Origin of the sequence: Desulforhabdus sp. TSK (assembly GCF_022836495.1) — a bacterium.
In the GTDB taxonomy this organism is placed as follows: domain Bacteria; phylum Desulfobacterota; class Syntrophobacteria; order Syntrophobacterales; family Syntrophobacteraceae; genus Desulforhabdus.
In genome coordinates, this window is sequence record NZ_BQXM01000003.1 from 176857 (window position 1) to 234527 (window position 57671).

Consider the following 57671-nt stretch of genomic DNA (forward strand, 5'->3'; position numbering starts at 1 on the left):
GCCTCCTGAGCGTCGAAGGGGGCTGTCCCGCTATCCACCGCGAATAGATAACGCCCCTGATACTTCTCATTGGCAGCGCTGACAGCCTCATCGAAAATCTGGTCCATCTCCTTCACGTAGGCTGTATCCTCAGGATTCACACTCCCATTGACGGACCCGACAGCAATTTCCTTAGCCCTGACAAACAGGTCCGAGAGCTGGTTCAAGGCGTCCTCGGTAGCCTGTCCAAAATGGAGAGCGAATTCGATATTGTTCGAGAAACTGCCGAGCTCCCGAATCCCCTGCTTCAGGTCCATGCCCTTCGCCCACCCCATGGGATCGTCAGCAGGCCTGAGCAGCCTCTTGCCCGAGGAAGCACTGGAAGACAGGCGCTCGATATCCACATTCAATCGATTCAGCCCCGCGGTTGTTCGGGTATAGGTGGATGCGAAACTGACTCTCATGGCATACCCCTTTAACATTTCAAGGAAAGCATCATTCCCCCGACCCATTCGCAATAATGTTTCATCGAGAGGAGCAACGGCCTGGATGGCTGGGATTTGGCAATCCAGGCCATTGATCTTTGCCCATCCCTTAAACCATTTCAATCACCCTCTGGAGAAGAGCGGACGTCTGCTGAATGATTTTCGCCGCCGCTTGATAGACCTGCTGGTTTTTCAGCACCTCCACCATCTCTTCATCCAGGGAGACCCCTGAGACAGATTGTTGTTGGGTCTCCAGTTCGCTGAAGAGGCTTCCGAAAAACTCCGCCTTGGATTGGGCTTCATTCTGTCGACTCCCCACCTTGTGCTGAGAGTTGCTCAGAAATTCTCCAAACCGTGCACCATCCAGGCCGGAAATGCTTTCATCCTGAAGCTTGGATATGGCAAGACAGGTAGCTGAAAGTTTTGAGATGGCCTCGGGGTCCACCTTGGTGTCCGCCTTCAGTGCAGCAACGGAAAAAGACGGATCCAGTGCAAAATCTTTTGCAGCGTTCGCGGGATCCTGGATTTTGAAAATGGCCATGTGGCCATTCACGGCCTGGGCAAAATGCCCCCCAAAGCGATTGAGCTCTCCCAGAGACTCTTCCACCACCCGGCGGGCCGCCGTCAGGCCGCTCAGGCTTCCGCCGGCGACATCCCCTGCGTCCAGCCTGACGGACACTCCGGTGGAAGCGAGGGGATCATAATCGAAGGAACGATATTCCATCTTCATGGCAGAGTCCGGATCGCCGACTACCTCAGGATCATAGGCCAGCTCACCCGCACGGTTATGAGACACGAGCACCACCGGTTGGGTACCGGACTCTTTATAATCCAGAGCAACCGTCCATGAGCCATCCTTTTCTTCGCTGTAGCGGACGGGAATGTATTCCGCCAGTTCCTGCACTGCCTGATAGCGCTGATCTCTGAGGTCGTTGGCACTGGCAGCCCCCACCCGTTCCGAAAGACGAATCCCTTCGTTCAGAGAGGCGACGGCATCGAGGATCCGGTTGACGTCGCTTCTCACATCCCCATGGTCGTTGACACTTCTGTCGAGCTCCTGTTCGATGCTTTCGCCCCAGGCTTCCAGATGGCTGTAATTGTCCCCGACCCTCTCAGCGACGCTCTGGGAGGCTTCGACCACTCCTTCTTTGGCCGCAAGACTCGTTGGGTCCTGCAGCAGGACATCCCAGGAGCTCCAAAAGGAGCCGAGTGAATCCGTAAGCCCGGACTCTCCATCATCCAACATCTGAACGCTTATGGAATCCAACTTGGAAGCGAAGTCTTCCCAATGAGCTTTCTCGGAAATAGTGCTCAAAAGACGCCCTTCGATGAATTGATCGCGCTGCTGAACAATCCTGGAGACGCTGGCCCCTGTGCCCACCCACCCTGCCCGAACAGGCAGAGCCAGGTTCGATTGCATCACTACTTTTTGACGGGAGTACGCCTTGTTGTCGGCGTTGGCAATATTGTGAGACGCAGTCTGCAGGGACACCTGAGTATTCAAGAGAGTGTTTTTCGAGGTTTCCAGGATAACACTGAGACTCGCCATGGCTATATCTCCCTGCTCAACTTGAGCCCCTTGAACTGCATTCTGTCTACCGTGCTGCCCTGATGTTGTGAGTAAATCGTCCCCCCACTCAGGACCCCCAAAAATTCCTGCCAGTATCCCAGGGACCCCTCAATGAACCCCCGGTTGACATGGTTCAGGCGTTGAATCTCTTTCAGCTTCTGCCTGAGGAGGCTCTGCTTTTCCATGGTCTTGGTGCCATCCCCCCCCTGACACACCCCCTGGAGCTTTTCCATCATTTCCGTCAGAGATCGAATGAGGAGCTCTTTCTCCGGAAGAATCCCCAGAAGGGCATCGCTTTGAAATGACTTCAAAGCGCAGGATTCTTCCTGCAATACCCTCATCAAGGCATCGGCAGTTGCCTCGCATGACTCCAGAAGTTTTTTGGTTTCTAAAGCATCGTCCTGGAAGCCGTCAGAGGACTCCATTTTGAAGGGCTCCATTTATTTGACTTTCGATTCCATCAAGGGAACAAGTTGCCGATAGAGCGATTCTCCCAATCCCATGTCACCTTTCAGACTGAGCGTTCCGGCAACGGATTCATCCATCATGCCCTGGTAAATTTCCCGTCCCTGGTCTGTGGATTCGCAGCTCAGAGGATTTTGACGCATCTCCTTCAGAAGGTTGCTCATCATGATGGCTTCAAAATTTTGACAGCTTTCTTTCAATCGCTTTTTCTGGACCGTAAGTTCCGCTGCAGAATCTGCTTGAGGAGCCGCCGTGGCGATTTTCAACATTTTTCCCTCCCTGGACTGGCAAACCGAAATCATCTCGACCGTTGAAAGACGATTTCCACTCTCCGATTCATTTCTCGTCCTGCCGGCGTGCTGTTTTCCGCAAGGGGATGAGAGCTCCCATAGCCGCCCATGGCCAGGCGCCTGGGGTCTGCTGCGCCCTGCTCCACCAAAAACTGGATCACTGCCTGAGCCCGCGCCAAAGAGAGATCTTCATTGGACGAAAAGAGCTCGTTGTGAATGGGGATATCGTCCGTATGTCCCTCGACGGTGGCATAGTAGCCTGAGGTCGCGATGAAATCCCCCAGCATCTTCAGAATGGGAAAAACCTGCGGATTCAACGTCGCTCTCCCGCTTTCAAAAAGCAGCTTTTCCCCAAATATGAAGGAGAACCTCTCAGCCAATCTGCTTTTGTGCACCCAGAGGGTGTTCCCGGAAGAGACCAAAAGGTTGTATTGCCTGTCCGCCTCAACCCCATCCATTCTCGCTTCATCCAAGTCTCGAATATCCAGGGCACAGATACTCTCCAATCCCTCGCACAACTCCCTGATTGCCGTGTCCTCCATCAGGTAGACCCTTTCGTGCCGGTTGAAGAACAGGATCCCGCTCGACGTCGTGAAATTGTTGAAGGCTATTCTGAGAGCCCTTTGATTGAGGGATGACATGGACAGGAGAAGAACAAAGAAGGTAAGGAGCAAGGTGCACAAATCCGAAAAAGTCACCATCCATAAGGTTTGGCTTAACCCTCCACTCTCCCTGCCCTCCTCCCTCCTTTTCCTTTTGATCCAGGAACCTCGCTTCTTGACCCTTAGGGCGGCTTCCGGCCGAAGGTGTCTCAAAGGCCTCCTTTCGATTCCCTCTTTTCATTCGGGAAGAATTGAAAAAAGAAATTCTTGTAATTGAAACCGCTTGCAACCGGTGGACGTATCCCCAGGAGCGTCTCGGGGATGCTTTCATTGGGACCGATGACCAAATCCACCCGTTGATTGCGACCGCCGGGGTCCAGTTGAAGCTCCCCTCCATCCACCGGGGCGTAATGACTGAAGCCATTGGCCCGCATCTGCTCTCTTGGGATCCCCTGCCGGCTCAGAAACTCGTAGACCACCTGAGCTCTTTTGCTGGAGAGATACCAGGAGTACTGGACCGTACGATCCGTAACCCCGCCCTTCAGGATTTCACGCACATCCGTATGACCCTGAATTTCAATTTCCTTCAGGCTCGTTTTCAGGTGCGATGCCAGGCGTTCGAGGTAATTCTTTATGGCCGGCTTCAGGTCGAAGGAGTCCGGCATGAAGCCAACCCTTTCATGGATGCGCACGATGATCTTGTCATTTTTTTTGAAGACCTGCACCTCGCCTTCCACTCCGCTCTGAAGAGTGATCTGCCGAAGCGACTCGACATCGAAGGACTTGCTCTCCCGGAGGGGAGCAATGCATTCGCGTGGGTCTGATCCTTTCTCCTCCCCCAGGACGGAGCGGCCGCCGGACAAGAGCCCAAAAGATCCCACCAGGGAATCCAGGACTTTGCGTTGACGTGTCGTGTCGATGGTGGCCATGCTGATGAGCAAGACAAAAAAAGTCATGAGCAGGGTCGTCAGGTCCGCAAATGTCGTGAGCCAGCCGGGATTCGATGGCGCCTCAGCACCCTGTTTTTTCCTGCCCATGCCGAACACCCCAAATCAAATGAGCTCGAGCTTTGCCTGCAAGGCCCCCGCCGCTCGGATGGCCTGCAGAATATTGATGAGATCGCGGGGCGTGGCTCCGATGGAATTCAACCCTTTCACCACCTGGCCGAGGGTAACTCCCCCTCCGACGAGAGAGAGATGCCCCTTCTGCTCTTGAACCTCGATATCGCTTTGAGGCGTCACCACTGTCTTTCCATTGCTGAAAGGCTGAGGCTGGGAAACAGTGGGAGTTTCCGTGATCTGCACCGTGAGATTTCCATGGGCTACCGCCACGGGGGATATGCGGACATTTTCTCCCATGACGATGGTCCCCGTCCGCTCGTTGACGACAATTTTGGCCGCCGTATCCGGTTGCACCTCGAGGCTTTCCACTTTACTGATGAGGCCCACCATATTCTGCTGGTAGGCGTCGGGAATTTGGATCCTGACGGTCCCGGCATCCACGGCCTGTGCAACCGTTCCCCCCAGGGACTCGTTCACCCGGTGCGCCACCTTCTGGGCGGTGGAAAAGTCCGGATTGCCCAATACCAAATCAAGCTGCTCCAGATGGTCGTAGGCCACGGACACTTCCTGCTCCACCAGAGCTCCGCCGCTCACGAGGCCCACTGTGGGATGGTTCTTCTGCACACTGCTCCCACTCCCCCCGGAGATGGAGAATCCCCCTACGGAAATGGGACCCTGCGCCACGGCGTAGGTCCTTCCATCCGGTCCCGCCAGAGGAGTCAAGAGAAGGGTCCCCCCTTCCAGGCTCTTGGCATCGCCGATGGACGAGACCTGCACATCCACGCGACTGCCTTTGCGCACAAAGGATGGGAGCTTGGCCGTGGCCATGACGGCCGCGACATTCTTCACCTTCACCTGCTCCGGATTCACATGAATTCCCATGTTGTCCAGTAGGTTTGCCAGTGTGTTGACTGTGAATTGCGTCTTGTTGTTGTCACCCGTGCCGTTCAGTCCGACAATCAACCCATACCCTATGAGCTGGTTCGGGCGGTCCCCCATGAAGGAGGCAATGTCCTTGATGCGTGCGGCATGGATCTCCGATACCGGCAACTGCAGCTGGACGCATAGAAGCATGCTCAACAGGAGAATCGGAATGTTCCTGGACACTCTGCTCACCTCGTCAGAATGGAGAAACCAGGTCAAAAAACTGGAGCAGCCAACCGGGTTTCTGTTGCCGGGTGACGGGACCTTTTCCCTCGAAAAATATTTTCGCATCCGCAATATTTTGGGACAACACAGCGTTGTTTCTAGTGATATCGTTGGGGCGCACCACGCCCTCCAGAATCATCTGCTGCATTTCATTGTTCACCTTGGTCCATCGGGAGCCGCGGATCAGGAGATTGCCGTTGGGCAGGACATCCACAACCGTCGCGGTCATGTACGCTGTCATGGAATCAGCCTTGGACGTGCTGCCGGCCCCCTTGAACCCGCTCCCGAAGGTGCCGTCGTACCCACCGAATTCCACCGGATCTAAAACCGTTTTATTCCCGGCGGTCATTCCCCCGAAGCTCATGCTGCCGCTCATGGACTTGTCGCGGTTCGTATTGGTGGACGCCGATTTGCTGGCTTTGGAGACTTCACTGACGGTAATGGTCAGGATATCCCCCACCCTGCGCGCCTTGATATCTTGAAACATGGAGGTGTTGCCCTCCGACCACAGGGAACCGCCGGGGACCTGCGGGGGGGGTCTGTACCCCTGGGCTGGAACCGGAGGCTCCGGCACGGGAGCCGGTACGGGAACCGGCACGGCATCAGCCGGTATGGGATTGGGTGGCGCTTCGGCGGTTCGGACCTGCTGACCCGCACATCCGCAAATCATCATCAGCAAGAGGGCACAGGAGAGGATACGCTGCACTCCGTTGGAATACAGCCTGGCGGATGCACGGCATCGTCCTCCTGGTAGGTGCTGTTTTGGGGACATGGATTCCTCCATTTCAAAGACTGGATAACCCGCCAAGGCCTCTGAGCCTCCTCCCGCCACGGCACCGGTGTGATCGGGCAGAGGGCATTGACCGGTCAGGGGATCGCTTCAACGGTTTCGGCATCGATGATTTTGCAATCGATGGTGCGTTTGGACTTGAGATTGGTGACCCGAACGACATTGCCCCTGCTGCCGTCCATCAGGGCTTTCCCGCTGGCGGTGACTTTGAGCCCGGGCTCCTGGTAAATGATCGTCACCGCATCTCCCCGCTTGAACATGAGGGGCTCATCGAAATCGCCAAGCTTCAGTGGCTCCAGAAATCCCACATCCCGCAACAGTCGTTTACCGATGACCTGTTCGGGTTGAGTCGCAAGCCCCTCCGCCCCGTCCGTCACATTGATGCGCTTGATCTCGATGTCTGAAGATTCCGCAACCGCATTGCGTTTGAGGGGATGCTGTGAATGCACCACGTTCCGGTAGAGCTCCACCCGACTGGAAACCTTGATGTTTCCACTCTTTTTTCCGTCAACGTAGCAGTCGACCGTGAGCGCGACATCCCCGAGATAGCGGCCGTCGGAGCTCGGGTTGACCCTGTAAGTGACCTTGCCGTCCGGCAGTGTGGGATTCCCCGCCACACGAATACCGCTGAAGGTGACATCACCGGCGTCCCGGGAGAGGTGAGCAAGTATGAATTCTCGAAACGCGCCTTCGACATCCTCCCTGGATGTGCCCACCGACCGCCTCACCACCGTGATCCTGTCCGGCAGGTGGACAGCCAGCTCCGATGCATCCCATCCATGCTGAGTCAGGACGGTTTGAAGGTATTCTCGCAGCCGATTTCCCTGAACGAATTTTTCTTCCCCCGGCGAGGGACTGGGCCCGATGATCTTCTGCGCCAGCAGCTCTTTCATCTCCTTCGAAAGGGTGCTTTTCTCGAAGAGATCCAGAAGCGTTACCTCTTCGCCCCCGACTTCCACTCGATTGAGGCCGTTCAATTCCTTCGAAGCAGCCGCCGCTTCGCACGGCAGAGCGCTCCACGGCCATCCCCCCAGGGGCCCCCAGGAAATCCAGGAAAGGGCTAGAAGCAGGGCGAAGCCAAGATGTAACAGTGCGCGATTCATGGGTCCTGCTTTTCCCGACCGGTCTATGCCTTCACATTGTTGGCGATCTGCAGCATTTCGTCGGACGCCTTGATCACCTTGGAATTGGCTTCATAGGCCCTCTGACCGACGATCATGTTCACCATCTCTTCCACTACATTGACATTGGCGTTCTCCAGAAATCCCTGCAAGAGACTGCCGATCCCGTCTTTGCCCGGCTCTCCGTCCACCGCCTCCCCCGATGCCTCCGTCGGGACAAAATAATTTTTGCCCACACTGGACAGCCCCGCAGGATTGGGAAAATCCGTCAGATTGAGTGTTTCACTGGCCAGGACATTGCCCGCCTGATCCATGGCCGTCAGGGTTCCTCCGGCATCCACCGAGATGCTCGTGGCTTCCGTGGGGATACTGATCTCCGGCTGCAGCCGGTTACCCTCGGAGTCACAGACAAATCCTTCCTGGTCCAGCTTGAAGGAGCCCGCGCGGGTGTAGACTTCATCCGTACCGCGCATGACTTTGAAAAACCCCTTCCCCTCGATGGCAAGATCGAGCTTGTTCCCCGTTTCAACAAAATTTCCCTGAGTGAAGTTCTTTTGAACGGAGACGGTTTTCGTGCCCATCCCCACCTGGATGCCCACGGGCAGTTGGGCGTCGGTGGAGGTTTGGGCACCCGGCGGAACGATATTCTGGTACATGAGATCTTCGAAATTGGCCCGGCTCTCCTTGTATCCCGTCGTATTGGCGTTGGACAAATTGTGGGCGATCACGTCCATGTTCAATTGCTGCGCGCCCATACCCGTCGCTGCTGTCCAAAGGCTTCGGATCATGTCTCTTTTCTCCTCTTACTGGCCGCCCAGTTTGCTGATCAACTGAGAATCTTCCTGCTGGAACATTTGCAGTGCTTTTTGATACGATTCATAAACTCTCTGGGTATCGATCATGTGAGCCATTTCTTCCACCGGATTGAAATTGGCCTCCTCCAGAGCCCCCTGCTGCACGGCAACGCTCTGAGCCGGCAGAGGCTGCACGTTGGGATCCCTGGGAACGAAGCAGCCTTTCTGAGCCTTTTCCAACAGGGTTTGTTCAGGAAACTCCACCAGGTCGAGCTTCCCTAACGCGACATACTCAGCGCTCCCCAAGCCTCCCGACTCATCTCTGCCAAATATTTGACCATCCCGTTCGATGCGGATGTCGGCCCCCGTCAGGGTCAGCGGTCCCCCCTCTCCTAAAACGGGCCATCCTTCATGGGTCACCAGCACGTTGTCCTGGTTGAGAGTCAAATTTCCTTCACGGGTATAGCGGATACCCTTATCGGTTTGAACACGGAGGAATCCTTCCCCCGAAAGGGAAACGTCCAGGGGCTGGCCGGTGCTGCGGGTATTACCCTGGTCCATCCTGGTATAGGTGCTCTGGTAGATGAAATCCCTGAAGTGAACGTTGTCTTTCTTGTAGCCGGCAGTACCCGTGTTTGCGAGATTGTTTGCAATGACTTCCAGGCGCTTTTCCTGCTGCCTCGCTCCCAAAACAACCGCATTGAGTCCCAGTCGCATGAGCACACCCTCCTCGTAGCCTTCCATTAAGCAACGATGATGCCAGAGGACAAAAACCCGGACGGCTTGTATCCCTGCTGGTGGCAAAGGGATCTCAGCAGGTTGAGCTCCTCCTTTCAGGGAAATATTTTCCTTCGACTGCGCTCGGAGCGGATGGCAGAGGGATGACCGGAGCAGGAGGAATAGCAGGAAACTAAGTACCGAAGATCATAAATACGCGACCAGTTCTTTGTAGGCGCAGCGTCCAGCCGTGAGAGGAACGGATAACCGCAGCCTTTGTCGCGGCAGGATGCCGCTCCTACAAAAGGATGAAGGTAAACGGCTGCGTAATTGCAATCTTCGGTACTAAGTTGGATGGGAATCTGTCAGTGAATGAGGCATCCACTGGGAAAAAAGTGCAGGATGGGGTGCACTGCCACTGGATATGGGTCGGCGAAAGTCATCCCTCTTGGGGAGAGTGCAATTCCTTGACTCATTGAATCGCGCAGTCCCTCCGCCCCCTTCACTCTCCCTTGTAAAGCTTCTTCAGATTCAAAATCAGCTCGACTTCACCGATGGGTTTTTGAAGGCGGTTGGCGATGGATTCTGCGTCGAGGCCTTTCCCGGCGAGCTGGAGCACTTTTTCCTGGTCATTGCTGCGGGAAGCCGGCACCAGGGTGATTTCCCTCTTTGCCTCGAGGGCCGCCCGCTGGACCTCTTCCAACCGACTGCAAACCCTTTCCGCCTCGCTCAGGCGCTCATCCAGCCTGGAAAGGATGTTCTGAATGAGGGCTTTTCTCTCCTGGAGATTGGATTCGAATTCCCTCGCCAGTACGCGCGTTTCCTCGACGATCTTCTCCAGGGCGTCGACGAGATCCTGCGATCCATCCACAGGCTTCGAGCGCCTGCCCAGGATGAGGAATAATAAAATGATGAGGCCCGCATCCAGGACAATCTGCATGACGAGCGTCCAGGACATCTCACCGCCAAACCAGGTGCTGAACATTTCCATAATCGGCTCCACCCTTCACTCACAATCGCTCGAGCTTGACGATGGTGAAGGTTCGGATGCGGCATTGAAGCATCGTGTTGGCCAGGTGCTCCGGCAGGTCTTTCTCGAGAATGCTCTGCCAGGATCGATACGTATTCTGAGGAGGCTTTTGACGCATCAGAAATGCGTAGATGGTTTCACGAAACAACAACTCGTTGAGCGTATAAAAATCCCGGGATTCGTTCCCCTCCAGTTCCAAATCCACGCCGAGGGACAAGAGATCTCTCCCCTCCTGCGAAACAGACAGGAAGAGAAATTCCAGACTCCGTTCGTGAAGGGGAATGGGGACGGGATGCCTCACTCCCCGCGTGTTGAGAACCGTCTGTCGGTCGGGCTTCGGTGTATTCTCCGACTTCCAATACAGGACACCTGCACTCCCCAAAACCAGAGCCAGGGCAAAACATGCAAACAGAAACAGTCTACGAGAATAAAAGGGCGGTTTTCGTTGAAGGGCTTCACCAGGAGCTTCTGCCGGGGACTCAGGAGGGGCATCGGTTTCCACACCCTTGTCTGCTGGGGAAGATTCCGAAGGATCCCAGGTAAAATTGGGGTCGAGCTCGACACTGGCCGGATCATCCTCTTCCAGTTCCCCTTCCTGTGGGTCATCTAAATCGAGGGAGAAGAGGCTTTGCGGAGCATCCTGGCCGGACTCGCCGAGGGGATCTTGAGGAAAGCCATCGAGTCTGGAGGGTTCCCAGGCGGTGGAATCATCCCCGTCGCCATCGTCCGTCTGAGCAAACTGCAATTTCACGGTCTCGAAAAAGCCGTCACCCTGTCCGGTACCGTCAAGGTTTTCCCGCACCTGGCCCGAGTCCATTCAATCGACTTTCTTTCAAGAATAACTCGGTTCGGCCCACAGGCTCTGCAGTCGATCAGGAAGGTCCTCGCGCTTCAACCTCCTGGACAAACGCCCCCGCAGCTTCAAAATCGCTTTGGTGTGAATCTGGGATATCCGCGATTCCGTATAATCCATGACCGCTCCAATTTCCTTCATCGTGAGCTCCTCGTAATAATAGAGCGCGAGAAGCTGCTGCTCTTTTTTGGAAAGACTCCCGATGGCGTCCGCCAGGTGCTTTTTGAGCTCCGCCCGGTAGGTCTTCTGAAAAACCTCATCGGATTCGGAAGCCAGGGAACTGTTGACCTTCCCCTCCCCCACGGCATCGAAAATGTCTTCGGGGGCCAGGGAAATGCCCTTGATTTCATCGAGGAGCTTGTAAAGCTGCTCACACGTGATCTGCAGTTCCGACGCAATTTCTTCATCCACGGGAGAGCGTCCCAGCCTTTGCTCCAACATCTGGCAGGTTTTGGACAATTCATTGCTTTTTTGCCGTAGAGACCGCGGCACCCAATCCATCGCCCGAATCTCATCCAGCATGGCTCCCCGGATGCGGATCTTGGCATAGGACGAGAAAGAAATCCCCTGGGACGCATCGAATTTTTCGAAGGCATCGATCAGTCCAATCATCCCCGCGTTGATCAAATCATCGGCTGCCACATGCGCCGGAAGCCTGGCGGCCAACCGCAGCGCCATGTATTTTACGACCCCGGAATGCTTGACTATGGCCTCATCACGGTCCATGGGTTCATCGGGCGCAGCGCTGCACGGGAGGCGGTAACCACTTTCACTCGGCCGTCGGCAGGGGCGCTGCATCGGATAGGAATTCTTTTGAGTGAGCTCTTTGGGCAACATGATATTTTTCTTCATCTTGGGGTTATATGTTCAATAACCTTTTCCAAAAAAACTGAATCGATCCGTGATTGACATGAGGGCAAGTCTTCTCGATTCTCCCGGCGACATGCGATATGGCCATGGAAGCTGGAGAGTCGGGAAAAAGACCCAGGAGAGGACTCTGATGCAATACCGCTTTGGGAATATTCGGATCGTAGGGAACGCTCCCGAGATAATCGAGAGAAAGGCCATCCAGGAAATGCTCCGCCACTTTGCTGATATTCCCGAAGATCACCTTACCCGCCCGTTCGCTTTCCACGCCGTTGGCGAGCACCTTGAAATAACGCTCTCCGTGCCGGACAAAGAGCACTTTGATGAGGGCATAGGCATCGGTGAGGGAGGTCGGCTCGGGGGTCACCACGATGATGCGCTCCTGAGCCGCCAGGTTGAAGTAGAGAACCGTATCGGAAATACCCGCCGCCGTATCGATGAGGAGAACGTCGATTTCTGCTTCGACGTCCTCCAGCATTTGGAGGAAGAGCAGCTTCTGCTCATCGGTCAACTGCGTCAGTTGCTGCACACCTGAAGAAGCGGGCATGATACGAATATTGCCCGGCCCCTGCACCAGGACCTCTCTGAATTTTTTAGCACCGGACAGGACATGGCTGACATTGAATTTTGGCGTTAAGCCAAGCAGGAGGTCGATATTGGCCAGACCGAGATCGGCATCCAGGATGAGCACCTTTTTCCCCATCCGATCGAACGCAAGTGCCAGGTTGACGACGATATTGCTTTTCCCAACCCCTCCCTTTCCGCTGCTGACCGTCATCACCCGTATGGAATGATTTCGAGTCGACAGCGGCCGGGTGGAAGAGCTCTCCCAATGATCCTGTTGATCTTGCTTGCGGCGCAGTCCCAATGCCTGATCCATGCTATTCCTTTCCATTCTGGCCTTTTCTCGCAGGGAAGAGAAACGTGAGCAGCCGCTTGGGAGTGGCCACCTCAATGTCTTCGGGGACCTGTTGCCCTGTCCCCAGATAGGAGATGGGATGGGGGAAGCGAAGAAGTTGATTGACCATGGACCCAATGCTGAGGGTTTCGTCGATCTTGGTGAATATCAGGCTGTGAATATTCATCGGGTCGAAATGAAGGATCGTCTGCTTCAGATCTCCATCCTTTACGGTGGCGCTGAGTACGAGAAAATGATGGATCTCGTCCATCCCCTCAAAGACCGCCTGGAGATCTTTAATATGCTCCCGGTTGATGAAATTCTTGCCGCTGGTGTCGATCAGCAGTACATCGTGCCCATCGAACTGATTTCTGGCTTTTCGCAGTTCACTGTGGCTTTGCACCACGGTGAAGGGAACATCGAGAATCTCGGCATAGGTGCTGAGCTGGTTGACCGCTCCGATGCGATACGTATCCACGGAAATGATCCCCACTTCCAGCTTCCGCTTGATTTTGAGGTAGGCGGCGAGTTTTGCCAGACTCGTGGTTTTGCCCACTCCGGTGGGCCCCACAAAAGTGAAGGTCAGGGGGAAATCCCGCATGGATGCGACCGCATCGAAGGGGCGGGAGAAATTGATCTTCTCCAGAAGCCGTCTGCAGAATTCCTCCATGACCTTCGGCTTGTCCAGGACTTCCCCGTTCATATCGTTGAGAACACGTTTCAAAAGCACGTAACAATGCTTTTCATCCAAACCGCGGAGGATGAGGCTGTGGTAGACTTCCGCGAGAGGTTGATGCATCTGCAGCTTGGAAAAATAGTCCTTGGAGGAAATGAGCATGGACAGGAAGCTTTTGATTTCCTGGATATCGTTTCTTGCCTGAAGATCCAGTCCCGGAACCGGAGCTGCAGTCGAAAGGGTGGTGTCTTCGTTCTGGGACTCGATGGCGGCCGTCACTTCCACAAGGGTCTCTGTGGGAGAAAGGGTCACCTTCTTGTTTCCAAGGATGAGCGCATCCGCCCCCAGCTCCCTGCGGACCTGAGCCAGAGCTTCGTTGACCGTGGCTGCTTTGAAGGTTCTAATTTGCATGCGTCAGCCTGATCATCCCTATGGATTGGATTTCCAAGTGCCCGCTCAATTCGTTGTGGCTGAGAACGACCACATCCGAGAGAAAACGCTCCAGCAGCTTCTTCAAATGTCGACGGACCATGGGAGAGCAAAGGATGACGGGATGGAATCCCATGGTGAGAACCTTTTTCACCTCCACCTGGACCGACTGAATGAGATATTTCAGGAAATCGGGCTCCAGGGCCAGGAAAGCTCCCTGATCGGTTTTTTGAAGGCTCCTGCCGACACGGTCTTCCAGTTCCTGCTGCAGTGTCAGGACCTTCAGCTTCCCATCGTCCGTCTCGTAGGGCTTGGTGATGGTGCGCGCCAGGGCTTGCCGCACATACTCCGTCAGAATTTCGGGATCCTTGATGATATTGGCGTGATCGGCCAGTGTTTCGCAAATGGTCTGAACATCCCGAATGGAAACCCGTTCGCGAATGAGGTTCTGCAGGACCTTTTGAATGCCTCCCACGGAAAGGACCTGGGGAACCAGCTCCTCCATCAGCTTCGGCTGGGATTCGGCCAGGTTATCCAGCAGTTTTTGGGTCGTCTGACGGCTCAGCAGCTCATCGGCATGCCTCTTGAACATTTCCGTCAAATGGGTTGCCGCAATGGTGGCAAGGTCGATGACCGTGTATCCCTTATTCACCGCCGTTTCGTATTCCTTCTCGGATATCCAGACGGCCGGCAGACCGAAGGTCGGGTCCTTCGTGGGAATACCTTTGATGTCCTGGAAATTATCCCCGGAACTGAGTGCGAGGTAGTGTCCCAGAACGAGCTCTCCCCGACCGATAACGTTTCCCTTGAGGAGAAGCCTGTATTCGGCAGGCTTCAATTGCAGGTTGTCGCGCACATGCAGGGCCGGGACGATGATGCCGTATTCCAGGGCCAGCTGCTGCCGAATGGCACGGATGCGGGGCAGCAGGTCTCCCTTTTGAGACTCGTCCACCAGCGGGATCAAGCCATACCCCACTTCCAGTTCGAGGACATCCAGGGGAGGGGGAAGCTCGCTGAATTCAGAAGCGGCCCCGACAGGTTCGGGGACATCCCCCGTCTGAGCGGCGGGGGCCTCCGTCCTGGCCTGTTTCTTCAGCAGGCTGAGTCCAAGATACAATAGGCCGGTGCCGACCAGGAGGAGGGGAATTGCCGGAAATCCAGGAAGCAGAGCCAGAATGTAGAGCATGCCGCCGGCGATAATGAGTGGCTTCGGCTGCATCCGAAATTGATCGCCGAAGGCCTTTCCCAATCCCACGTTGGATTCAGCCCTGCTGACCAGAATGCCCGCCGACGAAGAAATGATGAGGGCCGGAATCTGGGAGAGCAGTCCGTCCCCAACGGAGAGCAGGGTGTAATTCTTGAGGGCGTCTACGAGGGCCATGTTGCCCTGGAGCACGCCGAGAGCGAGTCCTCCCGCCACGTTGATGAAGGTCACCAGGATCCCCGCAATGGCATCGCCGCGCACGAATTTGCTGGCGCCATCCATGGTGCCGTAAAAATCGGCTTCCCGTCGCACGCCGTCTCTCCTGCGCCGGGCTTCGACCTCGCTGATAGCGCCTGAATTGAGGTCTGCATCGATGCTCATCTGCTTGCCGGGCAGAGCGTCCAGAGTGAACCTCGCCGCCACCTCCGAAATGCGCTCCGTACCCTTCGTGATAACCATGAAATTTATGATGACGAGGATCACGAACATGATGAAGCCCACAGCGTAATTCCCGCCCACGACAAAAAGTCCGAAGGCATTGATCATGTGGCCGGCAGCCCCCGGACCTTCGTGGCCGTGAAGGAGAATCAGGCGTGTACTGGCCACGTTCAAGGAGAGGCGAAACAGGGTGGTGATGAGGAGAACCGAGGGAAACGTTGCAAAGTCGAGCGGCTTCAAGGAATAAACAGCTGTCAGCATGATCACGAGGGATATGGCGATGTTGACCGCCAATAACACGTCCAGCAGACTGCTCGGCATGGGCAGGAGCATGACGGAGAGGATGACCACAACCCCCAGGCCCATCATGGCATCGCTGTCGGAGAGGCCTTTCAGCCGTTCAGAAACCATCTGCATGGCGGAACTGGATGCTTCCATTGTCTTTCTACTTCACCCGTGGCTGTTTTTGTTGATAGACGTAGGCCAATACCTTGGCCACCGCTCGATACAGGGAAATTGGAATCTTCCCCTCGAGCTTGACCTCTTTATACAAAGCACGTGCCAAGGGGGGATTCTGAATGACGGGGACGCCATGCCTCCGCCCCAGCCTGATGATCCTTTGGGCTACAAGATCGACGCCTTTGGCAACCACCCTGGGAGCTTCCATTTTGGGAGCGTACTGAAGGGCTACCGCGTAATGCGTTGGATTGACGACGATTGCCGTCGCCTTGGGAACCTTGGCCATCATGCGCTGCCGGGCCAGGGCCCGCTGAATGGATCGTATCCTGGATTTGATTTCCGGATTGCCGTCCGACTGTTTGTATTCCTCCTTGATTTCCTGTTTGCTCATCATCAGGTCTTTTCGATGCTGCCAGGCCTGGTAGTAATAATCCGCTATACTCAGTGCGAACATGATGAGAGACACCCGGAGGAGCATCTTGAGGCTCAGGTGCCCGAGCACTTTCAGCACTTCGGAAAGCTCCTGGTCCACCATCGGCAAAAAGAGATGATGCTCCTCCCTGAAGATCCCGTACACCACCCATCCGACAATCACGACTTTCAGGATAGACTTCACGACTTCCACCAGGGAGCGGAGCGAGAACAACTGCTTGAAGCCCTCGAGGGGGTTCAGCCTGGAGAATTTGAACTGGATCGCTTCCCATGAAATGAGCAGCCCCTTCGTCTGCACCAGGTTGATGCCAAGCCCGATGATCAGAATGGAGAGGAGCGTCGGAGAGACCATGACAAAAAAATGAAAGAGCGCCGAGAGCAGCATCGTCCCCGGTGTGGAGGACGAGTGGGCCAAACGGAATCCCGAGACCCAGACCTCCGTCAGCAGCAGTCGAAAATGCTCCAGCATGAGGCCGTGGCTGAGGTACAGGACCGATCCTCCCACCAGCAGTACGGATACCCCCGTCAGTTCTCTGCTCCTGGCAATCTGCCCCCGCTCCCGCGCATCCCTCAGCTTCTTTTCGGTTGGTTTCTCGGTCTTGTCCTGAGCGCCCGCCACGGCTCGTACTCCTCAATATTCGTCAAAAACACCGATCGAGTCATTTTTTTGTCTACCCCGGTTCTCAACCGGCGTTGGTTTGCCAGAATCGCGCCACTCCCCACCGAATGCTCCGTGAACGATTGTTCTTCTATGCCATTATTGGGCAGGCTGGGCTTTCCTGGGAAAATTCACGCTGGATGTACGCCTGAAGCATGTGCGGATGACACTTTGAGATCGCCCTTGCTCGGCGTCGGCATTGGAGTCACGGCCGTGGGCAGGAGGAAGCAACGGCTGAAGAGGACGGAACGTACCGGAAGTCCATTACCGGGTGAGTGTCTGCAGGTATTCCAGGATGTGAGCCCAAAACTGCTCCAGAGCAGGACACCACACGGAGATGGAAAAACCCATGAAAACGAGGCCGATCAGTATGCTCAGTGGAAAGCTGGTCATGAGGACATTGATTTGAGGGGAAAACCTGGCAATCAATCCGAGTCCCACGTTCATCAGCATGAGGACAATCAAAACCGGAGCCGCAATCTTGAGGGCGACGACGAACAGGTACCCTCCCAGGGCGATCATGCGGGAGAAGCCGAGCTCGTTCAGAACGAATCCGCCGATGGGTACGGAGCGAAAGCTCTGCACCATGGCCTTGAGGATCATGTGATGCCCATCGATGCTGAAAAGAATCAGGACAGCGAGAAGATGGAACCAGCGGCTGATGAGCATGACCTGAGAACCTCCCTGGGGATCGACCACCTGGGCGAAACCCAGCCCCATTCCGACGCTGATGAGCTCGCCTGCGCTTTGAAATGCTCCCAGGATCATGAGCATGGACAAAGACAGCACCATGCCGAGGAGGATTTCTCCCAGCACCGCTAACGTCAAAGGGGCCAAATCCAGGGGCAAAGGAGCAACGACCGAACGGAGGTGTGGAAAGAAAAAGACAGCCAGGGCAAGGGAGATTCCCGCCTTCATGGCGCTCGAAACCTGTGCCCCACTGAAAACGGGTACCATGAACAAGACCAGGCTGATCCTCAAGAGGATGGAAAGGAAGATCCCGACCTCATGGGAACTGACATGAAAAGCGGTCATCCTGCCTTATCACCTTCCTTCCATTCCTCACCGAATCCAATAAGGAAAGTTCTCCAAAATCTCCCTCAGAAAGCGGCTCATTGTGTTCAACATCCAGGGCCCCAGGAAAAGCAGTGCGATGAAAGTCACCGCAATTTTGGGGACAAAGCTGATGGTCTGTTCCTGAATTTGAGTCACCGCCTGGAGGATACTGATCCCTACCCCGACAACAAGGCTCACCAGCAGGACAGGCATACTGGTGAGGAGCATGGTCTCCAGCGCTTCACGAGCTATCCCCATTACGAAGTCCGAGCTCATGATATGTTCCTTCCTCACACGAAGCTTTTCACGAGAGAGCCCACCAACATGTTCCATCCATCCACCAGGACGAAAAGCATGAGCTTGAACGGCAGAGAGATCATGACGGGAGGGAGCATCATCATTCCCATGGAGAGGAGAATACTCGACACCACCATGTCCATGATGATGAAGGGAATATAAAGGAGAAAGCCGATTTGAAAAGCCGTCTTGAGCTCACTGATGACGAAGGCGGGGATCACCGTCGTGAGGGGCAGGGATGCGGCATTTTCAGGCTTTTCACTCTGGGCGAAGGAAACAAAAAGAGCCAGGTCCTTTTTGCTTGTCTGCTTCAGCATGAAGTCCTTGAGGGGAGCGATCCCCCGCCTGGCAAATTCTTCCCCGGAGATTTCATGCCTGGTGTAAGGAACGAAAGCCTCCTTGTGGATCTTTTGCCATACGGGCTGCATGATGAAGAAGGTGAGAAACAGCGCCAGACCGATGATGATCTGGTTGGGGGGAGACTGCTGGGTACCGATGGCCTGCCGCAGGAAGCTCAGCACCACTGCCAATCGCGTGAAGGAAGTCGTCATGATAAGGATTGCGGGGGCAATGGAAAGGACCGTCATCAAGAAGACGATTTGCAGGATCCCGGACATCTGTTGGGGAGCCTGAGGATTGTCCAAGTCGAACCGGAGGCCGGGAAGAGTGACTTCCGCCGCTTCCACCCACCCCACCAGCAACCCCAAAAAGCAAAGGACGGCCAAAAACTGAACGATGCGTTTCATTTTCCTATCCATTGTCATCCACGGCGAGGATGAACTCCTTTCGCCCTCATGGTTGTTTGGGAGGGACATGATCGGAGGATTCCAGGGGCGACAGGAGCTGCAGGCCCTGCGGTGAGACTCCCAGCAGGAAAATCTGCCCTTTCGCCTGCACCACCAGAAGGCAGTGCTTCGGATCCAGGTAGTGGCGACCCAGGACTTGAATCCACTGGTTCTCATCGGGCTTTTTGATCCAGAGGCCCAAACGCTTCACGGCATAGAGCCCCATGACGAGAAGCCCCAACACGAGGGCAAGGGCACCCAGCATGCGGAGCAACTGCATTCCAAAATCCATCAGCGGCACCCTTCCTTCGCGATTTCTCTCGTCTCCCCCGGCGATAGCTTCCCATCAGGCAAGTTGCTTGACTCGCTCCAGGGGGCTGATGATGTCCGTGATACGGACGCCGAATTTCTCATTGACCACGACGGGCTCTCCCCGCGCGATCAGCTTGCCGTTGACCAGGATTTCAAGAGGCTCTCCAGCCAGCTTGGTGAGCTCGATGACGGAGCCCTGTCCCAACTGTAGAAGATCATTGATGATCATGCTCGTGCGCCCCAGCTCCGCCGAAAGATGCAGGGGAATATCCAGGATAAAATCCAGGTCGCGCATGAAGTCCTTCTTCTGCTGTGTCGCGTCAAGCGTGGGGAATTCCGCGCGCCCCCCCTCGGAGGGCAGCTCCTGGCTCATTTGATCAGCCTGCAGGTTCTCACCATCAGCCATGGTTCACTATCCTTTTTGAGTTTCCTTCAGAGCCGGCAGGATTGATGACCTCCGTCACCTGAAAGGCCTGGTTTCCCTTGGATACGCCCGGCATTCCCTTGAACTTGGGGATGCCTTCGATACTCACCGTGAGGGGATGCTGCACTTCCTGATCCAACAGCAGGACATCGCCCACTTCCAGCTGCAGCAGATCACGGCCTTTGATGGTCGCGGTCCCCAACTCCGCCAGAAGCTCGACCTCCACGTCCAGCATCCGCCTTTTGAGCCGCTCGATCCAGTCCTGATCAACTTCCAGCTGATCGCTCTGGTAGCTTGCGTTCAGCCGGGACCGAATGGGCTCGATAGTGGAATAGGGAAGGCAGAGAATGATTTTTCCAATAGAACGATCCAGCTCCAGCTCAAAATGAATCACGATGACAAGATCCGTCAGGGCGACAATCGTTGCAAACTGAGGGTTCACTTCCGACCGAATGAGCTGAAAGTTTACGGGAGCGACGGGCCTCCAGGCGCTGTCCAGGTCTTTGAGCATCGTCGTGACCACTTTCGTGATGACCCTTTGCTCGATGCTGGTGAAATCCCGCCCTTCCACCTTGAACCCGCTTTTGCCCGTTCCTCCGAAATAGCAGTCCACCAGGCTGTAGATGAGCCGACTCTCGATCACCAGCAGGATATGCCCCCGCAAGGGGTCCATTTTGAGGATATGCAGGCTGGTGGGCACCGGCAGGGTTCGGAGAAAGTCTCCAAATTTCACCATATCTGTCTGAGTGACCGTAATGTCCACGATCTTCCTCAGAGACCCCGATAAGCTCACGCGATGGACTCTCGCGAAGCGGTCGTTGATGATCTCGAGGGTGGGCATCCGCCCACGGATGATGCGATCCTGGCTGGTGAGATCGTATACCCGGACGTTCCCCACCTCTTCCACCACTTCCGGTTCGGATTCGATGGCGCCGTCGGATATCCCTCTGAGGAGGGCATCGACCTCGTCCTGGGAAAGAATTTTTTCCATTGAGTGTCACTCGAGTCTTTACTGAACCAGGAATTCCGTAAAATAAATTTCCTTCACCTGCCCCTTGGTGAGGAGGCGGTTCATTCGCAGCATCACCTCCCGTTTGAGCACATCCTTGCCGTTGGGCGTGGAGATATCATCGTAGGCCTTGCCCGAAAGGAGGGCCAGCAGGACATCGCGAAAGGCATAGTTGCGGGCCTTGATTTCCTCTTCGGCAGCGCCGTTATCCAGCAGGAGCTGCATGTTCACCTTCAAGTACCTTTTGCCCCCCGGGTCTGCGAGATTGACAAGAAACGATTCCATGGAGTGGATCACGGGAGGAGTCTCCTTAGGGGTTGCATGGGCTTCCTCGTTTTTCCCCATGAACTTCGTCCAGCCGAAATAACCGCCTCCCCCCAGCACAGCCAGCACAACCACTGCAATGATGAGCAATTTCATCTTGGAAGATTTGCTTCCCTCACCCTCTTCAGGCTTGTCGCCCTCATTCCCAGCATCAGCCATGATTTACAGCTCCTTCCCTCTTGATTCACCCTCTCTTGGTTGTCACCTCGTGGATCATCATTCCCTTCATCGGTAAATGCTTTGGCGCAGTGCGGGAGGAACAAAAACAAGGAGTTTTTGCTCCAGAATTCGAGGATTGTCCCCGCCTGCAATGGACAGAATGCCGCAGATCAGCATATCCTTGACGGCCACTTCCTCTTTGCTGCGTTTGCGCAGCTTGCCGGCCATGGGAAGGCATACCAGGTTGGCTCCCACGGCTCCATAAAACGTCGTCAGGAGCGCAACAGCCATGGCGGGCCCGATGGTGGAGGGATCGGCCATGCTCTTCAGCATCTGCACCAGGCCGATGAGCGTCCCGATCATCCCCATGGACGGAAAGAGCGTGCCCATGGTGTTCAGGATCTCGCCCCCGCTCCGGTGCCGTTCTTCCAGGCATTCCACTTCGGTCTCAAGAATTTGGCGAATGGATTCGGGTTCCATTCCGTCTATGGCCAGCTGCAGTCCCTTCACAAGGAAGGGGTCATCCATGGTTTCGAGCTCGGATTCCAGGGCCAGAATCCCTTCCTTCCTGGATTTATGAGCGAGGGCCACGAACATGGGAATGATTTCGCTGCTGTTGGATAAGCGCGTGAAAAAGACATGCCTCATGACTTTGAAAACCGCAAACACCTCCCTCAGGGGATGATGGACCATCGTCGCGCCAAAAGTTCCACCAAAAACGATCAGCATGGAGGGATAATCGATGAACAAATCCAGCCCGCTCCCCAGGGATATGGAGATCAAGACCAACGCAAACGCGACGACAATGCCGATCAGAGTTGCGAAATCCATCGAGTATCGGAAACCTTAGAGTTTAATGGACGAGCAGGATGTCGTTCCAAAAACGGCTGCGAGATCCCATGATGTCGAAAGGCGCCGCAGACATCTGGAGCAACGAATATGCCATGGTGCTGGCATATCGCAGCGAAAGTGACCTGGCGCGTGAGGTTTTGAAGTCCCCGTTGAAGGGCCAATGAGCTGTTGCCATCCGTCAGTAACGGTTTGAACCTCAAAAGGTCCTCCATGGCTCGTCAAACAACGTCGTAGAACGTCAACTGATTGACTCACAAGGACCAGGGATCGTGCCGGATCTCTCGAGGGAAGGGAAAGTTTAGCTCCCCAGGTAGCGGTCACCCACAAGATCAAGAGTATCGGTATTCCCTTTGCGATTGAATTATCCTCTATTGTGCTTAGTTTGAAGGAACAGGATGGGAAAAACGAAGACAAGAGGGGGTGACGAAGCTCGGAGAGATGCGAAGGTCATTCCCCTTCAGCGAGGATCCTGAGAAGGGGGCATCGGGTGCACGTCCTGCTCCGACATGGGGGAAAGGTTGCGATGAGAAAAGTAAGTATTATAAAAAGCTACAATCGACTGACAGAGTACAAGGAGTGAGCCATGGAAGTCCAAGAGAAAAAAACCTGCCGCTCGGGTGATTCTGAATATACCGACGGTTCTAAAGTATGCTGCGAGGGATATTGCCTGGTTTGCAAGGACGGGCAGTGGGCGGACACCATCGTTCAAAAAGGGAGTTTCTAAAATTCAAGAGAACAGAGGCATCCAATATGCGAAGTGCATGCGGGATAGCTCAGTTCTTGAAATCTGGACTTCTTTTTGTCCGGACAACACAAACGTGGACGAAACACTCTCCATGCTCTCCAATTTACCGGAAGAATGTTTCGTCCATACGTTTTGATGGAAATCCAAAGCTCCCCGCGAAATCCAACCGCCTCCAAGATCTGGAAACGAATTTCAGCCCGCCTACCTGACGAGGTTTATGGTCGTATCCAGCATATCCCTGCCTGTCGTGATGGACTTGGAATTGGCATTGTAGCTCGACTGGTAGACGATCATGTTCACCATTTCCTTGGCCAGATCGACGTTGGAGCCTTCCAGGGTGTAGCCCGCAATGTCGCCCCTCAGGGTCTGGTTGTCCGTCACATCGATGGGAGTCTTGGATTCAGGACCGTTGGTGTAGAGGTTCCCTCCTTTTCGAATGAGTCCCCCCTCATTGGGGAAAATGACCATCCTGATCTTGGCCCCGATGGTCTCGGGATCGGAGGTTCCGTCCACGGGATATCCCCAGATTTGCCCCTTGCTGTCCACATAAAAATTGGTGTGTGACGGAGTCTCCGGAGTCGGTTCGACAAAAATGGGCTGCTTATCCTGCCCCAAGACCGCATAGCCCTGGTAATTGACAAGTGCTCCCGATTTGTCCACATGAAAACTGCCGTCGCGTGTATAGAAGACTTGAGAGTCAACGGTTTTCGTATCGCTGTCATACTTGGCCAGATTGAAATAGCCCTGGCCGTTCACGGCCATGTCACACCAGCTTGTGGTGTTGGTGAAGGGTCCCTGAGCAAAATCCGTTGCAACCCCCAGGACGACACTTCCCGCACCGCGCCGGTCCGTGTCCTTGGACTGGGTGTTGTAATAGCTGCTCACCATATCACCGAAACGCACCGCATTGGATTTGTAGGCCGTTGTCCCGGTATTGGCCACGTTATCGCTGGTCACTTCCAGGGCTGTGCTGAAGCTGTTCAACCCACTGACTCCATTTGACATCGCACTCGTGATCGCCATGATCATCCTCCTTGCAGTTCATATCGAAAAATCACAAAATGAAATGACTTGAACCTGAGCGATATTTCTTTGCCTTGTCGGAATGGGGCATCAATCCTCCCCACCTGTTTCCCCGTTGCGCACTTCAATGATGGAACCCAGAGCGAGCCTGGCGCCGTCAGCCCCCCCAATGATCAACTGGGGAACGTTCTGATCCATCCGGAAGGCATACACTTTACCGCTGACCGTTTGAGTGACATCCAGGGCGTTCCCCTCCGCATCCACAGCCTCGACCTGGACGTGATAGGTCCCATCTGGAGCGGCTTTGCCCGAGTTGTCCTTACCGTCCCATTGCGCTTCGTAGGTTCCGGAATCTTGATTTCCCACGGGCATGGTACGCACCAATGTCCCGTTCTCATTGATGATCCTGAGGGTCACACTGGCCGGAACATCCAGCTTGTACGAGCTGTTGGACGTCTCCCCCTGGTGCAGCTGAATGCTGTCGTCCACACCGACGACTTCTTTCCCGATCATTTGCGTCATCTGGCCGTAGCTGATGGAGGCGAGGTAGTCCATCTCCTTGAGTATGTTGGCATTGATCTGGGAAAGCTTTTCCACACTGCTGAACTGAGCCAGCTGAGCAGCCAGCTCGTAGGATTCCAGAGGATTGGTGGGATCCTGATTCTTAAGCTGGGTCATGAACATGTTCAAGAACCCGTCCATGCCGATCTTGCTCCCATCGGAGCTCACTCCAGAATTCTGTGTGCTTTTTCCAACCCCGAACAGGCTGCTCGCTGCTGTTGCTGTTGCTGCTGTTGATCCCGCTACTGACATGGACCCTTCCCCTTCTCCCGGGATATCACCTCGAGGATGTTGCAGGACCGTCATCAGGCAAAGAGGCTGATGCGGCGATCTCCATCCGCAGAACGGTAGGCATGGGTTGGCCCTGACCGCCTGCCCGACTGCAATTTTTCGACACTCCTGCCGCCTTCACCCTTGCCATGTGAAAATTCAAAGTGCCGCTGGGAATTTTTTTCCCGACCTTCCTGCCCGACACTGACTTGGAGCTGCCCCAACACCAGTCCCTGCTCCTGAAGCTGCTGCCGCAGAAGCGGCGCATTTTGCACCAGCAGGCTTCTGGCCTGTTCATTGTCCGTGGAGAGCCACGCGATGACCTGGTCCCGGTGGGCTTCGACCTGGATCACGAGCTTTCCCAGGTGCTTCGGCGCAAGTTCCAATGTCAGCCGGTTCCCATCTTTTCCTCGGAGTTGCGTCAAGCGCCGTCCCAGCTCCTGGGGCCACCCGGCATCTTCGAGAGGAAGGGAATCTGCCGGCCCTTTTTGCGGCTCCAAAGGAGACGATGCGGTCTCCAGAGCAAATCGTGGTGCAGAGGCATCGGGAGCCTTTGGGGAGGCTGCCGCCTCATCTGGAATCGTTTCATCGGGCTCTGTGATCCCTGCTACAGAAGGATCCTGCAACCGTTTCCAATTTCTAGCGCTATCCTGGAAGGTTGTATTGCTCTGATCCGAAGCGTTAGCCAGGTCTATGCCAAGAGGCCCTCTCTCCAAACGGGAGGGGGTGTTATGCTCTTCGGATTCGCCACCAGACATGTCCGACAGGCCTTCGAGACCCTCGGAGCTTCCGGCTTCCATGGAATGGGGAAATGCCAGGTCCGGAGGGGCAGAGTACTGCGCTCCGGGCTCCTGTTTTGGAATTACCTCTAAAGAATCCAGACGGTTATCGTCAGAAGAGGCACGCGTATTCCCCTGCCATTCCGAAAAGACGGCAGGCGCATCGGCAGGGGCGGACTCGGAAAATTTTTCCGGCCCTCGCCGAGATATTGCCGACTCGTCGAGCCTCTTCGTTTCAGGGTGCCCTGCCTCATGAGAGCTCTTTTCAGAAACATGAAAAGACCCGTGCTCATCAGTCTGCTTCTCTGCGCCTTCCACGGCTGGTGCACCCTGTGGAGGAATCGGCTTGCCGCGAGGTTTCTCGGAAGGGGAAGGCTCGGAAGGCCATGCCTCAAAAGGACTAGCGACTTCCATACGAGCAGGCTGCCGATGTTCGACCGGGTCCGGGCCTTCCAATTGGACGTTCGGGGACACCCGACCACTCCATCGCTCTATAGGGGAAGAGGCAGTCTCCTCAGGCTCCATGCCCGACTCCGTTGATACTTCTGATACTTCCCGTTGAGAGAGTCCTTCATGAAAGGAGATTTCCGAGTCCTGGGCGACATTCAAGTCCTCCACCCTGATCAGCTCTCCGTTCTTCTCCAGAGAACTCCTTGCCGAGACAGTCTCCCCTGCCCCCACAACCACCGCCGGCGCATGATAAGGACGAGCCGTCTCTTCGGTGCAGTGCGAATCCCTTCCAACCGGTGCGTCAATGTCCATGCGAGCTCCGAGCTCCATGGGCTGAGGCTGAGGCTGGGAAAAGTCCCCCTGCGTCCATCCTTTCGAAAACCCCATTTCCACTGCATGATCAGGCCCCTGCACGCTGACGTCCACACGGGCGGGAGGCGTAGAATCCACCCGTGACAAGGGTCGATTGTCTTTGGGAAAGACTTCCACGCCGGTCCCCGAGGGCTCTGCTGCCGGGGGAGCAAACACCTCCTGCGAGGGTCCCGTCGCATGGACCGAACGTAATTCGGGTTTTTCCTTCCCGTGGTTTTCCTGCAGGTAGTCTTCCTTCGCCGGGATCTGCCCCTCATTGCTGTCGCCCAAACGGTATGGAGCCGCCTCCTCACTTGCAGTGCGGGCGGAGAGGGTTTGAAGCACTTCATTTACTTTGGTCTGATGCAATCCGTCGACCTCGGCATCGCTGGAAACCACCTGAAGGGGTGGAACGGGTGAAGCCTCCTTCGGCCCATCGGATTTGATCGTCTCCCCCATAGCAGGTTCCATTACCAGGGAGGCAGGATCACCGATTGCTTGAATCCTCGTGCCGTCATGCAATCGCGAGGGCTCTTCCGATGATGGGAAAGATAGAGCATTTTGAACGGGCTCCCAGGGATTGGGATGTGCCTTCCGTTCCCTCGGCTGCACAAACATGGGTGGGGCGCTCTGGACCAGTTGTGTCGACAGCCCGTACGCCAGAGCAGGAGCAGAAGCCGGCGAAGAAGCCGCTCCTGCCGCCGGACTTCCCCCGCTCTTGTCGGCAATTTTGTCGACGCCATCCCGCAAGTCCGCCTTCTTGAGCTCCGCCTCATTGAGGCAGGCAACGGCTTTCTTCATCAACAATTTAAATTCTTTGAGGCTGTAGGAACCTTTCACTTTCACAGGAATGCCCCTCAAAACGCTCGGAGCCGGTCCTTCCTTCAACTGGAGTGCTGCAACGAATTCCGCCACTTCCTGAGAGCCTGCAGTTGCTTCTCCCGGCTGGGACGTACCTCCAGGATTGTACTGTTCCAGGACGGCACCAATCGTATTGAAGGGAACGCCTCCCCTGGAATTCAAGCTGCCGGCACAGACGGCCCTGGCTTCGGCAGGCAACTGAAAGTGTGCCAGGATTTTCTCCACCACCATGGGATCGGAAACGTAGAGCTCCTCACGCAGTTTGACCTCGGAGATTTTTCGATCGGGTATCGATGGAGTATTCCGCGCAGGAAGACTTCCGGCAGGTTTCAGTTCCCGGACAGCAATCCCCTCTGCTGGAGGATGGGCCTGATCATCTGAAGTCGAAGCCCTCGAATCCCCAGCGAGCAAGGCTGTGCTGCCCTGAACGGGAACCGGTACTGTGCCCGTGCCGTCACCGGTGTTGCACTGTGCAAGCAGCTCCTTGGAAAAGGCGTTGGCCACGATGCCTTCTCTGATGTCGTCCTTGGCTTTGGACATAAAACCCATCATCAACTGACCGGCGGATATCTGGTTGGCTTGCATTTCCCATCCTGCTCACAGGTTGATCTCAAGCTATGGCGCGCTTCCCCACTCCTCATTAAGAGCAAAAGCGATACCAGCAGGAGCCAACTCGAAATTTTTCCATGGAATCAAGATCTTGTACATTGAGAGCCCCCCTGCTCACGCGCGCATTCCGGTCTGGAAGGGGAAAATTCTTCCTGCGCCGGCGTTGCTCCCCCTGCGACTCCCCGGGCGGGCGCCCCACAGGACTGGTAGCGGCTGCGACGTCGGAGGGATCAGTGGGTAGAGAGGACTTGAGAAATTTTTGCCGCCTTTTTGGTGTCCATGTTGGCAAGAATGTTGGCAGCCGCATCGGTGTTCATCACGGAGATGACGTTCACCACCAGCTGTTCATCAAGATTTTCCAGTAACTTGGCCGCTTCTTTGATTTTCATGGTTTCGTAGATCTTGGCCAGGGAGCGAATCTTGGCATTTTGGTTCGCTTCCTTTTCATTTCGAAAATTCTGGATCTCTTTCTGGATGGCAGTCAACTCCAAGAGCTTTTTTTCAATGTCCTTTTCCATCTGCTGCAGATATTCCTGCCTCTGCTGGATCTCTTTCTCCTTGCGCTTGAGCTCCGCTTCCCTCTGTTCGAGGTAGGAAATTTTTTCTGCCGCCGACGCCGAGAACTCTGCGGCGGTTCGCTTTTCGGGGCCCTCGGACTGGCACGCAATGGGCGGTTTGCTTGGAGTGGAGGCCAATACGGTCTTGCCCTTCTGCTCCTCCGCCAGAACGCTGGGGGTGGAAAGCCAGGGGCGGCTCGTTTCCTTTCCGCTCCAGAAAAAGCCAAAGGTGAGGGCGACTTTGAGGGAAACCACCCCTAAAAGAATCCAGAAGATGCTTCCCCACCACCTGCGGCTTCGCCGCGTTTCCGGCTTGGACTCAGTTTTTCCATTGTCAGTCGTTTTCATGGAAGCCCTTCAGAATGGAGATTTCGTCCAACTCTTTCTGTTCCCTTTGACGTTGAAGGTAGCGGAAGGACAGTCGCTCCGCCTCTTCGAGACATTCCAGCATCTTCACTGCTTTTTCGCATTCGATATATGCCGCCTGCTTCTCCTCCACAGCCTTGGCCGCCTGCAGCAACTCTGTCCTCAAAGACTGCAATTGTCGTTCCATTGCAATACGATATTCTTTCATGCACAAGAGGGTGGCGACATCCACTCCCCTGGCCTGATCCGTTTCCCAAAGCGTCTGCTGCTCTGCCATCCGGCAGAGAGCCTGCTCCTCCCGGTTCAGAAGCTGCTGGTGGCCATGCCGGGCTGCGGCCAGTTCAGCCTGGGCTCCTTTTAACCGGTGCCGGCGCTGCTTCAGAAGGGAATTGAATCGAAAGAGAAAGGCCATAATGCGTCAAAAAAATTGCGGTCTCTGGAGCTCAAAGCACTCTCGGGGCTTTCCGCGCGTTTTGCCTGGCACGACAGCGGGACATTGCTCTCCCGCGCAGGGTGGGCTTTTGCCCACCAACCAATGCTTTCGGCGCGGAATGGTGGGTAAAGCCCACCCTGCGCAAGAACTCTCGTTGTCGTACTGGGCAGCAGAGTGCTTTTGCCCCACACGTTGAAGAATCACTGGAAGAGGGCAGCCAGAGCCTCTCGGGCCTGAGCAATGGTGCACTTCTCTTCCACCCCCTGCCGCAGGAAATCGTTGATGGGCTCAATCATATCCATGGCATAATCCGTCTCTGCATGGCTTCCCCGCACATACGCTCCGATATGAATCATATCTTCGCTCTGGCGATAATGAGACAGCGTTCGAATCAGGCGTGATGTCAGAATTTTGTCTTCTTCACTGTGAAGCCTGCTCTCCAGACGGCTGACACTCTTCAGAACATCGATGGCGGGATAGTGCCGTTTCTGGGTAAGGGATCGGTCCAGCACAATATGTCCATCCAGAATGGAGCGCACGCTGTCGGCAATGGGATCTTCCATGTCGCCTCCTTCCACCAGCACTGAATAAATTCCCGTAATGGAGGCCTTTTGGAAATTGCCCGCCCGCTCGAGGAGGCGAGGCAGGTGGCTGAAGACACTGGGGGTATAGCCTTTGGTGGTCGGGGGCTCACCTGCAGCCAGATAGACTTCCCTCGCGGCCATGGCAAAGCGGGTCACGGAATCCATCATGAGAAGCACATCCTTCCCCTGATCGCGAAAAAACTCTGCAACGGCACAGGCGATGTAGGCGCCCCGCATGCGCACCGTCGGGGGTTGGTCCGAAGTGACCACCACCACTACGGAATGCGCCAATCCTTCCGCCCCCAGCTCCCCTTCTATGAACTCGTTCACTTCTCTTCCGCGCTCTCCGATGAGGGCGATGACAATCACATCCGCGGAGGTATACCGGGCCATCATTCCCAGGAGGGTGCTCTTGCCGACACCCGATCCGGCAAAAATCCCCATGCGTTGGCCTTTGCCGATGGGGAGGAGGCTATTGATGCAGCGGATGCCCACATCCAGCTGCTCTTCGATGACAGGGCGTGCCATGCAATTGGAAACATTTCCCGCAAGCGGATAGGCAATGCCTTTCTGCAGGGGGCCCCTGCCGTCGATGGGCTCTCCCATGCCATCGATGACACGGCCCAGTAGAGAAGCATGCAATGCGATACAGGCCGCCTGATGGTGAATCCGGACCAGATCTCCGGGTGCAATGCCGCTCAGGGGAGTCAGCGGGCTGAGCTTGAGCCGTTTCTGAGTGAACCCCACGACCTCGGCAAGAACCGGCTTGGCGTCTCCCGCCGGAACGATTTTGCAGACATCTCCCACGGCGGCCCTCAAGCCTTCCGCTTCGAGGATGTTTCCCACCAGGTATACGACCCGACCGTAGTTCTGTGTGCCGGAAAAATCCCTCAGGCGCGACAGCAGCGGGTACAGCTCGAGATAATCATCCGTCGGATTCACAGCTTTGAACTTCCAGGTCGGTCGCCGGAGCAGTCAGTGCCTCTTCCAGGAAAGCGAACCGTGTCTCCAGGGTTGCGTCCAGCAGTTGCAGATCCGATTCCAGGCGGCAGCCTCCAGGGGTCAACCCGGCATCGGTCTTGAGAGAAAAAGCCGGAGAGAACTGCTGGATCCAGCTCTCCAGGGGCGTTTTTTTTCTCAAGAGATCCAAGTCCCTGGGATTCAGGTACAGAGTGAGCGTGTGATGCTCTTCGGCATCATGCAGGAGGGATGTCACGAGGCTGAATAAGCCGTCCGGATTTGTCTTCAACTCACCTTGAACGATGCAGCGGGCCATGGAGAGAGAGGATTTGATGAACCAGTCGCGGTAGTCCCTGAAAGCCTTCGAAGGAAGGGCTCCCAACTGCAGGAGAACATTTTCCAACTGTTCCTGAACGATGAGGGCGCTTTTCCTGCCATACTCGAAGCCATCCTTCTGGCCTTGGGCATAGCCGTTTTCATAAGCGAGCTTTTCCGTTTCCTGAGCCTGCCTTTCCGCTTCCAGCAATCGATTTCGAATGATGTGATCCATGTCCTCCAGGGACGATGCGGCAGGGGCTGCAGGATCTTTCTGGAGCATGGGATGAGGCGAGACCCGATCCGATTGCGGAAGAGGATCGGTGTCCGAAAAGACCTCCCCAATCTCGAAAAACTCGAAGCGTTCCAGTCCGGGATCCTGGCAGGCTTTGATGATCTTAGACAAGGGCATCGCCACCATCCCCGGAGGCCAGGACAAGACGACCTTCCTTTTCCAGGCGCCTGGCGACATTGAGTATATTCTGCTGAGCCCCTTCAACTTCACTCAACCGCGCAGGCCCCATGATGGACAGATCCTCTACCAGCATTTCTGCGGCGCGTTTGGAGAGGTTCTTGAAAATCTTGCCCTTCAGTTCGTCGGAGGCGGTTTTGAGGGCGAGGGTCAGGTCTTCGTTGGTGACTTCCTTCAGGAGCTCGCGTATCCCCTGGTCATTGACAGCCACCAGGTCATCGAAGACAAACATGAGCTTGCGAACCCGTTCCGCGAGCTCCTCGTCCCGTTCCTCCAGCGACTGCAGTATATTTTCGCCCGTTCGCTTGTCACTGTAATTGAGGATTTGGGCCACCGTCCCCACCCCTCCGAGGATCCGCTGGCTGTCGCGCCCCAAGGCAAGCAATTCCTTTTCCAGGACTTCATCCACATCCCTGATGAGATCCGGAGGCACCACCTCCAGCTGGGCCAGACGATTCACAACTTCAAACTGAAGGTTTTCGGGAAGGCCGTGAATGACCTGGCTCGCTTTCTCATGACTGAGATGGGCGAGAATGATGGTGATGGTCTGGGGATGCTCATTTCGAATGAAATTTGCCAGCACCTTTGAGTCTATATCTTTGATATACTTGAACGGAACCTTTTCCCTTTCACTCTCGATCCCGGCCATCAAATCGCTGGCTTCATCGTTCCCCAGGACTGCGGGCAGGAGGTTTCGAAGAAAATGGCCGCCCGGCATCGCAACACGTCCGTCTTCTTTGAATCCCGACACGAATTCCTGCAGCACCTCTTCGGACACGTCTTTTTCGACCCTGTGTATTTCGGCCATATGCATGCTCACACGCTTGATCTCTTCCTTGCTCAGGTTGCGAAGGATCATGGATGACGCCTCCTCACCGAGCGTGAGCAGCAGCATGGCGGCTTTTTGTGCTCCCTTCCATTTCTCCATCTAGCTTTCGACCTCCTCCTGCAGCCAGGACCTCAACACCTGTGCAGCGCGTTTGGGGTCCTCCAGGACCAGGACTCGAGCCTCCTGAGGCAGTGTCGGAGGCTTCTCCTCTGGCGCATCCAACTGCTCAGCATTCTTGTCGTTTTGTCCAACACCCACACCCGGCAGGGCGGGAATGGGCTCGGAGAGCCTGTCAGATTCCTTCCCCAGTTGCTGAAATTTGCGCATGAAGGGCCGAACGACGAAGAAAAAAATCAGGGCCATGAGGAGCAGGTTGAACAGGATCCTCTGATTGTCCTTGAAGAGCTTCACCCATTTGTTCTCGGGAGGGCCCATCTCCTGGCCCGCCGTATCCACGGCAAAGGGTATGTTGGAGACCGTGATCTGGTCGCCTCGAGCTTCATCATATCCAACGGCCTTTTTCACCAAGTCTTCCAGCACCTTCATGTCCTCTCGGGAGCGCGCCACAAAAACGGGAGCGACTTTTCCTCCACCGTTGTCCTTCATCTCATAGGGACCATCCACCATGACCGCGACAGAAATGCGTTTCACACTGCCCGGAGCAAGTGTGATCTGGCGCGTGACCCGATTGATCTCGTAATTGACGGTCTCACGCTGGCGGTTGAATCCCTTTCCCGAGCTTTGGCCATTATCATTTTGCGGCGTATTCTGAAGCAGCTTGCTCTCCACATTGACGGGCACGTCGGGGTTGCCGCCGGGTGCGGCATCCTTCCCGTGGGCATTTTCCGTGCTCCTTTGCTGACTGCGCACGACGGTACTGTCGGGATCGAAGGAATCTTCAGCCACCTGAGTCCGATTGAAATCCAGATTGAGGGAAACACGCGTGATGACCCGATTGGCTCCCAGCAATTGCTCCAGCATGGACTGCACCTTCCGCCGCAGATCCTCTTCCAGGTTTTTCTTGTATTCGATCTGCTGATCGCTCATCCCCAGGGAGCTCTCGGAGGGATTCTTCTTGAAAATGACCTGTCCATCGGTGCTCAGGATGGTGATCTTGTCCTCCTGGAGCCCCTGTACGGCCCCGGCCACCAGGTTGACAATTCCCTGAACCTGCTGAGGTCCGATGCGCCCGCCCGATTTGAGCTTCAGCACGACGGATGCGCTCGGTGGCTGCTCATCTTCCTTGAAAAGACTTTCCCTGGGCAGGACCAGGTGGACGCGACTTTCCGCTACGGCATCGATTTGATTGATGGTGCGCGCCAGTTCCCCCTGAAGCGCCCTCTGGTAGTTGATTTTCTGCACGAATTCGGTGCTTCCCAATTTTTGTTGATCAAAAATCTCAAACCCTGCTCCGCTGCCCTTGGGAAGCCCTTCGGTGGCCAGGGAAAGCCGCGTTTCGTGCACCAGCGCCTCAGGGACGGCAATGCGATCGTTCTTTTCAAGTCTATAAGGGATCTTGCCTGCTTTGAGCTTTTCCACCACAATGCCGGCGTCTTCCTGGGAAAGGCCGGCATAAAGCGTGGCATATTCCGTCTTGTTCGTGTTGAAAATCAAGAAGGCGAGACTTCCGGCAAACACGAGGGCAGAGCCCGTGTACAGGATCTTTTGTGGTGTCGGGAGAAGAAGGAATGCCGCTTTGACGTTTTCCAAGAATCTGAGCAGGGAGTTCATAGAATGCTGCTACCTTTCGTCATGAAGCTTCATCAGAACTGCATTCGCATGATCTCCTGGTAGGCAGAGAGCGCCTTGTCACGCACCTTGAGCAGCATGCGCATTCCGATATCGGCCTCCTCCAGCTGAACCATCGTCTCATGAATGTTCGTTGCTCCCGCCACCGCTCCTTTTCTCATGGCTTCATCGGCTCCCTGCTGCAACTGGTCCACTTCCATAATCTTCGTTTTCAACATCTCTCCAAATCCGCTGGAAGGACCTTCTTGCACTTCTCGAGTGGGGGCGGCGGGAGCTTTCCCCATCGCCGGCGGCAATAAAGAAACTGGCGTCATGGTCATGGCGAGAATTCCCGTGGCTATCTGCCGATTTCCAGCGCTTTCAGGGAGAGCTGTTTGGCAGTCGTCAGAGCAGTGAGGTTCGCTTCATAGGAGCGCGTCGCATCCACAAGATTGGCCATCTCCTCGATGGGGCTGATGTTGGGCATCAGCACGACCCCCTGTTCGTTGGCATCAGGATGCGACGGATCGTAAATCTCCTTGAAATCCCGACCATCCGATACCACATCGGCCACGCGCACCTTTTGAATGTCCTCCTGCATGAACCCATCCAGGGAGGCATCAAAGGTTTCGGCGGCAGGCACACTCTCGTAAAGCACGGTGCGGCGTTGGTAAGGCTTGCCGTCGGCGGTTCGCGTCGTATTGACATTGGCGAGATTCGCTGAAAGAACATTCATGTAGAGGCGATTGGCGCTGAGGGCCGATGCACTGATTTTGATCGCGTTGTTGAAATCCATCACATGCCTCCATCGCTGATGGCCTGTTTCAGCATCGTGAACTTTTTGTTGAGCATCGTCACCATATACTGGTATTCGATGTTGTTCCGTGAAAGGTTCACCATTTCCCGGTCAAGATCCACCGCCCCCGTCGAAACCAGCTCCGGGGTTTTCATGGACGCCTCGAGATCGACCGGGTCTCTGTGTTGCGGGCTTTTGCACGTCAGGTGCAGCACGTTGTCCTCCATGGCGTCCCGGAGTGTCGCATCGAAGGACAATTCCCTCGCCGCATAGCCGGGAGTGCTCAGATTGGCCAGGTTGGCCGAAATCACCTGCTGGTTCAGAGAGTTGAGATTCAGACGGTCCTGCATCAGCTGAACGGTTTTGTCGAATACCACGGAATTGCCCATGCGTCGCCTCCTTGTCCGGTAGTTGTATTGCATGAGAAGCAATATCCATACCACGGGAATCGCGGAAGATTCGGGCCATGCACGGTCCTTGGGGAGCCTTAAAAGTCAAAATACTGACGCATACCCTTCACATATTCCCCACTTTAGCGGGAACGGCCTGGGTCTGTCGGTATTCGTTCAGTTTATTGCGAAGAGTGCGGACGCTTATGCCCAAAATTTCCGCAGCCCGGGTGCGGTTGTCCTGAACGGCGTTCAGGGCTTTATGAATCAAACGTTTTTCCATTTCGCCTATGGTCATCAACTGCATCTCGGCCGGCACCTCACAGGGATGATCCTCATCGAAGACAATGTTTTCAGCGGTCACGGTTTTGCCATGCGTCAGCAGGGCCCCTCTTTGGATGACATTCTCCAGTTCTCGAACATTCCCGGGCCAGGAATGCCCTTTCAATTTTTTCAGAGCATCCTCCGACAGTCCTTCAGCAGAAATCTGGTACATTTTTCGATATTTCTGAATAAAGTGCCTGCCGAGCAGTTCGATGTCTTCCTTGCGGCTTCTAAGGGGGGGGATCTTCAGCGGGATAACGTTCAAACGATAGTAGAGATCTTTGCGAAACTGCCCTTCGGCAATGGCATCCTCGAGACTCGCATTGCTGGTGGCGATGATGCGAACGTCGATGGGAATGGGATATTTTCCCCCCAGCCGATCGACCTCGTTCTCCTGCAGCACTCTCAACAATTTGGCCTGCAGCTGTACGGACATTTCCGTCACTTCATCCAGAAGCAGGGTACCCTGATGGGCGAGCTCGAACTTCCCCTCCTTGCCCTTGATGGCACCGGTGAAGGCCCCCTTCTCATAGCCGAACAGCTCGCTCTCCAGGAGATTTTCGGGAAGGGCGGCACAATTCACGGCAATGAAAGGCTTGTTGCGGCGATCACTTTTGCTGTGAATGTACCTGGCAAAAAGCTCCTTCCCCGTGCCACTCTCTCCCTGGATAAAGACGGCCGCTTTGCTCAGGGCCACCCGTTTGGCGATGGTCTTGAGATGCACCATGGCAGTACTCTGGGTCAGCAGCGCCGTGCTCCCCGCATGCTTGTCGTGGTCACGCGCAGGAGCTTTGGCCTCAAACCATTCCAGCGTCTTGGTCAATCGATCCCGGGAAACCGGCTTCACCCAGAAATCATGTGCCCCGCCCTTCATGTAGAGGACGGCGTCTTCCAGCTTGCCTTTGTGAGCCATGGCAATCACCGGGATACCCTGGCGCCGCACGGGAGTCGCCTCCAGGAGTTTCAAACCTTCGGAAGCCGAGCCGGTAAGATTCAGGAAAATGAGGTCGGGATGGTCTTTTTCCACCATCTGCAACGCATCGCCGACCCCGTTGGCCATGACGGGACGGTGCCCCTGGTCCTTCACCCATTTGGCCAACATCTGAGATTCCCTGGTATCACGTTCGACGATCAGCACCACCATCACGACTCTCCCCTGCAGGTCACCTCCATCCGTCCTTCTCCAACGGCACCGGCGACCCTAAAAAAGCTGAAGACCTTTTTCCTTGAGCTGCAAGTAATCGATCTGCTGCTGAGCTGCAGCCTGCCAGAACGGATTTGGCGAGCCCAGAATCTGAGAAAGCTTCTGAACAGCCTTCTCCTTCTCACCCGTTTGCAGATATAGGTTGGATATCTCGTAGTTTAACTGTTCTTTCAAATCCCCGCCCCGGACCCAGCCCAATGCCTCCTCAAAACACTTTATGGCTTCCACGGACTGGCTCAATTTCTGGTGGCACCTGCCTTTGACGAGGAGCAGCTGCAGACGTTTTTCCGGGCTCTCTTCCTGCAGCAAAGCCAGCCCTTTTTGAACCCATTGGAGAGCCTCTGCATGCCTGCCGGTGTTCATACAGCTCTCCGCATACATGTTCACCCATTCAAAATCGCTGAAGGCCGGCTCACGCCCTCCCGGGAGAACAAGTCCCAACTGGCGAAGTGCTTCAGGGTAATTGCCCTGGGCAAAGTAGATCCTGGCCAATAGTTCATTTTTTTGACTCTCAAGGTCATGCACGCGGACCTTTCTACAGCATTGAGCAGCCTTTTCCAGGTCCCCCATGCGGTAACTGCAACGGGCCATACGCAGCAAATATTTTCCTCCCCCCTCCCCCAAAGAATCCAGGGCAGCCTCATAGGAGGCTACCGCCTGGGGATAGAGCTGCATTTCTTCATAGCTTTCACCCACCATGCCAAAGATCTCCGTTGGACGGAGGTTTTTGAACAGTGGAATATTCTCCTGGTAGAGGCGAACGACGGCTTCATACTTTTTTTCATTGAAAGATTGCTTCAGCAATTCCTCCACGACCGAGGCGCGGAGTGACGCAAATTGTTCGTATGTGGGGGCTTCCAGAGTCGTTTGGAGCATTTCATCGATGATGGCGAGGCTTTCACGGTGATTGCCATGCTTGGCTTGCCAACGAGCCAGCTTGAATTTCACGAGGACATGCAGGGGAGAGGGAAGCTGCTTTCGAGACAACTCATGGTAGAGGGAAGCCGCACGATCCTGTTCTTCCGGGCTCCTGCCCTCGATATGTTCGGCCTTGCGCAGCGTGCTGATAAAATCCCCCTCGGAATCAGGGAAATTGGCCTGGAGGTAACGGTGCAACCTGTTGGCGAGGCGCTCGTCTTCCTGGCTGAGCAGTGTCTCCGCAATTTTGGCCAGGAGCAGATCACGCTCGGGAGTATCGGGCCGCAGATTCAAGTAGTGCAGAAGGTTCTCACAGCTCTTTTCATACTCTTTCAGGAAGGACAGGGATTCTCCCATGAATTTCAGAAGTTCGGGCTTTTTGAGATAAAAGAGAGGATCGATCCTCAGACACTGCTGGAAGCTTTCCACCGCAAGCTGGTGCCGCCCCGCAAGTGTAAAACTCTTTCCAATGGAATAGTGCGCTTCTGTCTTCTCTTCCTCCAAACTGGAGGTTCGCAGGACACTCCTGGAAGCATCGACAGCCTCGGCATAAGAACGGGCATCCTGAAAAATCTCTGCAAACCTCAGCCGGCATGCATTCACTGCAGGGTCCTCAGGATATTCCGATAAGATTCTTTTGAAATAAGTTGCCGCCTTATCGGGCTTCTTCATTGCCAGGCAGCTCAGCCCGCAGCGATAAAGGGCCATGGGAGTGTGCCCCGGTGTCACCCCTTGTTGAAGGGCCTCGCTGTATTGCTTCAGGACTTCGCCGGCATACTGGTCCAGCTCCGTTTGGTGCTCGAGAAAAAAAGTGTCCGCACGCTCATAGAGGGCCTTGATCCGGTCTTGCTCTTCACGAGGCGCCTCAGTGGCCGCAGGATGAGCTTTCCCGGCGTCAAGAAACGGACGCGAGGCAGGCTCGCGCATCTCCCCCGGTACGCCGGGGGGAGGAGGCGTGCGGGGTAAGGACCAGAGCAGCGCAGGAGAGAGCGCAAGGAAGCACCCCACCAGGCAGACCGTCATGAAGATCCGGCTTTTCCTCCGGCATTCGCTTTTCATGGCTTGGTTTTCAGTTCGTTTCGAGAATCAGGAATATATGTGAAACACTGCCGGTTGCCGGCTCAGAATGAATTAGCAATGATTATGCCAATAAAATGCGAGCTCCCGGCATGGAGAGAAGAGGATACAGGCAGGAAAGGAAGGAATTCAGGAAACAGGGATCATTGTATGGGAAAGACCCCATTACTACTCCGTGAAAAGGCCGGGATAGGTAAGCTTCTTCTTTTTCATTTTTTCGATCAAGGTCGTCCTGTTGAGGCCCAGCAGCTTGGCGGCCTGATTCTTGACGCCTCCCGCTTTTTTCAGGGCCTCCAGGATGAGGTTGTTCTCGAGATCCTCCAGGGTTCCCTTCAGGTCGATCCCGTTGTCCTCCAGGCCGATGGAAGAAAAATTGGGCTTGGCCTGCCGCTGGCACATGCGCTCCGGCAGGTCGTCCAACTGGATCTCATCACCTTCTGTCAGGATAACGAGGCGCTCGATGGCATTTTCCAGCTCCCTCACATTGCCCGGCCAGAGATAGTTTTGCATGGCGGCCAGGGCTGCTCTGGATATTTTTTTCATGAGGATGTCTTTTTGCTGGCTGTGCTGCTTGAGAAAATGCTGGGCCAGGAGGGGGATGTCTTCCGTCCGTTCCCGCAGAGGAGGGACCCGAATGGGAATGACATTCAGGCGGTAAAAAAGGTCTTCACGAAAGGCCCCTTCAGCCACCAGTTTTTCGAGATCCTTATTGGTTGCCGCAACAATTCGCGTATCCACCTGAACCGTTCGCGTGCCCCCCACCCGTTCGAACTTTTTTTCCTGGAGAAAACGCAACAGCTTAACCTGGAGCTTGTAGCTCATTTCACCGATTTCATCGAGGAAGATCGTCCCCTGATGCGCCAGCTCAAAGCGCCCCAGGCGCTCCCTGTACGCTCCGGTGAAAGAACCCTTCTCATGACCGAAGAGCTCGCTCTCCAATAGTTCCTCGGGAATGGCGCCACAGTTGATGGGAACGAAGGGTTTGTCTTTTCGCTCGCTGTTGTAGTGGAGGGCATTGGCGATGAGCTCTTTTCCCGTGCCGCTTTCGCCTGTGATGAGGACCGTGCTGTCCGTTCGAGCCACCCGCTCGATCATGCGGTAAATGGCCTGCATGGGCTCGCTCTTACCGATGATCTTGTCGAAGCAGTACCTTTCTTTCAATTGAGAGCGCAGGAGGTCGTTTTCAGCCTTGAGGAGCATCATCTCTTCGGCTCGCTTCAAGACCAGGAGGATCTCATCGGTTTTGGCCGGCTTGGCCAGGTAATCGAAAGCCCCCTGTTTCATGGCTTCGACGGCCGTTGCGATGGTCCCGAATCCCGTGAGCATGATGACATAGGTCTCGGGATGGTTTTTCATGAAGTAAGCCAGCAGTTCCATCCCATCCATTCCCGGCATGGAAAGGTCCGTCACGACAAATTCGAATCTGCTCTGACGGGCTTTCTGGATGGCTTCCTCGCCGCTGGACGCCGCTTCAGTCTCATATCCGGCCTCTCTCAGTTGCTCCGAAATCAAAGCCAGTGTGGTAGCCTCATCGTCAACGACTAAAATTCTAAAGGGCAGTTTCATAGGCAACAGACTTTGGATGTTTGGATGCTCGAATGACCGGATTTGCCATTTGCACGCGCGATTTGAGACGTCTCCCGAAAATCTCCGTATGGAATTCCATCCGGAAAAGGAGGGGAAAATGCGGCCCCTCGCATGACGAGCTCAAATATGAATGGCGCCAATACGAATGTCAAATAATCTACACAAAAATCGGCTCATTATCCACCTCATAATTCGTGACGACAAGAGCAGCTCCATCAGGAAAATGAAGACAATCGGGACGGGAATGGGAGATTCACGGCAGAAACGGTAAAAGACTTTATATGCCTTTGCCGGTGTGATGGAAAGGAAATTGTGTAGTCTTTTCCATGGATCCGATGAGCGAAAGAGATTTTTGTCCCTCTCTCGCCAGGATCATTCCCGCGGCTTTCGGGGAAAGGTCCACGTCATGGACGGTCCAGGAGGAATTTACAGGATATGGAAGCCTGAGTCAGGTAAATGTTCTGTTGACAACGGGATTCAAGTTGATGAGTATGATTCCACCCATTGTATGGGGCTCCTGTAGAAGGAAGGGAGAGCTTTTTTTGATGAAAGTCCCCGAAGACTGAGGCGGCAGGTGCGCAATCGGTTCCAGAGCCACGCACTCGTCATTGTCATCAGGGAGTTTTTATTTTACCAGGGTCGGAGCTGGAATTTCAAAATGACTGCAAGGCCGCTTCAATTCAATAACGATATGCTGGGCCTCCTCCAAAAGGTTCACATCAGCATCCCGTGCAAGACTTTGGATCGTTACATGGAAATGATCCTGCGCCATCGCATGAACCTTGAAATTGTTTTCGGGGCAAGTCAGTTGGATGAAGTCCCGCGCCCGCGGCTGAAGACTCTGGCGGACCAGCTGCACAGGAACGGGATTCGGGTGACATTCCATGGTCCTTTCCTGGATTTGTGTCTGGGAAGCATCGATTCCCTCATCAGGCAGATTTCCAAGCACCGACTGCAGCAATGCGTGGATCTTTTCGACATTTTTCAACCCATCCAGATGGTTTGCCACACAGGCTACGATCCCAGCCACCATCGCGGCCTCCGCGACCAGTGGCTGAAGCGGAGCCTGGCCGTCTGGGAAGAGCTTCTTCCCCAGGCTGAAAAGCTGAATGTCGTCCTGCTCATGGAAAATGTTTGGGAGCTCGATCCCCTGCTGCACCAGGAGACCAGTCGGCATCTTCACTCCAGACATTTTGGCTTCTGCCTGGACGTCGGACACCAGAACTGTTTTTCCAAGACCCCTCTGACCCAATGGGTGGAGGCCCTGGGAGACGGTCTCATGGAGCTGCATCTGCACGACAATGACGGCTCCGGGGATGCCCACCTCCCGGTAGGACAGGGCAACATCGATTTTCCAGGACTCTTTCAGTGCCTGCGAGAAAAGGAGAGAAAGCCGCTCCTTACCCTGGAACCTCACACCCAGGAACATCTCACGGAAAGTCTTGGTGGGCTTTTACGGGCGATGGGTGCAGATCCATGAAGAAGCCCCCCTCAAGGGGAAATTGTAAAACTTTTTGATGGGATGTCTCCCTCACGCGGCTTCACCCGCAGGGGAGGACAAACCGAATTACCGGAACATATGTCTTCCGATATTCTTTGGAGTCCAATCCATTATGGCGATCGTGGAAATCAGCATTGTTCCTCTCGGAACAAAGTCCAGCAGTTTGAGTGCTTATGTTGCTCAGGTGCTGCGAGTTCTGGAGGAGAGCACATTACAGTATGAACTGACCCCTATGGGGACCATCGTTTCCGGCGACCTTGACGAAATCTTGAAAGTCGTACGGAAAATGCACGAAAGCGTTTTCTCGCCCGAAATCACAAGGGTGCTCACCCAGATCAAGATCGATGATCGGAGGGACCGTGCAGCCAGTCCCCAGCAGAAAATTCGCTCAGTAATGGACAAGCTTGCCAGGCAGTAGCCATACTGTCTTCAGGGGAGGTTAGAACATGAAGGAATTGGTTGAATACCTGGTGAAATCTCTGGCCGACCACCCAGAGGAAGTCCTGCTGGAAGAAAACGAGGACGACGAGACGATTTCCCTGCAGCTCAGGATTTCCCCTGACGATCTAGGAAAAATCATCGGCAAGGGAGGGAACACCATCAACGCCATCCGCACCGTCGTGCAGGCAGCTGCATCCAGCCACAAGAAGCGGGCCAAGCTGGATGTGGCGAGTTAATACAGGTTGGCGAAAGTTTTCATGCCGTGGGAAAGTCCGATTCCCCCTCGAGGGGGCAGGCGGGTGTGAACGTCACGGTACATCACCCGTAATCCCGCTTCAAAAGGGGACTCCAAAACCTTCCGCATCAGGTGATAACTTTCGCTGTGATGTAACACCAGCACGCGGCGAGGCTCGGAGCGCCGGCAAGAGAACCGGGGGCTGCTGGACCGGAGGATGTTCATGTCCTTCGTTTCAAAGGAAAAACTTGAAATTGACCGTGGCAGGACCTAAGTTGTACCCAGTGCCGCAAGTTTTTCGGCAGGCAAGTGCTGCAGGCGGCTGAGGTGTAAGGCGATCGATGAGTATTCAACAGTGCACCCGGCATCCCCCGAAAATTCCGTCGGTAAGCCAAAAGGGAGAACCGGGCGGAAATCCCATTGAAGCCTGTGGCCAAGGCCATCGGACCGTCACCCTGGTTTCTTGATTCTTGCCGGACGCCTGGGCGCATTTTTAGATATCACCCGTCACTGGAAACACGGAGGAATAAATTTTATGCCAAAGCAAATTCCAGAACTTTCTGTCAACGAGTTGCGAGCCCATATCGATGAAAGCCTGCTCCCCTTCGAGACCACGGAATCCCTGGAAGGTCTTGAAAAAAAGGTCGTCGGCCAGGACCGGGCCATAGACGCCATCAAATTCGGTATGGGAATGAAATCCCTCGATTACAATATTTTCATTGCGGGTCCTGCCAAGGCGGGTCTCACGTACATGGCGAAAACATTCATCGAGGATCAGGCCAAGAAGGAGCCTACACCTCCAGACTGGTGCTATGTCTACAATTTCAAGGAACAGGACAAGCCCAAGAGCCTCAGGGTCTCTGCAGGTCGAGGAAAGCAGCTCAAAAAGGACATGAACGAATTCATCCAAACCCTGCAGGCCAAAATCCCCGAAGTCTTCGACAGCGACGATTATCGTGCCAAGGAAAGCGAAGTCCACCAAGGCTTTGAGCATCAGAGGCGAGAAGTCATCGATGAGCTCTCACAGCAGGCCAAGGAAGAGGGCTTCATTCTCCAGTTTTCTCAGGTGGGCATGGTCATCATCCCCGCCAATCCGGATGGAGAGCCCATGACTCAGGAGGATCTGCGTCATCTCTCCGATGAAGAAAAGACCTCTCTGAGAGAGAAAAGCGACGCCCTCCATGAAAAGATGAAGGAAGCCATCAAGCAGATCCGGGAAGCGGAAGCCGAATTCAAAGAGAAGCACACGAAGTTGGACAACGAAATCGCTCTTTTCGTCGTGGGGCAGCTCATGGATAATTACGAAGAGCGGTATCAGGACGATGAGCATGTTCTGGAATATCTGAAAAACGTTCAGGAAGATATTCTTGAAAATATCGAAGACTTCAAGAAAAAGCCCGAGGCGCAGCAGCCTCAGCCCGGTTCGCCCTTCCCCATGCCCGCCCGCGAGACCACCTTTCGCAAGTATGATGTCAATATACTCATCGACAATTCCGAAACCGAGGGCGCGCCCGTCATTATCGAATCCAATCCGGCCTATCCCAACCTCTTCGGGTCCATAGAGCGTCAGGCGTGGTTCGGTGCTTTGTTCACGGACCACACCATGATCAAGCCGGGGTCCCTGCACAAGGCAAACGGCGGCTATCTCGTCATGAAGGCCCTGGACCTGCTGAAGTGGTACATTTCCTACGAGGCCATGAAGAGGGCGTTGCGGGACCGTGAGATCAAGATCGAAGACATGGGGGAGCTCTATGGGCTTTTCAGCACACGCACCATTCGACCCGAGGCGATCCCCCTCAACGTCAAGATCATCCTGACGGGTGACCCGCACATCTATCAATTGCTCTACACGTATGACGACCGCTTCCAGAAGCTCTTCAAAGTGAAGGCTCACATGGACGACCAGATGGACCGGAAGGATGAGGCTATCCTGGACTGTGCCAGAATGATCGGGCGCTTCTGCAAGGACAACGAGCTCCGGCCCCTGGACAAATCGGGCGTCGCTCGGGTCCTCGAATACAGCATGGAGCTGACGGAGAATCAGGAAAAATTGAGTCTCGAACTGGGCAATATCAGCGATCTCCTCAAGGAAGCCCACTACTTTTCCGGCCTCGACAATGCTCAGGCCATCCAGAGACAGCATGTCGAGGAGGCCATCCGCAAGCGCATCTACCGGTCTAACCTCATTGAAGAGCGGATCAAGGAATACATCGAAAAAGACATTTTCTGGGTCGAGACGGACGGCGAAAAGGTCGGACAGGTGAACGGACTTTCCGTCCTCATGGCCGGCGACCATGTGTTCGGCAAGCCCAACCGCATCACCGCGACGGTTTCCGTCGGGCGTGAAGGCATGTTTTCCATCGATCGCGAGTCCAAGATGAGCGGTTCCACCCATACCAAAGGACTCATGATCCTTTCCAGCCTCCTCAAGGAGCGCTTTGCTCAGAAATATCCCATCTCGCTTACGGCCTCCCTCTGTTTTGAGCAAAGCTACGGAATGGTGGATGGCGACAGCGCCTCCAGCACGGAATTCTATGTGCTCATCAGCGCCATCTCCAAGGTCCCCATCTATCAGGGCATCGCCGTGACGGGGTCCGTGAGCCAGAAGGGTGAGATCCAGCCCATCGGGGGAGTCAACTACAAGATCGAAGGGTTCTTCGACATCTGCAGGCACAAAGGGCTGAACGGGAAGCAGGGTGTTATGATCCCCTCCAAGAACCTGCGAAACCTGATGCTGAAGCAGGAGGTTCTCGACGCGGTAAAAGAGGGAAAATTCCATATCTGGCCCGTCAACACGGTGGAAGAAGGGATCGAGATCCTGACGGGCATGGAAGCGGGGATCCTCCAGCCCGATGGGACTTACCCCGAAGGCACCGTGTTCAGGAAGGCAGCTGACAGGCTCCTGGAGATTGCCCAGATTGTCAAAGAGTTTGGGAAAGGGAGCGAAGACGGCAAGAAAGCCGAGGAGGACAATGACGGGGGATGCCCCGGCTGCGGCAGCTGATTGAAATTCAGCCGAGCCTCCCGAAGCTCGGCGGTAATCCGTGAAGGCGGCAACAAAGCTCGCCCTTCCACCCATGGCATGAGCGGAGGAAGAATCGGTATTTGGATGAGCTTCCAGGCATCCCCTTGAGTTGAACATTGTCATTGCATCATCATGGCACGATTCCATAGCGAAGGGATCGTGCCATTTCATTTCCTTCCCCCTGCATTTTCTTCAGGCGAATCAAACTCTATGCTTCAAATTAAAAGCGGTGATTCATGGACCCTCCCATTTTTCTCAGAAATCACCGTGCAGATTCCTACCCAGAAAAAGCCTTCCAAGGACAAAACTGAGCATACCCCCCCCATAAATTGCACGGTGTAGGGAAAATTATGATGAAGCAACCTGAAAAATGCTTGACTTACTTCGGTCACCGCCTACAATAGCCCACAGCAAAAAAAGTAAGGGCAAGTTGCCTAAAATATATTGAATTCAATGCACTGTACCCTTGAGGACCATGAAGCATGAAATACTGGCGCGTTCCTTTGGATGTCGATGAAATTCAGGTCACACGCGGAATCGTTCACATCGTCGAAGAAAGGTGTAAGGGATGCGGGTACTGCATCGCCTATTGCCCTCGGGATGTCCTCGAAATGTCCTCCAAATACAATGTGAAGGGGTACCACCCCCCCGTGGTGAAAAAACCCGAAGCCTGTGTCAATTGCCACTACTGTGAAACCATCTGTCCGGATTTCGCCATCTATTCGGTAGAGGCCCCGCCGCAGGAGGGAGATGACGGAAAGCACTCTGCTTCCTGCTGATCTCCTCAGGGTTTCAAGGTCATCAAAGGAAATCTCTCTTGGAAAAAACCGAGGCTTTGCCTCCGTTGCTGGAAGATCGCTTATGAACGCTGCAGTCTTAACCGGTGAACATTTTATGACAGGGGATGTGGCCTGCGCCGAAGGTGCTCTGGCTGCCGGGTGCCGATTTTTTGGCGGGTACCCCATCACTCCGGCGACGGAAATCGCCGAGCGTATGGCGGACCGACTCCCCTGCGTCGGCGGCATATACATTCAGATGGAGGACGAAATCGCCTCCATGGCGGCCGTGCTGGGCGCCTCCTGTGCCGGCGTGAAGAGCATGACGGCAACCTCGGGGCCGGGCTTCAGCCTCATGATGGAGAACCTCGGGCTGGGCCTGGTGACGGAAACCCCGTGCGTCGTGGTGAACGTCCAAAGGGCGGGCCCGTCGACGGGACTTCCCACCCTGGGGGCCCAGGGAGACATGATGCAGGCCCGCTGGGGATCTCACGGTCATTATGAGATCATCGCCCTGGCGCCGGCCTCTCCCCAGGAGATGTTCTACCATACCATCATGGCCTTCAACCTGAGTGAAACTTACAGGCTTCCCGTCCTCGTCATGGCGGATGAAGTGACGGGGCATTTGAGCGAAAAGGTCGTTATCCCCGAACCCGGCGCCATCAAGCTCAAGAACCGCCCCAAGGCGAAAGGGAGAAAGGACCGATTCAAGCCCTTCCAGGCCGGCCCCAACGGCGTCGCTCCCATGGCCATCGCGGGCGAGGGCTACGGCATCCATGTGACGGGACTCACCCACGACGAACGGGGGTACCCCGTCATGACCGAGGGCGCGCAAGAAGAGATGATGCATCGCATTGTCGCCAAAATTCGAGACAACCTGGACGATATCATCCAGACGGAAAGTTACCGCATGGACGACGCGGAGATCGCCATCATCTCCTATGGCGTCTCTTCCCGGAGCAGCCTGGCCGCCGTCGATGAAGCTCGAGAGCAGGGGATCAAGGCCGGTCTGCTGCGGTTGATCACGGTCTGGCCCTTTCCGGAACAGCTTGTCAACAAGCTTGCGGACAGAGTACGCGCCCTCGTGACGGTGGAAATCAACCTCGGGCAGATCCACCTGGAGGTGCAGCGTTCCGCTGCCGGCAAAGTCCCCGTCCACCTGGTGGGACACACCGGTGGAACGGTCATTTCCCCCGACACCATCGTTGAAAAGCTGCGGGAGATCAGGAGTACACATGGATAAGTTAAAGGCTCGTTCGGACCATCCGCTGGATGCTCTTTTGCGCACGGATCGCATCCCGCACATCTGGTGCTCGGGGTGCGGCATCGGCACGGTATTTGCCTCGTGCCTGGTCGCCATGCAAACGAGCGGCATCGATCTCAACAAGACCGCCATGGTCTCCGGGATCGGCTGCTCAGGACGCGGCGCCGGGTATATCAAGCTCGATTCCTATCACACCACCCACGGGAGAGCCATTCCCTTTGCCACAGGTATGAAGTTGGCCAATCCCGAACTGAACGTCGTCGTGTTCAGCGGCGACGGCGATCTCTTTGCCATCGGCGGCAATCACTTTATCCACGCGGCCAGGCGCAATGTGGAGCTCACGGTCATTTGCGTCAACAACCTCAACTATGGAATGACGGGAGGCCAGGCTGCAGCCACGACGCCCTGCATGGCCAAAACGCCCACCACGCCTCTGGGAAACCCCGAGACCCCCTTCAATCTGCCGCTCCTGGCATACGCGTCGGGAGCAAGCTACGTGGCGCGGTGGACGATCCTTCACACACGGGACCTGACCAAGTCCATAGAAGAAGCCCTCACCCGCCGGGGATTTTCTTTTATCGAAGTTCTGGCCCCCTGCCCCACCGGTTACGGCCGGCGTAACAAGGAAAAGCCCCTGGATTCCCTGAGGCTATACCAGGAGCGCACCGTCATCAAAAATGGTGCGGATCCGTCGGACGTCATCCTGGACTACCAACAGGGGATTACCCTGGGCAAGTTCATCGATCATGAGCGGCCGACCTTCCTGGACTCCTACGACAAGACCTGCCGCATCAATTTTTAGAGCTCTCCTGAAATAGGAATAACGCGCATGAGTTCAACACTTCCTTCAAACCTGCATAAAGAAATCCTCATCACCGGGTTCGGCGGGCAGGGCATCGTGCTGGCCGGCCAAATCGTGGGCAAGGCGTCAAGCCTGCTGGATCACAATGAAAGCACCCTCACGCAGTCTTACGGGCCGGAATCCCGCGGGGGATACTGCAGCGCTCAGGTCATCATCTCCGAAAAGACGATCCACTACCCATACGTACGCCACCCAGACATCCTCGTATGCATGTCCCAGGGAGGGTTCGACAAGTACGGCGCCAGCATCAAAGCTGACGGAACTCTCATCCTGGACCAGGACCTGGTAAAGGTCGAAGAGGTCAAGTGCGGAGACATCTTCGCCATACCCGCCACCCGCATCGCCGAGGAACTGGGCAGGAAAATGATGGCGAACATTGTCATGCTGGGATTTTTTACGGCCATCACCGGCGCCGTTTCCCTCGAAGCCACGCGGGCGACCGTTGCCGACTCCGTACCCAAGGGAACGGAGGCCTTGAACCTGAGCGCCTTCAACAAGGGATATGATTTCGGTCTCGCCACCCTGAAAGGACGCCGAAAAAAAGCAGCAGGTAAGAAAGGAGTCGGTGCATGAGAGCTCCCAAAGATCGCCTCCACCGGGTTTTGGTGATCGGTGCAACCCCTGCCGGGCTCGCTGCAACCAACAAACTGGGAGAAATGGGTATCCCCGTCACCTTGGTGGACTCAGCAGCGGATCTCAATGAAAAACTCTCCCGTGAGGAATGGCGCCTCTCCTCGGGCGTGCCGTTGAACTTTGCGCTCCGCCCCGGACTCCTGCGCATTTTGCGCAACCCCAGGATCCATTGCGTACTTCCCGGAGAAATCACCTCCCTCAAGCACACCCCCCAGGGGTTTTGTGCGCATATCAAGAGCTCCGCCAATTACATCGACGCCGACCACTGTGTGCTGTGCGGACGCTGCGCCGACATTTGTCCAGCTTCCACGCCGGAGGGGACCAAGCCCATTCACTTCAATGGGCGAGCCAGTCTGCCGGGTCATCCCTCCATCGACAAACGCCAGAAGCCCCTCTGCCAGGCCAACTGTCCTCTGGGAGTCAATGCTCAGGGATACGTCGCTCTCGCCAGATCGGGCAAGTTCGTCGAGGCCCTGGACCTCATCCGCCGTGACAACATCCTTCCCGGAATCTGTGGGCGCATCTGCACGCATCCGTGCGAAATCGCGTGCCGCAGGGGGGAGTTGGACGAACCCGTGGCCATCCGGGACATCAAGCGCTTCGTTGCTGATTATGAACTGGAGCACCCCCAGGCGCTGCAGGGAGCTTCACAGCCTTTCAGAGCTCAAAAGGTCGCCGTCATCGGTTCGGGTCCGGCGGGGCTGGCCGCTGCGGCGGACTTGGCCCGCTGGGGCTACCCGGTCACCGTTTTCGAAAAGGAAAGCAAACCGGGCGGCCTCCTGCGCTATGGCATCGGGCCCTATCGCCTGCCGAGAAGCATCCTGGACCATGAAATCGCTCATATCCAGGGGCTCGGAGTGGAATTCAGGACCGGGACGACCGTAGATGCCTCCAACAACTACGAAGAACCGCGAAAGGAATTTGCCTCGGTCATCCTCGCCACGGGCACCTGGAAGGACCGAAAACTGGGGGTGCCCGGAGAAGACCTTGACCAGGTGGAAGGATGCCTGGAATTCCTGGGAAGGCTTTACAGGGATGAAATCCAGCGGCTGGATGAAGATGTGGCCGTTGTGGGAGACGGCAACGCGGCCTTCGATGTGGCGCGTGCTCTCGTGCGCCTCGGGGCCAGGGTCACCATCGTTTCCTGGTTTCCCGAAGAGCTCATCCCCGCCGATCCCGAAGAAGTCCTTGCCGCCAGAGAAGAAGGAGTCTCCTTTGTCTACTCGGCCAAGGTGACGGAGTTTCTGGGGGCGCAGGGTCAACTGGATGGACTGCGCTGCGCTGTCACGACACCCGGAAAGCCGGACGCCAAAGGCATTCCCTGGCCGGTCATCGTTCCGGGGAAAGAACCTTTTGAGCTGAAGTTTCAGCGGGCCATTGTGGCCATTGGCCAGATGGCCAATTCTCCCACATGTCAACTGAATGACGGCATCGAGGTCTCCCCCTCCGGGTTCATCCAGGTGGATTCCAGCTGTGCGACCAGTCTCAAGGAGGTTTATGCCGCCGGCGACGCAATCAGCGGACCCTCCAGCGTCGTGAAAGCCATGGCCTCCGGGCGGGAAGCCGCTCGCGCCGTCCACGAATCCCTCAGCGGTGAGACGCTGACCAACGGAAAGCCACGAAGGCCCGAAGACAGGGACTTTCCGGAAATCACCCCGGACATTCCCTCGGTTGCACGCGTTCATATGCCGGAACGCCAGCCTTCGGCGCGATGCGGATCCTTCGATGAGGTGGCGTTGGGGCTGACGGAGACACAGGTCTTCACGGAAGCCGCCCGCTGCCTCCAGTGCGGTGTCTGCTCCGAATGCCTGCAGTGTGTCGAAGCCTGCGTTTCCAGCGAAACCATTCAGCACGGAGCGGTGGATTTTATCGATGTGGAGCATGCCGGGGTCGTCATTATCGCGGATCCCCAGGCCGCCCCTTCCGTAAAGGGTGAGGACGTTATCCGGGCATACAGCACGAAAGGCGCCAAAGCCGATGTGCATGCCATGACACTCCGAGGGTTTGCCGCAGCCGCCGAAGCCCTGATCCTCCTGGGTGGAACCTCTCAACGACTGAAGGGACACGGACTTGCCTTTTCCCCGCCCGGACCTCAGCTGCAGCGGGAGCACCGCCTGGGAGTCTTCGTCTGCCGCTGCAACGACTCCCTCGGCTGGTCCGAAGAACTGGACGCTTACATGGGTGGGCTGTCGGAACGCCCGCACCTGGAGCATGTGGAGGTTCTGAACGCGGCCTGTACCCCTGACGGTTCGACGTCTATTCTCAAAACCGTCCGGGAAAAAGGGCTGACACGCATTGTGCTGGCTTCCTGCGTCTGCTGCCCCCTGGATTTCATCTGCAGCAGTTGCACCGATCAGCGCAGCCGTCTCAAAAATGCCCTCTTTCACGGCACGGGCATCAGTCGCGCCATGGTGGAAACCTGCAACCTGCGCGGTGAGGTCTTGAGGCTGCTCCAGAGCGATCCCCAGCTGGCCGTGGAGCGCTTCACGGGTCTTATGGATCGGTCCATCGGCAGGGCGAAGCATTTGAAGAGTCTTCCGGCGCCAGCCAGACCGTACAATTTTACCACAGCCGTCATCGGAGAATCCGAAGCGGCGTTCAACAGCGCCTCGACCCTGGCGGAAGCGGGAATGGAGGTTTTTCTCTTCGGAAGTCCCGCAAAGCCTCTTTCCACCCCGCTGGATCATCCCAACATCCATAATTTCATGGGATCTTCCGTGAAGGGACTGCGTGGAACCGTCGGGAATTTCCAGATCACCGTGGAAACAGAGGGAGCGACGCAGGTCTTCCAGGTGGGAGCGGTGATACTTGGTGAGCAGTCCCGCAAGCAGATTCCCTACATCCCCACGGCAGGACTGCTCCCCCACACGGTGGAGGCCTCCATGCAGAAGCGTGGCGTACCGGGCATTCCTTTCTTCAATCCCGGCGCCACATCCGTCCCCGGGCTTTTCCTGGCCAATCCTCCGGGCATCAATGTTTCCGAGCGCATCAAGGGCACGGCCGCTGCCATCCTTGCCGCATCGACCATGCCCCGCAGCCCGCGCCAGAACAAGGGGTATACCGTGGTGGTGGACGAGGCTCGATGCCGGGGCTGCGGTCGCTGCATCGAGGTCTGCCCGTACCAGGCCGTCAGCTTCCTCAGGAACGAACAGGGAGGCTGGCACTCGGTGGTGGATGAAGCCCTCTGCAAGGGCTGCGGCAACTGTATTCCCGTTTGCCCCTCCAACGCCGCCGACAGCCCCTACCGGGATCGGCGTTACCTGGAGCAAATGCTGGAAGAGATTTTGATCTAGCACTGAAGAACGAGGGCTCGGCCCTTCTTGCGACGGCGCGCAGTCCGGCGCCCATTGATGGAATCAGTGAGAATACACCATGGATAAATTGAAGATCGTTCTATTTATGTGCAACTGGGGGCCCCACGCCGCGTATCAGGCTCTTCAGGACAGCGGCGCCGACATCCCGGCGGAAGTCAGAATGATACGCATCCCCTGCACCGGACGGATGAGCAAGGCCCTCTTATTCCGGGCCTTCGAGATGGGCGCGGATGGTGTGGCCCTGGTGGGCTGCGAGCCCGGCACCTGCCGCTATGGCAGCGGAACCGCCGTAGCGGAAGGCAATGTCGAGGATACACGGGGAATCCTCGATCTGCTGGGGCTGGGGGGCGACCGCCTCCGCCTGGCCATGTTCCTACCCGAGGAGTCCCAGCCGCTGCTCGCCTTTCTCCAGGATTTCTATAAAGTCATTGAAACTATTGGGAAAAGCCCTGTAAGCATTCCCCCGCGGGAGGCACCTCCCGCCGTCACCCGCGAGATGGTCTCACAGCTGCTGACGACCCACGACATCTACGCCTGCCAGGACTGCGGCAAGTGCTCTTCCGCCTGCCCCGTCACCCTCGCAGGAAAGCCTTTTTCGCCTCGGGCCATGGCCAATGCCATCATTGGAGGCAGCGTGGCTGCTCCGGAAGTCGTCAATGACGTCTGGTCCTGTCTCACCTGCGGACTCTGCTACGACCGTTGTCCTTCCGCCGTGGACTTCCCCGACTTCATTCGGGACATGCGCCACATTCAGAAGGTCTGCGGGCGAACGGGCCACGAAGCGCACGGCGGCTTCTTCCAGTCCCTCATGCGCACCATGACCTCTCCGGACCTGAAAATCCGCCACTGGCAGTGGCTGCCTGAAGATATCCAGACGGACCCTCAGAGCAAGACCCTCTTCTTTGGGGGCTGCGCTCCATATTTCGACACCTACTTCAAATCGCACCTGGGAGTTCAGACGAGCGGCATCCTGGTGGACAGTCTCCGTCTCTTGAATTTCTTCGACATCTACCCGGCGATTTTGAGCGGTGAGCGATGCTGCGGGCATGATCTGCTCTGGTCCGGAGACCAGGAAAATTTCCGCAGGCTGGCCCAGCTGAATGTCGAGGCCATCGAGGCGGCGGGCGTGGAGGAAGTGGTGACGGCCTGCCCCGAGTGCTACCGGACGCTGTCTCACGACTACCCTGAACAGGGGATCGAGCTGAAGTTCAAGGTGACCCACATCTACGACCTGGCCGAAAGGGAAATCGACAAGGGGGCCATAGGCTTTGAAAAGCTCGACCGGAACCTTACCTTCCAGGATCCCTGCCGATTGAGCCGCCTGGAGGGCCGGCCGGACCTCCCCCGAAAACTCCTCCATCGCCTGCAGCCCGAAAGCTTCACTGAAATGAAGGACCGCGGCATTTCCGCCCTGTGCTGCGGCAATTGCGCCTGGACGGGATGCGACAGCTACACGAAGACCCTGCAGGTCAAGCGGCTGCGCCAGGCGAGGGAGACCGGCAGCAACATGCTGGTGACCGCATGCCCCAAATGCCAGATCCATCTGCGCTGCGCCATGGAGGACCCCTTTCTGGGAGACGAAATCAAGATGGAGATCATGGATCTCACCACCGTCCTGGCCAAGACCATCCGGTGGGAATAATCATGGGTGCGGCAGGCATAGTGCCGGGCCTGCCGCCGAATCCGCCCATCATGAGCTGTTGAATCGAGAAGATGCCGATCATGGAAAATTCAGAAAAATCGAAAAATCGTCCGCGCATTGGAGTCTATGTCTGCCACTGCGGCCTCAATATCGCACGGACCGTAGACTGTGAAAAAGTGGCTCACATGGCCGGAGAGCTTGAAGACGTGGTGGTGGCCAAAGACGTCTCTTACGCCTGTTCCGAACCCGGTCAGCACAGCATCAAAGAGGATATACTCGCCAACAACCTGGACCGCGTCGTCGTGGCGTCCTGCTCCCCCCGGCTGCATGAGCCCACTTTCCGCCAGATGGTTCAGGCTGCGGGGCTCAACCCCTACATCCTCGATATGGCCAACCTCCGTGAACACTGCAGCTGGGTCCACATGGACGATCCGGATGCAGCCACCGAAAAGGCCATGGACCTCACCCGCATGTCCGTGGCTCGGGTTCGCAGTCTGCAGCCCCTTGAGCCGGAAACCCTTCCCCTCACCAAGCGGACACTGGTCATCGGGGGCGGTATCGCCGGCATCCAGGCCGCCCTGGACCTGGCCGACAACGGCTACGAGGTCGTCCTGGTGGAGAAAAGGGCCGCCATCGGCGGTACGATGGCCCAGTTGGACAAGACCTTCCCCACCATGGACTGCTCTATCTGAATTCTCGGTCCGAAAATGACGGATGTCGGTCGACATCCCCGCATCAAGCTGTATACCTTGAGTGAAGTCGTGGACGTGAAGGGGTACGTCGGCAATTTCGACGTGAAGATTTTGAAGAAAGCCCGCTACGTGGACGAGAAGGAATGCACGGCCTGCGGTGACTGCACGAAGGTCTGCCCCGTTGTCCGCCCCGACGAGTTCAACCTGGGGCTCTCTTCCCGCAAGGCGATCTATTCGCCTTTCCCCCAGGCGGTTCCCTCGGCCTACGTCATCAACGTGAACGAATGCCTGGGGCAGAATCCTGCCGTCTGTTCCAAGTGCATTGACGCCTGTGAAAAGGGCTGCATCAACTTCCACATGTCCGACGAAGAGATCGTGGAAAATGTGGGAACCATCATTGTGGCCACGGGCATGGAGCCTTACGATCCCACGGAGATGGATGAATACGGGTACACGCGGTTCGAAAACGTGCTCACCAGCCTCGAATTCGAGCGCCTCGTCAATGCGGGAGGCCCCACCAGGGGCGAGGTCATTCGCCCCAGCGACCATAAGCGCCCTCGATCCATCGGCTTTGTGCAGTGCGTCGGCTCCCGTTCCGCCCGCAAAGGAAAGTCCTACTGCTCCAACGTATGCTGCATGAATACCGTGAAGAGTACGCTCGTGCTGAAGGAGCACGCCCCGGATATGGAGGTGAAGGTTTTTTACATCGACATCCGGGCTTTCGGCAAAGGCTTCGAAGATCTCTACAAGAGGAGCCGCCGCCTGGGAGTGCAATATCTGCGGGGCCTTCCGGGCACTGTGGAGGAATTGCCCAACGGGAGCGTCCGCGTGGCCGTGGAAAATGGGGCGACAGGCGCACTGGAATTTCATGATCTCGATATGCTGGTCCTGGCTGTCGGTGTCGAGCCGCCCCAGAGCACCCAGCGGCTCCAGGAGATGCTTGGGCTCCAGCTGACTTCCGACGGCTTTTTCCTGGAAGCGCACCCGAAGCTCCAACCGGTGGATGCCGCCACCCGGGGCGTCTTCTATGCCGGCTGCGCCGAGGGCCCCAAGGACATCAAGGAGAGCGTCACCCAGGCATCGGCGGCGGCGGTGCGTGCCATCCGTCTCATGCACAAGGGAGAAATCTCCTCGGAGCCCATCACTTCCGAGGTCATTGTGGAGCGCTGCAAGTCGTGCGGAAGGTGCGCCGAGGTCTGCCCGTACCATGCCATCACGGTGGATGTGAAGAAGAAGACCCCTGCCGTGGTGAATACGGCGGCCTGTGCCGGCTGCGGGACCTGCGCGGCGGAATGCTCCTTTGGTGCCATCACCATGAATCACTTCACCGACAAACAGATCCTCGACCAGGTGGATGCGTTGCTCGACCAATCTCCCCAGGAAAAAATCCTCGCCTTCGCATGCAACTGGTGCTCCTATGCCGGTGCCGACTATGCCGGAGTCTCCCGTCTGCAGTATCCTCCCAATGTTCGCCTCATCCGCACCATGTGCTCGGGACGGGTGGACGAAAAGTTCATCTGGGAAGGCTTTGCCAAAGGCGCTCCCGTCATTTTAGTGAGCGGCTGCCACATCGGTGACTGCCACTACATCGACGCCAACCACTGGACGGAGAAGCGCGTGGCGAAGATTCACAAGAAAATGGATAAGCTCGGCATCCGCCCTGAACGCCTCCAGCTGGAATGGATCAGCGCCGCCGAAGGAATCCGCTTCGCCAACGTCATGAATCACCTGGAAGCTCTCCGGAAAAGCGTCACACCCCAGGAGATTTCGCAGACAGTCGAAATCTTGAAGGCGGACGAAAAGAGCGTGCATTGATTGTTGCTTGATCAAACCGAATCGAGCCTTGATAATAAAGGGTGAGCCGGGATTTCCTGCCTCACCCTTTGTTTTGCGCTTTTACACTGGCCGGTTGCGGACAAACTGGATCGATTCCGAGCAAATCGTCAAGACAGCGTCTTCAACTCCAGTTGGCTGAAGGCAAGAAGCACATGCTGAACATGAAAGGACAGCCATGAGCGATCTGGCGAAAAAGCTGACAACCTATGAAGACCTCTACGATATCCCCGAAAATATGATCGGGGAGATCCTGAACGGAGAGTTGATCGTCACCCCGAGGCCTGCTCCCAGGCATATGCATGTAGCAACGGTACTGAGCGGGGAGATAGAGCCCCCATATCGTCGTGGACGCGGCGGCCCCGGTGGCTGGATTTTTCTCATCGAGGTTGAGATCAAGCTGGGGGAAGATATCGTTGTTCCGGACATTGCCGGTTGGCGCAGAGAGAGATTTCCAACAGAGTTGGAGCACAACTGGATTCCCATCGCCCCGGATTGGGTGTGCGAAGTCCTCTCACCAAGCACGGTTCGCACGGACAAAGTCAGAAAAATGCCCCTCTATGCCACCCAGAACGTTGGGCACATCTGGTTGATCGACCCTGCCAACCTGACACTGGACGCTTTTAGGCTCGAATCCGGCAGGTGGTCCCTGCTGGGAAGCTTTTCCGAACACGACACAGTGCGGATAGAGCCATTCCAGGAGACTGAAATCCATCTTGGAGATTTGTGGATCGAAACTTTATAGCACGTCAACTCTCTAAAGGAGTCACTTTTACAGGAACCATACACTTACCGGTACACTTCATCGTGACTACCCACATCGAGCAGAATGATTTGTTTCTCGGTAATCAGAAGTGTAAGAGTGATGCGATAGTTGTGAGTGAGACTGACGGCGTGGCAACCGGCAAGCTTGCCGCTCAGGGGATGGAGCTCCAGATGCGGCTGAAAAGGGTCCGTTTGCAGGTCTTCGAGCAACCCTGCAAAACGTGTCTTGAGATCGGGATGTTTCTTGAAGAATTTTCGGGCATGACGGAGAAACTGCCGGGGCGTGACAAGATCATACACTATTCGGGCTCGTCC

At 55.8% G+C, this 57671-nt stretch carries 56 protein-coding genes and 1 pseudogene (2 of these 57 only partly in view); 14 read left to right on the forward strand and 43 right to left on the reverse strand.

From position 1 onward, the window contains the following. The 26 genes and pseudogenes from MWC30_RS03250 to MWC30_RS03375 form a co-directional block, all read right to left on the reverse strand. On the reverse strand, positions 1-443 hold the beginning of the coding sequence (locus MWC30_RS03250; protein ID WP_244082718.1) for a flagellin. The gene continues 472 nt to the left of window position 1, outside the view; the window shows 443 of its 915 coding nt (coding positions 1-443); the start codon lies at positions 441-443; the stop codon falls past the left edge of the window. 130 nt (positions 444-573) lie between these two features. After that, on the reverse strand, positions 574-2013 hold the full coding sequence (flgK, locus tag MWC30_RS03255) for a flagellar hook-associated protein FlgK (RefSeq protein WP_244082719.1): 1440 nt from the start codon (positions 2011-2013) through the stop codon (positions 574-576). A 2-nt stretch (positions 2014-2015) separates the two neighbouring features. Beyond that, positions 2016-2459 carry a flagellar export chaperone FlgN gene (gene flgN / locus MWC30_RS03260; RefSeq protein WP_244082720.1) on the reverse strand — a complete coding sequence of 148 codons (444 nt, stop codon included), beginning with the start codon at positions 2457-2459 and terminating at the stop codon, positions 2016-2018. Between the two features lie 15 nt (positions 2460-2474). Continuing rightward, positions 2475-2768, reverse strand: a complete 294-nt coding sequence (locus tag MWC30_RS03265) for a rod-binding protein (protein WP_244082721.1) — start codon at positions 2766-2768, stop codon at positions 2475-2477. 29 nt (positions 2769-2797) lie between these two features. After that, on the reverse strand, positions 2798-3604 hold the full coding sequence (locus MWC30_RS03270; RefSeq protein ID WP_256461210.1) for a flagellar motor protein MotB: 807 nt from the start codon (positions 3602-3604) through the stop codon (positions 2798-2800). Beyond that, complete coding sequence (locus MWC30_RS03275; protein ID WP_244082722.1) at positions 3601-4428, reverse strand: flagellar motor protein MotB; 828 nt, start codon at positions 4426-4428, stop codon at positions 3601-3603. Before MWC30_RS03275 ends, MWC30_RS03270 begins: the two co-directional genes overlap by 4 nt. Before the next feature lie 15 nt (positions 4429-4443). Then, the gene (locus MWC30_RS03280; RefSeq protein WP_368860787.1) at positions 4444-5568 is read right to left on the reverse strand and encodes a flagellar basal body P-ring protein FlgI; all 1125 of its coding nucleotides are present in this window, start codon (positions 5566-5568) and stop codon (positions 4444-4446) included. A 4-nt stretch (positions 5569-5572) separates the two neighbouring features. Further along, positions 5573-6409, reverse strand: a complete 837-nt coding sequence (locus MWC30_RS03285) for a flagellar basal body L-ring protein FlgH (protein WP_244082724.1) — start codon at positions 6407-6409, stop codon at positions 5573-5575. 59 nt (positions 6410-6468) lie between these two features. Next, the gene (gene flgA, locus MWC30_RS03290) at positions 6469-7494 is read right to left on the reverse strand and encodes a flagellar basal body P-ring formation chaperone FlgA (RefSeq protein ID WP_244082725.1); all 1026 of its coding nucleotides are present in this window, start codon (positions 7492-7494) and stop codon (positions 6469-6471) included. Between the two features lie 23 nt (positions 7495-7517). After that, positions 7518-8300 (reverse strand): flagellar basal-body rod protein FlgG, encoded by a 783-nt coding sequence (gene flgG, locus MWC30_RS03295; RefSeq protein ID WP_244082726.1) that lies wholly within the window; start codon positions 8298-8300, stop codon positions 7518-7520. Positions 8301-8315: 15 nt separating this feature from the next. Then, a complete protein-coding gene (locus MWC30_RS03300) occupies positions 8316-9023 on the reverse strand; it encodes a flagellar hook-basal body protein (protein WP_244082727.1) in 708 nt (235 codons plus the stop codon). A 502-nt stretch (positions 9024-9525) separates the two neighbouring features. Continuing rightward, positions 9526-10014 carry a hypothetical protein gene (locus MWC30_RS03305; protein ID WP_244082728.1) on the reverse strand — a complete coding sequence of 163 codons (489 nt, stop codon included), beginning with the start codon at positions 10012-10014 and terminating at the stop codon, positions 9526-9528. A 19-nt stretch (positions 10015-10033) separates the two neighbouring features. Beyond that, positions 10034-10870 carry a hypothetical protein gene (locus MWC30_RS03310; RefSeq protein ID WP_244082729.1) on the reverse strand — a complete coding sequence of 279 codons (837 nt, stop codon included), beginning with the start codon at positions 10868-10870 and terminating at the stop codon, positions 10034-10036. A 15-nt stretch (positions 10871-10885) separates the two neighbouring features. Next, positions 10886-11743 carry a FliA/WhiG family RNA polymerase sigma factor gene (locus MWC30_RS03315; RefSeq protein ID WP_244082730.1) on the reverse strand — a complete coding sequence of 286 codons (858 nt, stop codon included), beginning with the start codon at positions 11741-11743 and terminating at the stop codon, positions 10886-10888. Between the two features lie 22 nt (positions 11744-11765). After that, positions 11766-12653 carry a MinD/ParA family protein gene (locus MWC30_RS03320; protein ID WP_244082731.1) on the reverse strand — a complete coding sequence of 296 codons (888 nt, stop codon included), beginning with the start codon at positions 12651-12653 and terminating at the stop codon, positions 11766-11768. A 1-nt stretch (position 12654) separates the two neighbouring features. Then, positions 12655-13758, reverse strand: coding sequence for a hypothetical protein (locus MWC30_RS03325; RefSeq protein ID WP_244082732.1), 1104 nt, complete (start codon positions 13756-13758; stop codon positions 12655-12657). Next, positions 13748-15856: a flagellar biosynthesis protein FlhA gene (flhA, locus tag MWC30_RS03330; protein WP_244082733.1), complete on the reverse strand. Its 2109-nt coding sequence runs from the start codon at positions 15854-15856 to the stop codon at positions 13748-13750. Before flhA ends, MWC30_RS03325 begins: the two co-directional genes overlap by 11 nt. Before the next feature lie 7 nt (positions 15857-15863). Continuing rightward, a complete protein-coding gene (flhB, locus tag MWC30_RS03335) occupies positions 15864-16928 on the reverse strand; it encodes a flagellar biosynthesis protein FlhB (RefSeq protein WP_244082734.1) in 1065 nt (354 codons plus the stop codon). Positions 16929-17231: 303 nt separating this feature from the next. Beyond that, positions 17232-18002 carry a flagellar biosynthetic protein FliR gene (fliR, locus tag MWC30_RS03340; RefSeq protein ID WP_244082735.1) on the reverse strand — a complete coding sequence of 257 codons (771 nt, stop codon included), beginning with the start codon at positions 18000-18002 and terminating at the stop codon, positions 17232-17234. Positions 18003-18029: 27 nt separating this feature from the next. After that, complete coding sequence (gene fliQ / locus MWC30_RS03345; RefSeq protein ID WP_244082736.1) at positions 18030-18299, reverse strand: flagellar biosynthesis protein FliQ; 270 nt, start codon at positions 18297-18299, stop codon at positions 18030-18032. A gap of 14 nt (positions 18300-18313) precedes the next feature. Next, a complete protein-coding gene (fliP, locus tag MWC30_RS03350) occupies positions 18314-19066 on the reverse strand; it encodes a flagellar type III secretion system pore protein FliP (protein ID WP_244082737.1) in 753 nt (250 codons plus the stop codon). A gap of 46 nt (positions 19067-19112) precedes the next feature. After that, a complete protein-coding gene (locus tag MWC30_RS03355) occupies positions 19113-19397 on the reverse strand; it encodes a flagellar biosynthetic protein FliO (protein ID WP_244082738.1) in 285 nt (94 codons plus the stop codon). Positions 19398-19451: 54 nt separating this feature from the next. Beyond that, positions 19452-19709, reverse strand: a pseudogene (gene fliN / locus MWC30_RS03360) (flagellar motor switch protein FliN); the annotation flags it as partial. A 106-nt stretch (positions 19710-19815) separates the two neighbouring features. Beyond that, on the reverse strand, positions 19816-20832 hold the full coding sequence (fliM, locus tag MWC30_RS03365) for a flagellar motor switch protein FliM (RefSeq protein WP_244082739.1): 1017 nt from the start codon (positions 20830-20832) through the stop codon (positions 19816-19818). A gap of 18 nt (positions 20833-20850) precedes the next feature. Then, the gene (gene fliL / locus MWC30_RS03370) at positions 20851-21333 is read right to left on the reverse strand and encodes a flagellar basal body-associated protein FliL (RefSeq protein ID WP_244082740.1); all 483 of its coding nucleotides are present in this window, start codon (positions 21331-21333) and stop codon (positions 20851-20853) included. Positions 21334-21399: 66 nt separating this feature from the next. After that, complete coding sequence (locus tag MWC30_RS03375) at positions 21400-22164, reverse strand: motility protein A (RefSeq protein WP_244082741.1); 765 nt, start codon at positions 22162-22164, stop codon at positions 21400-21402. Positions 22165-22202: 38 nt separating this feature from the next. Here MWC30_RS03375 and MWC30_RS03380 point away from each other — a divergent pair, with 38 nt between their 5' ends. Both MWC30_RS03380 and MWC30_RS03385 read left to right on the forward strand, forming a co-directional pair. Then, on the forward strand, positions 22203-22349 hold the full coding sequence (locus tag MWC30_RS03380) for a hypothetical protein (protein ID WP_244082742.1): 147 nt from the start codon (positions 22203-22205) through the stop codon (positions 22347-22349). Positions 22350-22768: 419 nt separating this feature from the next. Next, positions 22769-22909 (forward strand): hypothetical protein, encoded by a 141-nt coding sequence (locus MWC30_RS03385; RefSeq protein ID WP_244082743.1) that lies wholly within the window; start codon positions 22769-22771, stop codon positions 22907-22909. A gap of 222 nt (positions 22910-23131) precedes the next feature. On the opposite strand, the gene MWC30_RS03390 is transcribed toward MWC30_RS03385, so the two are convergent. The 15 genes from MWC30_RS03390 to MWC30_RS03460 form a co-directional block, all read right to left on the reverse strand. After that, complete coding sequence (locus MWC30_RS03390; protein WP_244082744.1) at positions 23132-23953, reverse strand: flagellar hook-basal body protein; 822 nt, start codon at positions 23951-23953, stop codon at positions 23132-23134. Between the two features lie 90 nt (positions 23954-24043). Continuing rightward, entirely contained in the window at positions 24044-24820 is a 777-nt protein-coding gene (locus MWC30_RS03395) for a flagellar hook assembly protein FlgD (protein ID WP_306423191.1), read from the reverse strand. Then, positions 24820-27810 carry a flagellar hook-length control protein FliK gene (locus MWC30_RS03400; protein ID WP_244082746.1) on the reverse strand — a complete coding sequence of 997 codons (2991 nt, stop codon included), beginning with the start codon at positions 27808-27810 and terminating at the stop codon, positions 24820-24822. Before MWC30_RS03400 ends, MWC30_RS03395 begins: the two co-directional genes overlap by 1 nt. A 254-nt stretch (positions 27811-28064) precedes the next feature. Then, positions 28065-28739, reverse strand: a complete 675-nt coding sequence (locus MWC30_RS03405) for a MotE family protein (RefSeq protein WP_244082747.1) — start codon at positions 28737-28739, stop codon at positions 28065-28067. Then, positions 28726-29169 (reverse strand): flagellar export protein FliJ, encoded by a 444-nt coding sequence (gene fliJ / locus MWC30_RS03410; protein WP_244082748.1) that lies wholly within the window; start codon positions 29167-29169, stop codon positions 28726-28728. The genes MWC30_RS03405 and fliJ overlap by 14 nt, the downstream gene beginning before the upstream one ends. Before the next feature lie 221 nt (positions 29170-29390). Further along, positions 29391-30716, reverse strand: coding sequence for a FliI/YscN family ATPase (locus tag MWC30_RS03415; RefSeq protein ID WP_244082749.1), 1326 nt, complete (start codon positions 30714-30716; stop codon positions 29391-29393). Continuing rightward, entirely contained in the window at positions 30700-31455 is a 756-nt protein-coding gene (locus tag MWC30_RS03420) for a FliH/SctL family protein (protein ID WP_244082750.1), read from the reverse strand. The genes MWC30_RS03415 and MWC30_RS03420 overlap by 17 nt, the downstream gene beginning before the upstream one ends. Beyond that, on the reverse strand, positions 31448-32449 hold the full coding sequence (gene fliG / locus MWC30_RS03425; RefSeq protein WP_244082751.1) for a flagellar motor switch protein FliG: 1002 nt from the start codon (positions 32447-32449) through the stop codon (positions 31448-31450). Before fliG ends, MWC30_RS03420 begins: the two co-directional genes overlap by 8 nt. Further along, positions 32450-34081: a flagellar basal-body MS-ring/collar protein FliF gene (gene fliF, locus MWC30_RS03430; RefSeq protein WP_244082752.1), complete on the reverse strand. Its 1632-nt coding sequence runs from the start codon at positions 34079-34081 to the stop codon at positions 32450-32452. 32 nt (positions 34082-34113) lie between these two features. Then, positions 34114-34419, reverse strand: a complete 306-nt coding sequence (fliE, locus tag MWC30_RS03435; RefSeq protein ID WP_306423192.1) for a flagellar hook-basal body complex protein FliE — start codon at positions 34417-34419, stop codon at positions 34114-34116. 17 nt (positions 34420-34436) lie between these two features. Further along, entirely contained in the window at positions 34437-34874 is a 438-nt protein-coding gene (gene flgC, locus MWC30_RS03440; protein WP_244082754.1) for a flagellar basal body rod protein FlgC, read from the reverse strand. Next, the gene (flgB, locus tag MWC30_RS03445; protein ID WP_244082755.1) at positions 34874-35263 is read right to left on the reverse strand and encodes a flagellar basal body rod protein FlgB; all 390 of its coding nucleotides are present in this window, start codon (positions 35261-35263) and stop codon (positions 34874-34876) included. The genes flgC and flgB overlap by 1 nt, the downstream gene beginning before the upstream one ends. 127 nt (positions 35264-35390) lie before the next feature. After that, entirely contained in the window at positions 35391-36731 is a 1341-nt protein-coding gene (locus MWC30_RS03450; protein ID WP_244082756.1) for a sigma-54 dependent transcriptional regulator, read from the reverse strand. A gap of 57 nt (positions 36732-36788) precedes the next feature. Then, positions 36789-38768 (reverse strand): tetratricopeptide repeat protein, encoded by a 1980-nt coding sequence (locus tag MWC30_RS03455; protein WP_244082757.1) that lies wholly within the window; start codon positions 38766-38768, stop codon positions 36789-36791. A gap of 186 nt (positions 38769-38954) precedes the next feature. Beyond that, a complete protein-coding gene (locus tag MWC30_RS03460; protein ID WP_244082758.1) occupies positions 38955-40352 on the reverse strand; it encodes a sigma-54 dependent transcriptional regulator in 1398 nt (465 codons plus the stop codon). Positions 40353-41031: 679 nt separating this feature from the next. Here MWC30_RS03460 and MWC30_RS03465 point away from each other — a divergent pair. The 12 genes from MWC30_RS03465 (at position 41032) to MWC30_RS03525 (ending at position 57336) form a co-directional block, all read left to right on the forward strand. After that, the gene (locus MWC30_RS03465) at positions 41032-41853 is read left to right on the forward strand and encodes a sugar phosphate isomerase/epimerase (protein ID WP_244082759.1); all 822 of its coding nucleotides are present in this window, start codon (positions 41032-41034) and stop codon (positions 41851-41853) included. A gap of 133 nt (positions 41854-41986) precedes the next feature. Beyond that, on the forward strand, positions 41987-42292 hold the full coding sequence (locus MWC30_RS03470; protein ID WP_244082760.1) for an MTH1187 family thiamine-binding protein: 306 nt from the start codon (positions 41987-41989) through the stop codon (positions 42290-42292). Between the two features lie 28 nt (positions 42293-42320). Beyond that, a complete protein-coding gene (locus MWC30_RS03475; protein WP_244082761.1) occupies positions 42321-42551 on the forward strand; it encodes a KH domain-containing protein in 231 nt (76 codons plus the stop codon). A 534-nt stretch (positions 42552-43085) separates the two neighbouring features. After that, a complete protein-coding gene (locus MWC30_RS03480; protein WP_244082762.1) occupies positions 43086-45554 on the forward strand; it encodes a Lon protease family protein in 2469 nt (822 codons plus the stop codon). Positions 45555-46057: 503 nt separating this feature from the next. After that, a complete protein-coding gene (locus MWC30_RS03485) occupies positions 46058-46354 on the forward strand; it encodes a ferredoxin family protein (protein WP_244082763.1) in 297 nt (98 codons plus the stop codon). Between the two features lie 82 nt (positions 46355-46436). Then, a complete protein-coding gene (locus MWC30_RS03490; RefSeq protein ID WP_244082764.1) occupies positions 46437-47594 on the forward strand; it encodes a 2-oxoacid:acceptor oxidoreductase subunit alpha in 1158 nt (385 codons plus the stop codon). After that, positions 47587-48417 (forward strand): 2-oxoacid:ferredoxin oxidoreductase subunit beta, encoded by an 831-nt coding sequence (locus MWC30_RS03495; RefSeq protein WP_244082765.1) that lies wholly within the window; start codon positions 47587-47589, stop codon positions 48415-48417. Before MWC30_RS03490 ends, MWC30_RS03495 begins: the two co-directional genes overlap by 8 nt. 27 nt (positions 48418-48444) lie before the next feature. Continuing rightward, on the forward strand, positions 48445-49050 hold the full coding sequence (locus MWC30_RS03500; RefSeq protein WP_244082766.1) for a 2-oxoacid:acceptor oxidoreductase family protein: 606 nt from the start codon (positions 48445-48447) through the stop codon (positions 49048-49050). Next, positions 49047-52403, forward strand: coding sequence for an FAD-dependent oxidoreductase (locus tag MWC30_RS03505; protein ID WP_244082767.1), 3357 nt, complete (start codon positions 49047-49049; stop codon positions 52401-52403). The genes MWC30_RS03500 and MWC30_RS03505 overlap by 4 nt, the downstream gene beginning before the upstream one ends. Positions 52404-52482: 79 nt before the next feature. Further along, positions 52483-54066, forward strand: coding sequence for a hydrogenase iron-sulfur subunit (locus MWC30_RS03510; RefSeq protein WP_244082768.1), 1584 nt, complete (start codon positions 52483-52485; stop codon positions 54064-54066). A 71-nt stretch (positions 54067-54137) separates the two neighbouring features. Further along, positions 54138-56573 (forward strand): CoB-CoM heterodisulfide reductase HdrA2, encoded by a 2436-nt coding sequence (hdrA2, locus tag MWC30_RS03520; protein ID WP_254006156.1) that lies wholly within the window; start codon positions 54138-54140, stop codon positions 56571-56573. Between the two features lie 196 nt (positions 56574-56769). Continuing rightward, complete coding sequence (locus tag MWC30_RS03525; protein ID WP_244082771.1) at positions 56770-57336, forward strand: Uma2 family endonuclease; 567 nt, start codon at positions 56770-56772, stop codon at positions 57334-57336. A 44-nt stretch (positions 57337-57380) separates the two neighbouring features. Here the strand turns inward: MWC30_RS03525 and MWC30_RS03530 are convergent, their stop codons facing one another. Both MWC30_RS03530 and MWC30_RS03535 read right to left on the reverse strand, forming a co-directional pair. Beyond that, complete coding sequence (locus tag MWC30_RS03530; RefSeq protein ID WP_244082772.1) at positions 57381-57656, reverse strand: type II toxin-antitoxin system mRNA interferase toxin, RelE/StbE family; 276 nt, start codon at positions 57654-57656, stop codon at positions 57381-57383. Beyond that, positions 57656-57671, reverse strand: partial view of a type II toxin-antitoxin system Phd/YefM family antitoxin gene (locus MWC30_RS03535; protein WP_244082773.1) — the 3' portion only. Its footprint extends 257 nt past the window's final position; 16 of the gene's 273 nt are visible here — the last part of the coding sequence; its start codon lies off the right edge, out of view; the stop codon is at positions 57656-57658. The genes MWC30_RS03530 and MWC30_RS03535 overlap by 1 nt, the downstream gene beginning before the upstream one ends.

Bases quoted from the DNA above. Each gene is read 5' to 3' on its own strand.
- flgK (WP_244082719.1), bottom strand. From the start codon at position 2,013: ATGGCGAGTCTCAGTGTTATCCTGGAAACCTCGAAAAACACTCTCTTG.
- flgN (WP_244082720.1), bottom strand. From the start codon at position 2,459: ATGGAGTCCTCTGACGGCTTCCAGGACGATGCTTTAGAAACCAAAAAA.
- MWC30_RS03265 (WP_244082721.1), bottom strand. From the start codon at position 2,768: ATGTTGAAAATCGCCACGGCGGCTCCTCAAGCAGATTCTGCAGCGGAA.
- MWC30_RS03275 (WP_244082722.1), bottom strand. From the start codon at position 4,428: ATGGGCAGGAAAAAACAGGGTGCTGAGGCGCCATCGAATCCCGGCTGG.
- flgA (WP_244082725.1), bottom strand. From the start codon at position 7,494: ATGAATCGCGCACTGTTACATCTTGGCTTCGCCCTGCTTCTAGCCCTT.
- flgG (WP_244082726.1), bottom strand. From the start codon at position 8,300: ATGATCCGAAGCCTTTGGACAGCAGCGACGGGTATGGGCGCGCAGCAA.
- MWC30_RS03300 (WP_244082727.1), bottom strand. From the start codon at position 9,023: ATGCGACTGGGACTCAATGCGGTTGTTTTGGGAGCGAGGCAGCAGGAA.
- MWC30_RS03305 (WP_244082728.1), bottom strand. From the start codon at position 10,014: ATGGAAATGTTCAGCACCTGGTTTGGCGGTGAGATGTCCTGGACGCTC.
- MWC30_RS03310 (WP_244082729.1), bottom strand. From the start codon at position 10,870: ATGGACTCGGGCCAGGTGCGGGAAAACCTTGACGGTACCGGACAGGGT.
- MWC30_RS03315 (WP_244082730.1), bottom strand. From the start codon at position 11,743: ATGTTGCCCAAAGAGCTCACTCAAAAGAATTCCTATCCGATGCAGCGC.
- MWC30_RS03320 (WP_244082731.1), bottom strand. From the start codon at position 12,653: ATGGATCAGGCATTGGGACTGCGCCGCAAGCAAGATCAACAGGATCAT.
- MWC30_RS03325 (WP_244082732.1), bottom strand. From the start codon at position 13,758: ATGCAAATTAGAACCTTCAAAGCAGCCACGGTCAACGAAGCTCTGGCT.
- flhA (WP_244082733.1), bottom strand. From the start codon at position 15,856: ATGGAAGCATCCAGTTCCGCCATGCAGATGGTTTCTGAACGGCTGAAA.
- fliR (WP_244082735.1), bottom strand. From the start codon at position 18,002: ATGACCGCTTTTCATGTCAGTTCCCATGAGGTCGGGATCTTCCTTTCC.
- fliQ (WP_244082736.1), bottom strand. From the start codon at position 18,299: ATGAGCTCGGACTTCGTAATGGGGATAGCTCGTGAAGCGCTGGAGACC.
- fliP (WP_244082737.1), bottom strand. From the start codon at position 19,066: ATGAAACGCATCGTTCAGTTTTTGGCCGTCCTTTGCTTTTTGGGGTTG.
- MWC30_RS03355 (WP_244082738.1), bottom strand. From the start codon at position 19,397: ATGGATTTTGGAATGCAGTTGCTCCGCATGCTGGGTGCCCTTGCCCTC.
- fliM (WP_244082739.1), bottom strand. From the start codon at position 20,832: ATGGAAAAAATTCTTTCCCAGGACGAGGTCGATGCCCTCCTCAGAGGG.
- fliL (WP_244082740.1), bottom strand. From the start codon at position 21,333: ATGGCTGATGCTGGGAATGAGGGCGACAAGCCTGAAGAGGGTGAGGGA.
- MWC30_RS03375 (WP_244082741.1), bottom strand. From the start codon at position 22,164: ATGGATTTCGCAACTCTGATCGGCATTGTCGTCGCGTTTGCGTTGGTC.
- MWC30_RS03380 (WP_244082742.1), top strand. From the start codon at position 22,203: ATGTCGTTCCAAAAACGGCTGCGAGATCCCATGATGTCGAAAGGCGCC.
- MWC30_RS03385 (WP_244082743.1), top strand. From the start codon at position 22,769: ATGGAAGTCCAAGAGAAAAAAACCTGCCGCTCGGGTGATTCTGAATAT.
- MWC30_RS03390 (WP_244082744.1), bottom strand. From the start codon at position 23,953: ATGGCGATCACGAGTGCGATGTCAAATGGAGTCAGTGGGTTGAACAGC.
- MWC30_RS03395 (WP_306423191.1), bottom strand. From the start codon at position 24,820: ATGACGGTCCTGCAACATCCTCGAGGTGATATCCCGGGAGAAGGGGAA.
- MWC30_RS03400 (WP_244082746.1), bottom strand. From the start codon at position 27,810: ATGCAAGCCAACCAGATATCCGCCGGTCAGTTGATGATGGGTTTTATG.
- MWC30_RS03405 (WP_244082747.1), bottom strand. From the start codon at position 28,739: ATGAAAACGACTGACAATGGAAAAACTGAGTCCAAGCCGGAAACGCGG.
- fliJ (WP_244082748.1), bottom strand. From the start codon at position 29,169: ATGGCCTTTCTCTTTCGATTCAATTCCCTTCTGAAGCAGCGCCGGCAC.
- fliG (WP_244082751.1), bottom strand. From the start codon at position 32,449: ATGGAGAAATGGAAGGGAGCACAAAAAGCCGCCATGCTGCTGCTCACG.
- fliF (WP_244082752.1), bottom strand. From the start codon at position 34,081: ATGAACTCCCTGCTCAGATTCTTGGAAAACGTCAAAGCGGCATTCCTT.
- fliE (WP_306423192.1), bottom strand. From the start codon at position 34,419: ATGACCATGACGCCAGTTTCTTTATTGCCGCCGGCGATGGGGAAAGCT.
- flgC (WP_244082754.1), bottom strand. From the start codon at position 34,874: ATGGATTTCAACAACGCGATCAAAATCAGTGCATCGGCCCTCAGCGCC.
- flgB (WP_244082755.1), bottom strand. From the start codon at position 35,263: ATGGGCAATTCCGTGGTATTCGACAAAACCGTTCAGCTGATGCAGGAC.
- MWC30_RS03450 (WP_244082756.1), bottom strand. From the start codon at position 36,731: ATGGTGGTGCTGATCGTCGAACGTGATACCAGGGAATCTCAGATGTTG.
- MWC30_RS03455 (WP_244082757.1), bottom strand. From the start codon at position 38,768: ATGAAAAGCGAATGCCGGAGGAAAAGCCGGATCTTCATGACGGTCTGC.
- MWC30_RS03460 (WP_244082758.1), bottom strand. From the start codon at position 40,352: ATGAAACTGCCCTTTAGAATTTTAGTCGTTGACGATGAGGCTACCACA.
- MWC30_RS03465 (WP_244082759.1), top strand. From the start codon at position 41,032: ATGACTGCAAGGCCGCTTCAATTCAATAACGATATGCTGGGCCTCCTC.
- MWC30_RS03470 (WP_244082760.1), top strand. From the start codon at position 41,987: ATGGCGATCGTGGAAATCAGCATTGTTCCTCTCGGAACAAAGTCCAGC.
- MWC30_RS03475 (WP_244082761.1), top strand. From the start codon at position 42,321: ATGAAGGAATTGGTTGAATACCTGGTGAAATCTCTGGCCGACCACCCA.
- MWC30_RS03480 (WP_244082762.1), top strand. From the start codon at position 43,086: ATGCCAAAGCAAATTCCAGAACTTTCTGTCAACGAGTTGCGAGCCCAT.
- MWC30_RS03485 (WP_244082763.1), top strand. From the start codon at position 46,058: ATGAAATACTGGCGCGTTCCTTTGGATGTCGATGAAATTCAGGTCACA.
- MWC30_RS03490 (WP_244082764.1), top strand. From the start codon at position 46,437: ATGAACGCTGCAGTCTTAACCGGTGAACATTTTATGACAGGGGATGTG.
- MWC30_RS03495 (WP_244082765.1), top strand. From the start codon at position 47,587: ATGGATAAGTTAAAGGCTCGTTCGGACCATCCGCTGGATGCTCTTTTG.
- MWC30_RS03500 (WP_244082766.1), top strand. From the start codon at position 48,445: ATGAGTTCAACACTTCCTTCAAACCTGCATAAAGAAATCCTCATCACC.
- MWC30_RS03505 (WP_244082767.1), top strand. From the start codon at position 49,047: ATGAGAGCTCCCAAAGATCGCCTCCACCGGGTTTTGGTGATCGGTGCA.
- MWC30_RS03510 (WP_244082768.1), top strand. From the start codon at position 52,483: ATGGATAAATTGAAGATCGTTCTATTTATGTGCAACTGGGGGCCCCAC.
- MWC30_RS03525 (WP_244082771.1), top strand. From the start codon at position 56,770: ATGAGCGATCTGGCGAAAAAGCTGACAACCTATGAAGACCTCTACGAT.